The sequence below is a fragment of the Haloterrigena salina JCM 13891 genome, assembly GCF_000337495.1.
Lineage (GTDB): Archaea > Halobacteriota > Halobacteria > Halobacteriales > Natrialbaceae > Haloterrigena > Haloterrigena salina.
The window spans coordinates 1-57671 of the sequence record NZ_AOIS01000058.1; the positions used below are offsets into that span (position 1 = coordinate 1).

The following is a 57671-nucleotide window of genomic DNA, read 5'->3' on the forward strand; positions in this document are numbered from 1 at the left end:
GCGTTTCGGTGAGTACTGGAGTGCGCGAGCCTCTGGGAGAGCCGATTCGCCGCCATCCACTCATACTTCATCATCACGCCCCGCACAGCACCGGCTGTGCGGGGCTACTCGTATTTATCGCAGCAGTCCTCCAAGACCGATAGCGGTCTGACCGCGGTTCAATCCCGCCGATTGGCGTTATAGTAGCTCGTACGACAGAACGATCTAAGATTGTCCTGAATACGAGAGCGATCCTGCGGTCGCTTTCGGAGTGAGAGAGGCGATGCCGGTACGAGTACAACGTATGTCGATAGTCACTATCACCAGAATATCAATTTCAGTCTTCTCTCGGTTTCAAAAACTACTCACTTAATCTACAGTTAACGTTAATCGATAGACGAACCCGGTTCGCGATCTGGTTCGACTCGAGTGAGTCTACAAACTAATCGTCGATAAATGGACTAAGGAACGAAGCCGAGATCCACCCGATGAGACGTCGTCCTGACTGGATAGCGCTGTTAACGAGTGTAGTGAGTTGCGTCAGCTACCGAGTACGGGAAACGGACACTACACCTACGTTCTTGCAAGAGTGGACCGGAACACGGAGCAGAAACTGTGCTTCTCGAGCGAAAATACGACCGAATGTACCGCACCCAGTACGGTCAGTCCCGAAATCGACTGATGTGGAAGCTGCCACGCAGATATATACATAACTAGTCCGATACAATAGGGAACGTACTGTTTCTCGAATCACTATAGCAATACGTAAGGACGAACCTCATCCCCGAGACTCTCTCGAGTGCACACGACTATTGATCGGAGTTCCGTGACGAGCGAGACGATGAAAGTGATCGTCGAGAGGGTGGACGCGGGGACGAGCCCGTAGACGGTGACGAGTCCTACGAGAAACGCCGATCCATCGATAGCACTCATGAGTCCGACGATTCGAGGATGCTCGAAAGCTGGATCCAGACGATCACCGGTAGCATTCCGACGATCCTACTCGCAACCGAGCCTTTGGCGGTGATGCGCTCCACCACAGCGACGTAATGAGCGTCGGACCGATGGCCGCGCCGAGGCCGCCCCAGGCGTAGTCGAGGACGAGCGTGTAGATCGACGTGTTCTGTGCGAGGAAGGCGAAGGCGACGCTCGCTGCCCCGAGGCCGAGCGTGACGTACTGGTAAGTAGCGAACGAGCGTCTCTTGGCTCGCGTCCGGGTGCTGTAGCCGTGGTAGAGTCCTCGACGATCGTACTCGTCGCGACGAGCAGTTGCGAGTCGGCGCTGGACAGCATCGCGGCGAAGAACTCGAGCGTGAGCAGCGGCATGGCGTTGTTCGGGTCCTCGATGCCGTCTGGCCGAAGACGGCCAGCGCGTACAGCCCGTCGAACCCGGCGTCGATGTAGACGACGAACACTACTAGAATACTCGGAACAGTGGCCGTCATTCGTCGCCTCGAAAACCACCGGCTCGCAATCGTACGGACCGGCCGTCGATCAAGCGGAGTTGCGTGAGCCGATACATTTCCGAGCGTATCTGTCCAGACTCAGCCGTCTCTAGTACTCGTCACGAGTTGCTCGCGGCCGTACTCGTCGGTCACATCGTTTCGATGAAACCTAAAATCGGACGTACATTGTCGGTCCACAGAATGACGAAGCGGTGATCGTGCTAGATCCCACTGAAAGTCAGGGAATGTACGCGGTAAACGGCGTCAACACGAGCGGGCCGCTCCGGCGAGTGGCCGCCACAGCACAGTAGATAGTAGCACTCTTTTTTCATTCAGGATCGTGCGTGTCAGTCGACGATTCCGTATCGAGTGAGCTCTGCCCGAATCTCTTCGCGTTTCATCAGTGAGAACCCCGCAACTACGAGGAGGAACCCAACAACCATTGAGAACGTGATTGGCTCCCTAAACAGAAGCCACCCGGTAATTGCAGCAACTACAGGAGACACATACATCACAAGTGTCACCTCGAACGAGGGGCGACGCTGGAGCAGTGAAAAATAGAGCAGATACGCGACGACTGTCGAGATGACACCGAGATAGGCGACTGCCACGCCAGCAATCAGTGGCACCTCACCACTCCACGTTTCTCCAAATAGTGGGCTCAGGGCGTGTAAAAGGACTGCACCGAGGGCCGCTGACCAAGCTGTTTGCACTGAACTGGAGAGTGACATGTCGGCGTATCGAATCAGCACACTCGCCAGCGCGACGCCACCCGCGCCCCCGAATAGAATTGCCTTGCCCAGCAGTCCCTCGGTGAACGTGATCGTTCCGGACGGAACCAGCATAACCAGCACGCCGACGAATCCGACCCCCAAGCCAGCGATAGAGAGAGGGCGAAGGCGCTCTTTGGGAAGGAGCACCCACGAGAACCCGGCTGTTAACACCGGAACGAGGCTAGTCATTATGCCCGAGAAAACGCTCGTGGTCAGGGCCTGACCGATGTACCAGACACCGTTGCCGATTACAGTCCACAATACGCCGCCAGCAACGATCGCAAGCACGTCGCCTTGTGAACGCGGCCTCCAGTCCTCACTCCGGAGGACGACGTACCCGATCATCAGTAGGCCGGCCACGTCGAATCGCAACGCCATCAACAGAAGCGGCGGAAACGTCGAAAGCCCGATTTCGGCCGCTGGAAAGATGGTACCCCATAATAGTGCGAGAAGCCCCAGATCCCGAACGTCTCTCACTGTCGACATTCTATACTCTCCGTGATTTTGTAACCGGAGTAGCTCTCCAGATGCTGATAGACACCACACTGCGCCATTGTCCCGCGAGTTGTACTCGAGTCGCTAGCGTACTCATTCGATTGACAGCCATCTGTTGTCGTTGTCACACACGGTCTTGAAAATATCGAATTTGGCGAATTCGTTCAGAGATAACACTCGACCAGATATACAGTGTCACGTCTGGAGATTCACTCTCTTCAACCGCTAACTCTGTTCCCGAAACTCAGCCGGGCCCACGATATGTGTCGGGATGTCGAAACCGCAGTACCGTCGAGAAGCCCCTTGCCGTCTCTGAGCGTCACCTAGTAGCCGAACCGACCAAACGATTCGATCAGTGCTTCGCATGAGTCCACTCGAGCCCATGACTCAGTCTCACCGTCGCGTTCCTCGAGGAATCTACGATTCGCCGTCGGTGGGTTCTGGGAAGGCGTTCATTGGCCTCGAGACACTCCCCGCAGATCGTGCGGTCAGTTCTCACAAACGCGACGGGGGAGGCCGCTGCCGGTGGTCTCGTCCATCCGATCACCGCAGTGCAGGCAGAACCGGCTCGTGCTCCGACAGCTCCGCTGTACTGCGATTGATCACGAGCGAGGATTTCAGTTGTCCGTCCGATGGACGCGAGTTCGGTGAACGAGAGCCCGTAGTTGGGGAAGGCCAGCAGCGAAATCAGGGTATAACGGAGAATCCACCGCTACCGCGTGGGGCAGTGGATTCGCTCATTCTCTCGTAACTCTTTCCCGCGACGCAACCCTCGTGGAGCAGGAAATTTTGGTTCTGGACAACCGAATCCGCTCCGATCCAACCCCATCGACTTACTGATCCTCTCTAACGTCGTTTGATCCGAATTTCTCAGTATCGGTGTGATAACGGGTCTAGACGCTAAAACCCGGAACTGAGTCTTCAGGATCACGTAAGAACGTGTGGGTCGCGACGATATACGCGGATCCAGCAACCTCCGATGTCATCACGCGGATGCCGTCTCTGTCCTCGTGGTCTTGGAGTTCGCCTTCGAAACGCGTTCCGATCACGCTTTCGTACTGGTATCGCTCGTTAAGGTCGAGTTCCTCCTTGTCGTGAAGAAGGGTCATTTTGGCACAAGTCCCGGATCCGCACGGGGAACGATCGACTTGCCCTTCGCCGAAAATAACGACGTTTCGGTCGGCGTCGTTGTCTGACTCGTAGAACTCCGTAATATCTACTGTCGTACTTTTTCCAGAAAGTGGGTCTCGAAGGTCGAACTCTTGGTTGATGGTCCTCCGGATTTCAAGGCCTAATTCCACGAATTTGTCCGTATTCTCTGTCGCGACTGCGAGGTCAACTGCGGACGCAGGGACAAGTGCGAACACATTACCAGCGTGGACAACGTCTACCGGTACTACGACCGTTCTGCCGCCAAGCGACAGGGTAACTTCGACGTTATCAACAATATATGAGGTGATGTTCTGGACCGCAACTCGGTCGACCCTTCCGTCCTCACTCATCTCTGGACGCGCTGAGACGACACCTGCTGGCGTTTCGATTCGTAACCGTGATTTCGCTTCTAGTCGTCCCGTTTCTATCAATGCAGTCACGACGCCCATAGTCCCGTGCCCACACATGTCGAGGTACCCCCCATTATCCATGAAGAATAATCCGAGGTCTACGTCGTCACGAGAGGGTGGGACCGTAATCGCCCCGAACATATCGTCATGGCCCCGTGGCTCCTTCAGCAGGAACTCACGTAAGTGATCGAATTCTTCGGCGAACTTATCGCGTTGCTCTTGAACCGTTCCGCCCTCGAACACTTCTCGGTTGAGGCCGCCAGTGATGATGCGAGTTGGCTCGCCACCCGTATGCGTGTCGATCGACTCGATAAGCACGTCTGACTGCATATCCTACCATCCGCGAGTTCGAGTATAATGATTGCGCTCCCGAGGGGATCGCAGTGCCACTGAAAAAGACGGCAGTCAGATCCGCAACGGCAACCTATAGTCTCTCTAAGTCGGATATCTGAGAGTCGTTCCAGTCGTAAAACGGCTCGTCGATCTCTTTTAGAGTCTCAACACACTCGTTGTACCGCTGGACCGCGATCTCACGATACGGGTCGTTCGGGTGGTTCTCGATCCACTCACGGAGTTCGAACAGAGCGCGCGGGGAGTAGCTCTCTATCGCCCCTTGTTTGGTTATTAACTCGGCTTTTTTGTCCTCCTCGGAAAGGGTTTTCCTGAGAGCCACTATGGAAGCACACCACAGGGTAATGATCATCGACAGCATGACGACCCAACCGAATGCAGTTAATGTCTCCGCCATTATTAGTCACCTCCTGGCGTCAGAGCGGGTTCATTCGTCTTTCCTCTCCGAATGAACTGCATGAGTAGGATACTCCCGATAGTAAGACCACCCATGAGGGCGAGACCGCTGATTGCCCGCGGGTCCTCGATATTGGTTGCGAAGTAATACCCCATAATGAAGACCATTACGGTCGGAATCACGTATTTGATGATCGGATCCCAGTAAGAGCCGATATAGACGTCGCTGTTATGATTTAAGTCGAGGATGCGAGCGCGTTTCGAATCGATCACCCAGCCGACAAGGATGAGTATCATCAACGTCGCGAGCGGGAGTCCGAAGTTGCCGAACATGAAGTCCATCCAGCCGAGGAACTCGGAGGAATACGCGCTCGGAATTCCGAGCAGCCACCAAGCGCCGACAACTGCTATCACGGACTGAGTACGCGTCAGACGCGTCTCTTCTTTGACCGTCGTTACCCCGACCTCTGTGATACCGAGGCCGGACGAGTATGTGGCGAACAGGAAGCCGAGGAAGAACAGAAGGCCCCAGATGTAGCCGCCGGTCATACTCGGGAAGATCGAAACGAGCGAAACGAAGGTCAACTCAGCTCCCGTAGTCGGTTCCAGACCGAACGCGAAGACGGCAGGGAACACGGTAAAGATGGCGAGTAGACCGATACTCGTGTTCCCAACCGCGGTGATCAGGCCGCCGCCGAGCGGGACGTCGTCGTTCTTTCCGAGATAGCTACCGTAAGTGAGCGCAATACCCCATCCCAGCCCGGTTGAGAAGAGTGCCTGACCGAGAGCAGCAATCCACGTATTTGCATCGGTCATGTACTCCCACTCAGGATTGAACGCGAACGCGAGCCCTTCCATCGCTCCAGGGAGCGTTAGTCCTTTGATAGCGACTGCGGACAGCGTCACCACCAAAGCCGGGATCATCCATTTGACGACTCGTTCAATACCATCCGAGATACCGAAAAGTAAGACGAATCCGACTAGAACCGCAACTAACGTGTGCAGTCCCACCACTAACAGTGGTGACCCAGAGAACGCGGCCCAGAACGCCGTGGGATCGAATCCTGGTTGGTAGAACGTTCCCAGTACCGCGTGCGCCAGATAGTAGATTGTCCACGCGATTACCGGGGCGTAGTAAGACATCAACCCGATATTGACGATGACGACTACGAGGCCCAACCCTTCGGACCACCCCTCTCCGAGGAAGTTCTTAAACGCACCAATGACTCCCCTCTGTGTGTACCGGCCGAGAAGCGTTTCTGCCATCAATCCAGGGACGGCGATGAGGTACAGTAGGACGAGATATATAACCAGAAACGCCCCACCTCCGTTCATTCCAGCAACGTACGGCATTCGCCAGATGTTGCCAGACCCCACCACAGCCCCGATCAGTGCCATAACGAAACCGAACCGTGTTGCCCACTGATCACGGGCGAGTCCTGTATCTTCTTCCATGCTACGAAAAAACATGAATGATACGGTTGTATAAACCTTCCTGTTCTCGTATCATGGACATGGTTACATCAAACCGCCTGCTCGAATGCTGTAATCAGGATCGATCCTCCAGTACTTGGTGATTCCAAAAATAGTTGTAGGGGTCGTGTAGACGACCAGCCAGTGCTCTGTGCTGGTCAGACTGTCATGCAATATCTCGTGAAATCGTTCGATCCCCCATCGTATCGGTCTCAAAATCGGTACATTCGAAGAACGCGTAGGGCAGTGTGGGGGTCCTCGATCTATCAGCGCCTCGCTGAGCAAACAACAGATCGTGGCACTAGACGATTACGCACAGACGTCTGTGTTGCCGATGACTGGTGCGCTCAGCGATCAATGACTAAAACGGTGAACGCCGCGTACGCTGAGCGCACGTACTCGATGATTCGTGAACCGACAGGAGTAGTCTCGTCTCTCGTCTGAAACGGATCTTGTGCGCTGTCGTCAGTAGGAGCGTTTCCTCGGCGTTACTGACTCCACTCCATCAGACGCCGACGACGGCGCGAAGCGCGAACAGCGCGTTCTCCTTCCGTTCGCGGACACGGCGGTAGAAGTACTGCATCCACTTGTCGCCGTAGGGGACGTACTGATTGACCTCGTAGCCCTTCTCGGCGAGTTCTCGCTGTGCGTCCTCGCGGACGCCCATGAGCATCTGAATCTCGAACGGCGTGCCGTACTCCTTGTGGAGGTCGACCGCGGTCTTGAGCATCTTCGTGTCGTGGCTCCCGACCGCGACACCGTGATCGAACTCGCGGAAGAGGAACTCGAGGTGGTCCTCGTAGGCCTCGTCGACGGCCGCCTTCGAATCGAGCGCGACCGACGACGGTTCGTCGTAGGCGCCCTTGACCAGACGGACCGCCGCGGGAACGTCGGCGAGTCGCTCGAGGTCGTCGCGCGTCCGCGTGAGGTTGGCCTGAATCGCGACGCCGACGCCGTCCGGGTGGTCGCGGGCCGCGGATTCGACGGCGTCGAGGGTCGTGTCGGTCGTCGTGTGGTCTTCCATGTCACACCAGACGAAGACGTCTTCGGCCGCCGCGGCCTCGACGATTCGTTCGAAGTTCGCCGTGAAGACGTCCGGACCGACGTCGATCCCGATCTGGGAGGGTTTGACGGAGATGGTCCCGTTCAGGTCGCGCTCGGCCAGTTGGGAGGCGAGATGGCAGTATTCGTCGGCGTCTTCGGCCGCGGGTTCGGGTTCGTGGTAGTGTTCGCCGAGGAGGTTCAGGATGCCGCCCATTCCGTCTCGATTACAGTCGGAAACGTGATCCAGTGCACCGGATGCGGACGTGCCGGCGACGAACCGGCTCGCAATCGGGGGAATCATACCCAATCGCTGGTACGGAACCCCCCTAAATCGATACCCGACCAAAAGATTCTGCTTAGTGTGTGTCGGAATAAACGGCGGAGGCGATCAGGCGTCGTCGGGATTGAGCAACTTCGCTTCGGCCTTCCGGAGGTGCTCGAGCAGCGTCGTCTTCGAGACGCCGAGTTCGTCCGCGAGTTCGCGCGTGCTGATCTCGCGGGGCCAGGCGTAGTAGTTCTGCTCGCAGGCGAGTTCGAACGCTTCGCGCTGTCGGGGCGTGAGACGATCCGTCCGGTCGGCGGTCTCGGACGGGCCGCCGTCGGGCGTGGCGACCCGGCTGACCGAGATTTCCGCGTCTGTCTCGGTCCGGATCGCCTCGAGTCGGTTCCGGATCTCGTCGCGGCCACCGGCGACGAAGACCGGCCAGTGTTCGACGCCGCCTTCGACACGCACCGACGCATCGTGGATGAAGCCGTGGGAGACGAGCGCGTCGCTGATGCTGTGTTCGGGCTCGTACTCGACGAACAGTTCGCGGGTCGCGTTCCCCGGGTTCGGTGCCGTACTGGTCGGTCGTTGTCCGAGTTCGACCGTCGAGTGGGTCAGCGGCGACTCATCCGCGAAAGCGACGAACTCGTCGAGTTGGTTCGTCGTATCGGCGTACACGGTGAAGTGGCCTTTGACCGCGTCCTCGACGGTGCGGTGGACGGTGTGGACGAGCAGACCGGCGTCGACCGCCTCGGTCGCCTGCAAGCCCCAACAATCCGGATGCCAGATCTCGAGTGTGAGTCGTGTGCCGTCCGGAGACCCTGTCGTAGTCGTCGTCGGACTCGTGCTGCTCATGGGTCGGCTCTACTCGCTAGTTCCGTGTGAGCACTATAAACATACTGAATAGCGATAACGCGCGTTAGTTCGCCGCCGATCGGCTCGATTCCATCGCGTTGGTGGCTGAAACGCGGGTTGAGAGACGTCCTTTGCACCGATCGCCGGGGGAGGCGGGCGTTCCCGACCATGGGAGGCCGTGGTTATTCCGCGATGATCCATCATTCATACCGTATGAGTCAGCAGACGACAGCTCAGCCTGACCAGCACTACATCAACGGCGAGTGGACCGACGGGGACGGCGACGAGACCTTCGAAAGCGAGAACCCGGCGACCGGCGAGACCCTGCGGACCTTCCACCGCGGGACCCAGGCCGACGTCGACGCCGCCCTCGAGGCGGCGGAAGAAGCGCAGGACGAGTGGCGCGAACTCTCCCACATCGACCGCGCCGAGTACCTCTGGGACATCTACCACGAACTCCGCGAGCGGACGGACGAGCTCGGCGAGATCGTCACTAAGGAGTGCGGGAAGGAGATCTCGGAAGGGAAGGCCGACGTCGTCGAGGCCGCCCACATGGTCGAGTGGGCGGCGGGCAACGCCCGCCACCCCCACGGCGACGTCGTCCCGAGCGAGATCGGGAGCAAGGACGCCTACATGCGCCGCAAGCCCCGCGGCGTCATCGGCTGTATCACGCCGTGGAACTTCCCGGTCGCGATCCCGTTCTGGCACATGGCCGTCTCGCTGGTCGAGGGGAACACGGTCGTCTGGAAGCCCGCCGAGCAGACGCCGTGGTGCGCCCAGATCGTCGCCGAGATGTTCGAGGACAGCGGCATCCCGGACGGCGTCTTCAACATGGTCCAAGGCTTCGGCGACGCCGGCGAGGCCATCGTCGAGGACGAGCGCGTCGACACCGTCCTCTTCACCGGCTCGGCGGAGGTCGGCCAGCAGGTCGGCCAGACCGTCGCCGAACAGCCCGGCAAGCTCGCGGCCTGCGAGATGGGCGGGAAGAACGCGGTCGTCATCACCGACGAAGCCGACCTGGATACGGCCGTCCACTCGGCCGTGATGAGTTCGTTCAAGACCACCGGACAGCGCTGCGTCTCGGCCGAGCGCCTGATCGTCCACGAGAACGTCTACGACGAGTTCAAGGAACGGTTCGTCGACGTCGCCGAGAACGTCGCCGTCGGCGACCCGCTGGCCGAAGACACCTTCATGGGTCCGCTCGTCGAGGGCGAGCACAAGGAGAAGGTCCTCGAGTACAACGAACTCGCCCGCGAGGAGGACGTCGACGTGCTCGTCGACCGCGACGAACTGGGCGACGACGAGATTCCGGACGGCCACGAGGACGGCCACTGGATCGGCCCGTTCGTCTACGAGGCCGATCACGAGGCCGACCTCCGCTGTACCCAGGAGGAGGTCTTCGGTCCCCACGTCGCGCTCATGGAGTACTCCGGTGACATCGAGGACGCCGTCGAGATCCACAACGACACCGAGTACGGGCTCGCGGGAGCGATCATCTCCGAGGACTACCGCGAGGTCAACTACTACCGCGACAACGCCGAGGTCGGACTCGCGTACGGCAACCTGCCGTGTATCGGCGCCGAGGTCCACCTGCCCTTCGGCGGCGTCAAGAAATCCGGCAACGGCTACCCGAGCGGCCGCGAAGTGATCGAGGCCGTCACCGAGCGCACCGCCTGGACGCTGAACAACTCGAAGGACATCGAGATGGCCCAGGGACTGTCCGCGGACATCACGACCGACGATGACTGAGCGGAGCTGTCCGCTCTGCGGTCAGTCGACCGCCGTCTCGGCGGAGTGGTGTCGACACTGCGGCTGGATGGGACGCTGCGGCGCTGATTAGTCTCGGGCGGGCGGCTCCCGATCAGCACTGATCACACTCAGTCGACGCTACCGCACGAGCCTGGTCGACGATTCTCAGTTGCGACTCGTTCTCAGTAGTCTGTTTCGAATGTGTGAACGTTCGATATTGATACTGATCTGTAGCGGATGATGATTCCCCGAACTCGATCGAAACGGTAGCCGATCGCCACCGTCTATTCACACATTTCGAACGTAGTCGCTGTTCGAGCGTCTTTCCGGTCGATAGCTGCTGAGTGCCCGACAGAATACCTATCAGTCGCACGATCGAATGTTAATATACGGACAAAATCAAGTTATTTCCCACCTTTATTAGAGAAATATACGCGGAAATCCGATACAATTTCTCCGACACGACAACGACCGAATTCACACATTCCGAACGCTTATGTCGGAGCGCTCCCACGGAGGACGTATGACGGACGACGCACCTCGCCCAGTCAAGACGACGAAAACGTCGCTCGCAGTCGTTCGCACGGTTCGCGACAACGACGGCGCCACGTTGAGCGAGCTCGCCGACCAGCTCGAGGTGGCGAAGAGTACTATTCACAACCACCTTCACACGCTGGTCGAGGAGGGATTTCTCGTCCGCGAGGGTGATACCTACCACGTCGGCCTCCAGTTTCTCCCGTTCGGCGAACACGCGCGCGATCGAAACCCGCTGTACGCGGCGACCCGGCGGCGAGTCTATTCCCTCTCGGAGAAGTCGGGCAACGAGGCCGACTTCATCGTCGAGGAGAACGGTCGCGCGTACTCCCTCGAGTACGCTATCGGCGAGTCGACCCCCCGGGGACTGTCGGAGTCGGGACCCTTCCGGGCGGGGAACCGGTTTTACATGCACAACTGCGCCTCGGGCAAGGCGATCCTGGCGTCGATGCCCGAAGCGCGCGTTCGAGAGATCATCGGTCGCTGGGGACTCCCGGCGACGACGGACGAAACCATCACCGACGAGGCGGCGTTGTTCGACGAACTCGAGGCGATTCGCGAGCGCGGGTACGCGACCAACAACGAGGAGCTGATCGAGGGGTATCGGTCCATCGGCGCGTCGATAACGAGTCCGGACGGCGAGGTCGTCGGCGCGTTCTCGATCGGCGGCCCGACGTACCGCATGGCCGTCGACGAGTCGACGACCGAGGAGATCGGTCAGCTGCTAGTCGACGAGATCGACGCGCTCGAAACGGAACTATTCTAACAGGACATTACATGCGTATGTGTGTAATTATGGGTCGGTAACGGGGAGCGCTTACGGCTAACAGCCGACTGAACGGTAGCTACTGGTGGTTCTGAGGAAAAGCAGCGGCTACGGGTGACGCCGTAACCGCCGGAGTTGTCTCCGGCCAGCCACCGCTTCGACGACCGTCGTTACGGTGACCCGTCGCTGGCCAGCGAATCGAATCGCTCCTGAGACGACGGCTCCGAAGCGCTCCGTCCGGGTCGTTTCGGGAGTCGCTGCGCCACGAGCAGGTCGCCGTCCTTGAAAACGACGCGCAGGATATCGCCCTCCTCGACCGACTCGAGCGTCGATCGGGGCGCGACGTGCTGATCGACGAGTTCGCCGTCATCCTCGAGCAGGAGAACGACATATCTCCCGCCGACGATTCGGTCGACGGTGGCGATATAGCGATCCACGTCGGCCGATCCGCAATCGGCCGCGGCCGACCTCGAGCGAGCGCCGTTCGCGGGCGGTGACGGGGCGGCCCCGTTGCTACTGCCGTCGCCGTCGGCACCGGCGGTCGCGGCGACGGCGACCGATGTCAGTCCGAGCGAGCTGAGCGTTCGAAGGACCGTTCGTCGCGTCGAGTGCTGTCGCGTCAACATACCCCCGTTGGCCGCGCGATCACTGATAAAGGTGCGGCGGCGGTGGTAGTCTCTCTATACGATCCATTCGTTCCGTATAGTGAAACCACACGGAGACGAAACCGAACGGCCGGCGGCGTTCCGGCTCGGTTCGGAGTCGCTACTTGACCGTGCTAAATCGGGCTCTCGACGGAGAAATTCTCGAGGTGACCGTCGCTTCGACGCCGTTTCGACGCCGCTTCGAACCGATAGCGGTCGACTCGGTCGGACGCGGGAATCAGCCGTAGGCGAGCGTCACCCGAATCTCGTCGGCCTTGTCTCGGAGTCGGGTCGGCAGTTCCTCGTGGAGGGCCTCGTCTTTGAATCTGCTCGTCGGGCCGAACACGCCCAACGCGCCCAGCAGGTCGTCGTCGGGCGTGTAGACGGGGACGGCGACCCCGCGGAGGCCGTCCATGTGTTCCTGGTCGTTCACGGCGTAGCCGCGCTCGCGGATCGCCTCGAGTTCGGTGCGGAGTTCGTCGGGGTCGGTGATGCTGTTGTCCGTGATCGCCTCGAGGCCCGTCTCGGCGACGAACCGGGCGACGGCGTCGTCGTCCCACTCCGCGAGGATCGCCTTCCCCGAGGCCAGCGTGTGCAGCGGTCGCCGCTCGCCGATCAACGTGTTCGAGCGGCTTCCGTACCGGTGGAGGTAGACGGCCTCGCCGCGCTCTTCGACGGTGAAGACCGCTCGCTCGCCCGTCTCCTGCCCGAGTTCGAACACCGTCCGCTTCGCGGCCGCGTACCCCGTCTCCCGGTTGCGGGCCTGTTCGCTGATCTCGAGCAGTCGGAAGCCGATGTAGTGTTCGCCGTCGCGTTCGACGACGTACCCCATGTCGGTCAGCGTCGCGAGGTGGCGGTAGACGGTACTCTTGCTCAGTCCCGTCCGGCGGGTGAGTTCCGTGATCGTGAGTCCGTCCGTTTCCGCGAGCGCCTCGAGGATCGCGAACGTCTTCCGCGTGGTCGAGACGCCCGCGTCGGTTTCGTCGCCCTCGTCCGTCTCCATACGCGTATATCCGTCACTAACTAGTTCAATGTTCCGGAGAGTGAAACGCGGTTGCAGAACTGCGGAACGCTCGACTTCGCTGTAACGAGATGATTTTCTTCTTTTCGAGTTCCGGAATTGATATCCCGTATCACGAGATAGGTATTTCAGAGCGCGGGAAAGCGTCGCGGATCGCTCCCTGTTCGTAACGGGGTTTCCGTCTCGGAATCGCCTCGAGACGGGCGTCTCGAGACGCTACTGGTAGGCCGGAATACCCGTGAACTCCTCGCCGAGGACGAGCGTGTGGATGTCGTGGGTGCCCTCGTAAGTGTAGACCGTCTCCATGTTGGCCATGTGGCGCATCGGCGAGTAGTCGGTGGTGATCCCGTTACCCCCGAGCATCTCGCGGGCGATCCGGGCCTGATCGCGGGCCGTGCGGACGTTGTTTCGCTTGGCCATCGAGACGTGCTGCGGTCGCATCTCGCCGCGCTCCTTGAGTTCCGCCAGACGGTAGGCGAGCAGTTGGGCCAACGTGATCTGGGTTCCCATCTCCGCGAGCTTGCGCTGTTGGAGCTGGAAGCGGCCGATCGGGCCGCCGAACTGGTCGCGGTCTGTGGCGTACTGGCGGGCCTCCTCGAAGCAGTCGCGCGCGGCGCCGACGGCGCCCCAGGCAATCCCGTAGCGGGCCTGTGTGAGACACGAGAGCGGCCCCTTCATTCCGGAGACGCCCGGCAGGACGTTCTCCTCGGGAACGTAGACGTCGTTGAGTCCGATCTCGCCCGTGATCGACGCGCGCAGGGAGAGCTTCTCGGTGATCTTGTTGGTCGAGACGCCGTCGCGGTCGGTTTCGACGAGGAAGCCGCGGACCGGGGTGTCGGGATCCGACCGGTCGCGCGCCCAGACGACCGCGACGTCCGCGATCGGCGAGTTCGTGATCCAGGTCTTCGAGCCGGTGAGGACGTAGCCGTCTCCGTCCCACTCGGCGCGGGTTTCCATCGCCGACGGGTTCGAGCCGTGTTCGGGTTCCGTGAGGCCGAAACAGCCGACGGCTTCGCCCCGGCCGAGCGCGGGGAGCCACTCCTCCTTCTGGGCCTCGCTCCCGTAGGCGTGGATCGGGTACATGACGAGCGCGCCCTGCACCGACGCCATCGAGCGCAGCCCGGAGTCGCAGGCCTCGAGTTCCTGCATCAACAGGCCGTAGGCCGTCTCGGAGACGTTCGGCGAGCCGTAGCCCTCGAGGTTTGGGGCGTAGAAGCCGAGCTCGCCCATCTTCGGGATGATCTCTTTCGGGAACGTCCCGTTCTCGAAGTGGTCGCCGATGTCGGGCTTGACGTGTTCCGTGACGAACTCCCGGGCCGTATCGCGGATCATGCGCTCTTCCTGACCGAGGTCCGCCTCGAGATCGACGAAATCCAGCATACGTGATACTCTACCAATGTCCGCATAGGTATTACGGTACGTTCCGTCCGACGAATACGTCTCGAGGGAGCATCGATTCCGGGCTGTGGTCCTCGCGGACCGGAGGGTTCGAGCCGAGTGATCTCGCCGCGAACGTACTCGAGGAGGGATGGTGGCTGTCTAACAGGGGGCACGGCCGTTTCGCTAGCGGGATCGACCTTTCGCGCGAACTCACTTAACAAAGTTAGAACTGCATCGAGAATACTTTGCAACTGTTGAATATATCGAAGCTATTTTGGTTCCCGCAGTCGAGCAGTAGCATATGGCATTTACGCTGTCCGACGAACACGAGGCCATTCGCGAGGCCGTCCGCGAGTTCGGTGAGAATGAGATCAAACCGGTCGCCGAGGAACACGACCAGGAAGGGAAGTACCCCGAGGACCTCCGCCGGAAGGCCGCCAAGTACGACTTCGTCGCGCCGAGCATCCCGCTCGAGTACGGCGGTGCCGGGATGGACAAGATAGCCAGTACCATCGTCACCGAGGAACTCTGGCGTGCGGATCCGGGGATCGGCTCCGCGATCGGCAGCGCCGGATTCGGCTCGAGCATGATCATGGAGTTCGGCGACGAATGGATGAAAGAGGAGTGGTTGCCCAAGATCGCCGACGGCGAGATCGCGTCGGTGTCGATGATCTCCGAGCCCGCACACGGCTCGAACGTCGCCGGGATCGAGACGGTCGCCGAGAAGGACGGGGACGAGTACGTCGCCAACGGCAACAAGATGTGGATCACCAACGGGACCGTCGCCGACATCGGCGTCCTCATGGCCAAGACGAGCCCCGGTGAGGGCCATAAGGGCATCACCGCCTTCCTCGTCGAGATGGACTGGGACGGCATCACGACCGACAAGATCGACAACAAACTCGGGATCCGCGCCTCCGACCTCGCGGAGGTCGTTATCGACGACGTCCGTATCCCCGAGGAGAACGTCATCGGCGAGGTCGACAAGGGCTTCTACCAGCTGATGGAGTTCTTCGCCGCCGGTCGTGCCAACGTCGCCGCGCAGGCCGTCGGCGCCGCCCAGGGCGCGCTCGACGCCGCCGTCGAGTACGCCAACGAGCGCGAGCAGTTCGACCAGAAGATCAAGGAGTTCCAGGCCATCGAGCACAAGATCGCCGAGATGGCCACCAAGGTCGAGGCCGCCCGCTCGCTGACCTACCGCGCCGCCAGTCAGGTCGAACAGAACAACCAGGACGTCGCCGCGAAGTACTCGAGCATGGCGAAGCTGTTCGCCTCCGAGATTTCCGTCGAGGTCGCCGACGAGGGCATCCAGGTCCACGGTGGCTCGGGCTACGTCACGGACTACCCCGCCGAACGGTACTACCGCGACGCTCGCATCACGAAGATTTACGAGGGGACCAGCGAGATCCAGAAGAACATCATCGCCGACCAAATCTTCTAGGTCGTTCGCTCTCATCCGTTTTTCATCTGCCTTGCCGGCGAACAGTGACTGGCTGCTCGTATCTTCGCCGTAGCCGGTCGGTCCCATCAGGTCCCGTCACTCGAGCGTAGCGATCAGGGTCCGATCGCGTCCTCGAGCAGTCGTTTCTCGCCCGGAAGCGGTCGTCCGAACGGGAACGCTTTTGACAGTTTCCGCTGTGGATTCACGTATGCAAATCGCAGTCCTCGGAGCGGGCAGTATGGGGCACGGAATCGCGCAGGTCTCGGCGATGGCGGGCCACGACGTCGTCCTGCGGGATATCGAGGCGGACCTCGTCGAGGACGGCCTCGAGGGGATCCGAACCAACCTCCAGGGCGGCGTCGATCGGGACAAGCTCACCGCGGAAGAGATGGAGGAGACGCTCGAGCGCATCGAGGGGACGACCGACCTCGAGGCGGCCGTCGAAGACGCGGACCTCGTCGTCGAGGCGGTGCCCGAGGAGATGGACCTGAAGCGGGACGTCTTCGCGGACGTCGAGGCGGCGACCGACGAGGACGCGGTCATCGCCTCGAACACCTCCTCGCTCTCCGTGACGGAGATGGCCAGCGCGCTCGAGCGCCCCGAGCGCGCGGTGGGACTGCACTTCTTCAACCCGCCCCACATCATGGACCTCGTCGAGATCGTGATCGCCGAGCAGACCGACGAACGCACCGAGGCCTTCGCCGTCGACTACGTGCGGAGTATCGAGAAGGAGGACGTCGTCGTCCGCGACACGGCCGGCTTCGCGACCTCGCGGCTGGGCGTCGCCCTCGGCCTCGAGGCGATCCGGATGGTCGAACAGGGCGTCGCCAGCCCGGCCGACATCGACGAGGGGATGAAACTCGGCTACGGTCACCCGATGGGGCCGATCGAACTGACCGACCACGTCGGGCTGGACGTCCGCCTGCACATCGCCGAACACCTTCGGGTGGAACTCGGCGAGCGGTTCAAGCCGCCACAGTCCCTACGCCGGAAGGTCCAGGCTGGCAACCTCGGCAAGAAGACCGGCGAGGGCTACTACGTCTGGGAGGACGGCGAGCGCGTCGGCACGAGCGGCGACTGGGGTACGGACGAATGATCGGATTCGGCGCGCTCGACGCTACTCTCGAAGCGGTCTTCTTCCCGATTGGCGGGCACCCAGACCGGTGACGACAGTCGCCATCGAACGCACGAACGTCCCGAGGCGTCGATCAGCGGGTCCCCACCGAACTAACGGGCCGCCGTGGCCGCGGCGGCGGACGCAATTTGCGTGCTCGTCTCCACCGGCGGGTGGGCTCGCGCGCGTTCGTTAACCGGTAGGACGTGATCGAGTTCCAGGATTGGGGTGCCTCTCAGACGAACTCATCGCCGCCGCAGAGGGGAAAGAGATCAGCCTCGTCGACGGAGACGAGCTCGACGGTGTCTACGAATTCGGAGTTCGGCGTCGGCAGCGACCGAACCCGATCGTCTCGAGCCGCGAAGAGCGCTCTGAAGGAGCGTTCGCGGACGGTGTTCGAACCCGAGCCGAACCGTTCGGCCGGTTGCGATCGAAGACGACAACGAGGGAATCGAGCCGTCCCTCGAGAGCCGCGAGCCGGAGTTCATCGGCGAGTAGTGAGACGACATAATATTCTACATCAGTTAGAGTATCTCGTTCCATTCTGTTCTATTATACTTTTAATGCTGTGCCATCGATCTCGATCGAGGACGTTATAATTTCGCCCTTTAGAGGCCTCGAACGGATATTATGGCGGAATTAAAACCTTTCATGACTGACTCTGGTAGTTAGCAGGATTCGACGGTATAATCGGCTTATTCGCCCATACTCCGCCGCTTCGTTCGTTTTACGATGTTTCGACGTTCGAAAGTCGTGTTGAAAAATGTCTTTGGAATATATATGATTGTTTTATGGTATTTCGGGGAATGAATGCGAGGGCGACGCCAGCCGCTCGCGGGACGGTCTTCGCGACGAGACTCTCGCGGTCCGCCTCCCCAACCGGGATGGCCATCGCTGAATTCAGGCAAATCGGTGCTCCAACTGTTTATTTGCTGTATAATAATCCCAGAACGATTACTACGAACGGTCGATGGATCTGTCCGGTCGGTCGTCACTCTCTCCGTTCCAGCGGTCGAACGTACGGCGTCTAGCGCACGCGAACGAGTTCGCCGCCGTTTCCATCGACTGCGTGCGTCCAATCATCGCCGGTCGCTTTCGTCGCACCGTCGACGCGTCCGACCTGCAAGTCGGAGTCGGCGAGCCCACGCCGGCGCTTAACACGCCGACCGAACCGATCACGCGCGGCGCGGACGCCGCCGCATCACGACGATCGCATTACGAGGCATGAAACGAAGCATCACGCGCGGGTTTCTCTCGATTGTCAGCATCAAGTTCCTCCTCATCGGTCTCGATTTCCTCTCGTCACCGCTGTTGACCCGGTTTCTGGGAGAGGGGTACGGCGACTACGCGATTCTGATGTCGATCTTTGCGATATACATGATCTTCGTCAGTTCGGGTGTCGGCGACGGCGTCCGAAAGTACGTCGCGGAGGAACGCGACAGGGCCCACTGGGACGAACACGTCGTCGGCTTCTATCTCCGGATGGCGATCCTACTCGCGGCGATCGGGTGTTTAGGACTCGCTCTCGCGGCGCAAACGGGGATCGTAACGTCCCGACTCGGGACGTCGTATCGGACGTACTTCTATCTCCTCTCGTTGCTCGTGTTCACCTCCCAGTTCCGCGAGTACACGCGGCGGACGCTCATGGGATTCGGTCTCGAGCGCTACTCCGAACCGCTGCTCTTCCTCGACAAAATCCTGTTCATCGTCGTCGGCGTCGGCCTCGCATTCCGCGGCCACGGCGTTCAGGGTGTACTGATCGGCCACATGACTGGCGCGGTCACGACCTCGATCGTCGGGCTCGCACTGATTAACCGAACAGTGTCGCTGCGAACCGCGCTCGCCAAGATTCCGCCGAAAGACTTTCCGCGCCGCGAACTGTTCACCTTCAATGCGCTCAGCATCGTCTTGATCCTCTGTTTGACGTCGCTGTACGAACTCGACGTCATGATGCTCGGGGTGCTCGGGACGACGCAGGAAACCGCCTACTACAAGATTTCGCTCACGATCGCGGAGTTCCTCTGGATCGTCCCGCTGGCGTTACAGAACGTGCTCTTGCACTCGACCTCGAATATCTGGTCGAATCGCAACCACGAGCGGATCAACTCGCTCGCCGCTCGCGTTACCCGGTACACGCTGTTGTTTACGTTACTGCTCGCAATCGGAATCGGCACGCTCGCCCCGGTTGCGCTCCCGGTCGTGTACCCCGACGAGTACATCGCGAGTTACGGTCCGATTCTCCTGTTGCTTCCCGGCTGTGTCGGGTTCGCGCTGGCGCGACCGATTCTCGCGATCGGACAGGGCAAAGGCGATCTGCACGTGCTGATCGCCTCGACCGGTGCAGCGGCGGTCGGCAACATCGTGCTCAACGCACTGTTGATCCCCCAGTACGGAATGTACGGTGCGGCGACCGCGACGAGCATCAGCTACGGGACGATGTTCGTGTTTCACGTCTGGAGCGCCAGAAAAATCGGGTTCAACCCGGTCACCGGTGCGCGGATTCCGCGGGTCATTTTCGCGGGCGGAGTCGCTGCGCTTCCGATCGGCCTACTGGCACGACTTCTCGGGGATTCGATCGTCTCACTGGTCATCGTCCCTCCGATGGGTGCAGCGATCTTTCTCGTAGCCGCGATCGTCGTCGGTGCGCTCGACCTCGACGAGGTTATCACCCCCCTCGAGACCGCACCGGACCCGATCGGTTCGTTCGGCTCTACCCTCCGTGCTAAATTCGACGGTGTCGACGATGACCGCGGAGCGGATGGCCACGAGTTCCCAGCCGATGACGCGTCACCCGTCGGAGAGAGACAGCAACCGAAAGACCGAAACACGGCGGCAAAAGGCAACGTGGGCTCGAGTTCGGACGTTCGCGAGCGACTGGAAACCATCGAAACCAGGATCGAACGGCATAGAGATCGCCTCGAGAGCCAACAGGAGACGATCGAGCAATTGATCGACGAACTCCGACGAGGACGGTGACGGGTTCGTTCTCGGCCTCCCGCTCGGTGACCGAGCGTCCGAACGCGGTCACCGAAAACGAGGTTCCCTCACCCGCTATCGACCTCGCAGAACGCGAGTCGCCAGTTCGCGCCGTCCGCGAGCTGGGCTCCGGACCGCGTCCAGTCCAGCGGCGGTGTCCCGGCCGGTCTGACGACGTGCGTCGACGGCGAGGTGCCCCACTTCAGGGGCGCTCGCTGGTCGCTGTGAAAGCCCCGCGACCGCAACACTGACCGGGGGACCACCGACCCGGGAGCAGCGATGACGTCCGCATCGCCGGTTTCTCGAAGCACCGCGTCAAGGAGTGCAGCCAGTGTCGCCTGCCGGGACGGGAACGGGGACGAACTCGTCCCCGCTGCGAGCGGGAGGACGTCGAGGATTCGGGCGACCGTCGGACCGCTCGTTCGATCCCGTCGACCGTAGACGACCGCTGCGACGGGCGCTCCGTCCCGCGTTGCGACGATCGTGCGGTACGTCCAGAGCGGATTCGCGAATCGCCACTCGTAGAACGTTTCGTCGCGAACGACGTGAAATTCCGGGATCGTCTCGGACGAAGCCAGCGTCGCGAGCAGCGAGGATGGCACGCGATCGTACCGCGAGAGTTCGACCGCATCGGTCGGATCGGCGAATCGATCCCGGATCGAGACGTACCCGCTCGCCAGCGATCGAACGATCGGCTCGACCGGCTCGAGTTGAGGGAGCCACGCGGTCGGGTTTTGGATTCGGTAGTACGTCTCTCGCTCGCTCGCGACCCGCCAGCCGAGTTTGAGATTCCCCGGAAGCGAGCGGTGGTTCGGGAAGTTGAAGAACAGATCCGCGTCGTCGTATCTGTCGATCGCCCGCTCGGTCAGCCGCGTGAAGAGTCCCCGACGCTGGTGCTCGGGACGGACCATCGAATCACAGGGCTGGAAGGCGCTGAACTCGTCGTCGCCCGCGGCGAGGCGAAGCGGGAAGAACGCCCGCGCGCCGACGAGTTCGTCGTCTCGCTGTGCTACCAGGATCGGAACGTGGTTGACGTACGGATTCCGTTCGTACTTCCACGTGAACCAGTCGGTGCCCATTCGCCCGCCCAGTACGTCGGCGAACAGGTCGAGAAACGCGTCCCTATCGGCCGGTTCGTACTGTCGGATCTCGTACGGGTCCGAATTGGTCATCGATAGACGTTAGTTGTTCTCGAATGTCGATCCCGGTCGACTCTCGTTTCGCACCCTGTCTGCGACCTCGGCCATGGTTTCGACGCGTAGGCCGTCCGTGCTTCGACGACGGTTGATGTATCCCATAATCGATTGAAGCCGTTGGTAGTGCGCCGGCGTCCGGAGGTTATGGGGGTGAAGCCACATGTGCAACACGCCGTCCGTTTGGGCAACGCGGTCGAGCCCGGATTTCACTTGTTTGACTACCGGATCCTCACCGAACGCGGAAAACAGTTTTCTATACTTCGCTTCGAAGTTGAACAGGTAGATCGACGCCGGCACGTTGACCAGGCCGTGGTCGTCGACGTACGGGTCGACGATCGGCGGCACCGGTTTTCCGACCGCCGCGCTCGACAGCTTCGTCATCTGTCGCATCAGCGTACTCTGCGAGTCGCGGAGCGGGTTCGTACCGCGATAACAGTCGAAACCGTGTGCCGCGAGCGTGTCCCGGTGTCGGATCCTGTTGACGGGGAAGACGAACGATGACAGGTCGTGGTCGCGGCGCGACGCGGCACGAACGCAGTTTTCGATCTCTCGAGTTGCGAACGCTTCGTCCATTCGATCGTGGTCGAAGTGAACGTGCGTGAACCCGTGACCGGCGATTTCGTGGTCGATATCGGCAGTCGCGATGTCGTCGACGAGTTCGGCTCCGTACCAGATATCGGTCGCGGGAAGGTCTTCGATCGATTTCTGGCAGCATCGCTCGCCGGCGGGGTGGTTCCGGTGTCTGTCAGTACACGAGCGCAGGAATAGATGCCCGGTAACCGCCCATGTCGCCGGAATTTCGAACGCGTCGAATAGCTCTCGGAGGCGACGCCAGTTCTGGCGCGTGTTGCGAAGAAACGTCTCCGACACGGATTCGTCGTGGTGAAATCCCCAGCCGACTTCTGCATCGAGGGAAATGACGACCGATCCCATCTGATTACGTGCGCGATCCGTGCGCGATCGCTGATCGAAACCGAACGTGCGTCGTCTGATTGGAGTCGGACCGGATCCGTCGTGTAATTGATACGGCGTACTGGCAACTCATGTCGAGTGAGTCATCGAGACTATCGCCCATATTTTCCCGGACATTAAATTCGGTTGTAGCAGTTACACAGATACTTAGCGTCTAAATTTGATTGCTGTAGAGAAAATCAATCAGAAGTGATAGAACCGCGTACCGTTTGTCGAACTCATAAACGAGAATCGCGGCCCCCGTTCAGACCGTATCGATCTCGTACAGTTGGGTGGCAGTGACCGGCCGAGCGACGGGTTGACGGCGTGATACTCACCATTATCGGCGTCAGTTGCTCGTGGATCAAGTATTCGCGACGACCCCGCGGGCCAACGTTTCGGCTTTGAAATAGTTACACTACCGCAGATATCGTTGCTGATTTCGGACGCTTCGGAACGGACCATTCGGGAGCGGGATTTTTCTCGAGGGATGATCACTTAAGCGCCGCCGGACAAGGACCAACTATGTCACTGGAGTCGAGCGCCGACCCGGCCGCCGATGGACGTGCGAACTACGACTACCGAAGCGACGAGGTCGATCGGCCGGCGCTGGTCGACGACCTCGAGCGACTCGTCGACTGTGACGTTCGCGGCGACTCCTTCTCCCGAGAACTCTACGCGACCGACGCCAGCGCCTACGAGGTGACGCCGATGGCCGTCGCCTTCCCCGAGTCGACCGCCGACGTCGTCGGGATCGTCGAGTACTGCGCCGAACGGGAGATTCCAGTGCTCCCGCGGGGCGGCGGCACCAGCCTCGCCGGCCAGACGGTCAACCGCGCCGTCGTGCTGGACTTCACGCGACACATGAACGAGATCCTCGAGATCGATCCCGACGGACGGACGGCGACGGTCCGGCCCGGGACGATCCTCGGGACGCTGAACGAGGCCCTCGCGCCCCACGACCTCAAGTTCGCGCCCGACCCCGCCTGGGGCGACAAGAGCGCCATCGGCGGCGCGATCGGCAACAACTCGACGGGCTCGCACTCGCTGAAGTACGGGAAAACCGACGCGTATCTCGAGGAGTGCGAGGCGGTTCTCGCCGACGGCACCGTGACGACCTTCGGCGAGGTCACCCTCGAGGAGCTCGCCGACCGCGCCGACCCCGAGGGCGGTCTCGAAGAGCGCATTTACGCGGAAGTCGGTCGAATCGTCGACGAGGAGGCCGATCTGATCGAGGAAACGTATCCCGATCTGAAGCGCAACGTCTCCGGCTACAACCTCGATCGACTCGTCGCGGAGGCTCGCGGAGCGGAACTGCCGGGCGGTGAAGACGCGGGGGAACCAGGGACGGTCAACCTCGCGCGGCTGCTGGCCGGCAGCGAGGGGACGCTGGCGATCGTCACCGAAGCGACCGTCTCGCTCGAGCCCGTCCCCGAGACGAAGGCCGTCACCCTGCTGTGCTATCCGGACCTCCACGAGGCGATGCAGGACGTCGACCCGATCCTCGCACACGACCCCGCCGCGGTCGAGGTGCTCGACGACGTCCTGATCGACCTCGCGCGCGACACCGCGGAGTTCGGACCGGTCACCGAGATGCTCCCCGGGGGGACCAACGCCGTGTTGCTGGTCGAGTTCTACGCCGAGAACGCCGACCACGGCGAGGAGCAGGTCGCCGGCCTGCTCACCGATCGCCTGCCGTCGGCGACGCCCGCCGGCGAGCCGGCTTCGGACGCTCCGCGTTCCGACGCGGAGACGCTCGCCCTCGAGGCCCTCGAGGCCTACGAAAAAGAGGAACGCGCCCAGCTCTGGAAGCTCCGCAAGTCCGGGCTCCCGATCTTGCTCTCGCGGACGACCGACGAGAAGCACATCTCTTTCATCGAGGACACCGCGATTCCGCCCGCGGAGCTGCCCGAGTTCGTCGAGCGGTTCGAGGAGATCCTCGAGAAACACGATACCTACGCCAGCTTCTACGCCCACGCGGGTCCGGGCGTGCTCCACGTGCGGCCGCTCGTGAACACGAAAACCGGAATCGGCCTCGAGCAGTTACACGGGATCGCCGACGACGTCACCGATCTCGTCGTCGAGTTAGGAGGATCGGTCTCGGGCGAACACGGCGACGGCCGCGCCCGCACCCAATGGAACCACAAACTCTACGGGGACGAACTCTGGCGAACGTTCCAGGACCTCAAGACCGCCTTCGATCCCGACTGGCTCCTGAATCCGGGCCAGGTTGTCTTCCGCGACGACGATCCGACCGACCTGCGCGATCACCTGCGGTTCGACCCCGACTACGAGTTCGAAGCCGGCTTCGAGCCCGCCCTCGAGTGGGAGAACGACAACGGCATGCAGGGGATGGTCGAGCTCTGCCACGGCTGCGGCGGCTGTCGGGGCGAACAGGAGACCACCGGCGGCGTGATGTGTCCGACCTACCGGGCGAGCCGCGAGGAGATCACCGCCACCCGCGGGCGGGCGAACGCGCTCAGGCAGGCCATGAGCGGCAGCTTAGAGCCAGAGGAGGCCTTCTCCGACGAGTTCGTCGAGGAGGTGATGGGACTGTGTATCGGCTGCAAGGGCTGTGCCATCGACTGCCCGAGCGAGGTCGACATGGCGAAGCTCAAGGCCGAAGTCACCCACGAGTACCACCAGCGCAACGGTGCGACGCTGCGGGATCGGCTCTTCGCCAACGTCGCCACCCTCTCGAAGTGGGGTTCCCAACTCGCGCCGCTCTCGAACGCCCTACCGAAACTGCCGGGCGCCAGGAAAGCCCTCGAGGCGACCGTCGGTATCGCGTCCGATCGGCCGCTGCCGACGTTCCGCGCGACGACGTTTCGGGACTGGTTCGACCGGCGCGGCGGCGCGCGGATCAGCGAGCAGGACGCCGATCGGAGCGTCGTCCTCTACCCCGACACGTACATCAACTACAGCCATCCCGAAGCGGGGAAAGCCGCCGTCCGCGTCCTCGAGGCCGCGAACGTCCACGTGGCGGTTCCCGACGAACTGGGAGATACGGGTCGGCCGGCGTTCTCGAAGGGCTTCCTCGAGAAGGCCCGCGAAACGGCGCGCGAGAACGTCTCGAAGCTCGCGCCGCTCGTCGCGGAGGGACGAGACGTCGTCGTCATCGAACCCTCCGACGCGGTCATGTTCCAGCTGGATTACCTCGATCTGCTCTCCGACGAGCGCGCCGAACGGGTCGCGGCCGCGACCTACGGCGTCTGCGAGTACATCGATTCGTTCCGGCTGGACGAGACGATCGCGTTCGATTCCGACGGGACCGCCGAGTCGCTGACCTACCACGGCCACTGCCACCAGAAGGCCGTCGCCAAGGACCACCACGCGGTCGGCGTCCTACGCCGGGCGGGCTACGCCGTCGACCCGCTCGATTCCGGCTGCTGCGGGATGGCCGGCTCGTTCGGTTACGAGGCCGAACACGCCTCGATGAGCGACGGAATCGGAGAAATCCTGTACGAGCAGGTCGACGCGAGCGAGGGCGACCGCGTCGTCGCCCCCGGGGCGTCGTGTCGCACGCAACTCGAGCACCGACCTGGCGCCGACGAGAACCCGCCGACGCCGATCGAACTCGTCGCCGAAGCGCTCGAGTAACGGCTTTTCATTCACTTCTGTTCTCTCTCTCTCTCTACTCCTATTTCTCCACTTCTATCACTCCTATCTCTTCTCATTCCTATCCCAGAACTGATGATACTCCCACACCCCAGGTGTCGAGTGTAGATGCGCGAAAGCGAGCGCTAGAGTCCGTATCTGGCCAGAGTGTGAATCGACGGTGGTACCAAGAACCTCGTGATGGCAAATATCGTATAGTAGAATAAAAGGTTTTATGTGGCATCAATCGAAACCAGATCCGTACTGGACTATCTCACGTTCGAACTACTGTTCGAACTGATGGATCGTTCGATCCCTTACTTCTCACCGAAATATCTCGCCCGTTACGCTCTGATTCAGCAATCTATACTGCCTCCGCTATTTCTGATACCTCCCTTTAGATCATTTACCGGGCGTTTTCGACGATCTACACTCGACACCTGGGGTGTGGGGCTACTCGAGTACGGCCCTCCGTTACACCGAATTCGTCCTCGAACGCCCTTCGCGGCTCCGTTCGATATTCCTCTCGTCCGATGCTGAAATAAGGGGGCGAATTTAGCTGTTTCCCGTGTTCCGATTTCACTCGACGCGAGGATAACCGCCATCCGACGCAGATCTTCGATAGAATCTCCGTCGACGCTGATTTCCGACACCTACATCCGACACTCGGTGGCCGCCAATCACTAGTCTATATGTGACCGTCCTCGATAGGTGGTGTGTATGGACGACGGCTCCGGTCACGAAAACGAATCTCTGGAGGATTTCTGGGCGACGGAGGACCCGATCTTTAGCCGCAAGGAACTTCTCGATATCGACCTCGTGCCGAACGAGGACCGGATCATCGGCCGGGACAGCGAAATTCAGAACGTCGCCTCGAGCATTCATCCCGCGGTGAAGGGCCAATCGCCGCGAAACACGCTCATCTACGGGAAAACGGGGACGGGAAAGTCGCTCGTCGCGAAACACGTCACCAGGAGCGCCCAGCAGTATTCGGTCGAAAACGGGACGGAGATGGGGCGAGCGTACATCGATTGCACCCAGACGAAGACCGAGACTCGCGTCGTGATCAATCTGGCACAGGAACTGAACGATCCCGAAGAGACCGGCATCAGTATCCCCGTCACTGGACTCTCGACCGACGTCTACTACGAACGCTTCTGGTCGATCCTGGACCAGCTCTACGACGTCGCGATCATCATCCTCGACGAGATCGACAAGCTCCAGGACAACGAGATTCTCATGCAGCTGTCGCGAGCGGGGGAAGCCGGGAAGTTGGACGCCTGTAAGGTGGGAATCATCGCGATCAGTAACAAGATCTCCTTCAAGGAATCGCTCGACGAGCGGATTCTCAGCAGTCTCCAAGACCGGGAGTTCGTCTTCCCGCCGTACGACGCGAACCAGCTCCGCGAAATCATGTACAATCGGGAGGACGCCTTCAGAGAGGGCGTCCTCTCAGACGACGTCATCCCGCTTTCCGCTGCCTTCGCCGCACAGGAACACGGCGACGCGAGAAAGGCGTTGGATATCCTCCGAAACGCCGGCGAACTGGCGAAGGACGAAGACACCGACGAGGTGACCGAGATCCACGTCCGAAACGCTCGAGAGAAGGCCGATATCGACCGCTTCTCGCAACTCCTCGAGGGACAGCCGACGCAGATCAAGGCGTCCGTGTACGCGCTGTCGATACTCGCGGACCGACACAGCGATCGAGAGGAGTTCGCGACCCGCGAAATCTACGAGATGTACAAGTCCATCACCTCGGACAGCGCCCTCGGGATCGAGACGCTCTCGCAGCGCCGAATGAGCGATAAACTCGACGAGCAGGTGTTCCTCGACATTCTCGGACGGACCGAACGAGTCGGCCGCGGATACAGTAGCGGCGTGACTAATTATTACTACCTGCTGGAGGATCCGTCCGTCGTTCAGGCCGTTATCCACAACGACGATCGCTTCTCCGAACTCGAGCAGCAATAGAAGTAGGTATCCGATCGGAATTCACTCGACACCTGGGGTCTCGAGTCCGCCGTACACTCGACGGTCGACTCTCCGTGTACTCACCGCTCGACTCTCGGGACCTGATTTCACTCGACACGTGGGGTGAGCGGCAAGTCGATCCGTACGGACCGCCGTTCAACGAACGTGTCTCGATACCACATTTCACTCGACACCTGGGGTGGGTAAATTCGAAAACTTCGATAATAGCGACTCTAGCCCGGGATACAGGGTGATTACACTCGACACCTGGGGTTACTGACCACACTCGACACCTGGGAAGTCACTACCCAAAGGTTACTGATCACACTCGACACCTGGGGTTGCTGATTATACTCGACACTTTGGGTAGTGACTTCTCTACAGGCTCGACTTCTCGAATCATGGGATTGCATTTCACTCGACACCCGGGGTGACTACTTCCGATGATTTCACTCGACGCCTGGGGTAGTGGGTTTTACGCACCCCTGAGACTCGAGCCCTGAGTCCGACGGAGACGCGACATCCAGAATCTCGAGATCGATTTCACTCGACACTCGGGGTGTCAGATTCCTAAGTGTGTGATAGAAATCCGTTCCACCGCGAAATCGCCCTCGTTTCACTCGACACCTGGGGTGGTGGTACCGCACTGGTTTCACTCGACACATGGGGTCGTAGTCCACGGCCGGTTTCACTCGACACCTGGGGTCGCAGTCTGCGACCGATTTCATTCGACACCTGGGGTGGTAGTCTCGCACTGATTTCACTCGACACCCGGGGTAATAGTCTACGACCGAGACTTGGCTCCGAGTCAGGTCATTCGGCGACCGGTCCGTCCCGTAGGTTCGGCGGTCACGCTCGAACGGCTGTTCGCCTCGCTATCGTATTTCATTCGACAGTCGGGGTGTCGAGTTCCGGAGTGGTACCGAGCACCGTTTCTCGCCGTGGAGAAATCGGCCGATTTCACTCGATACTCCGGCTGTGAAGGCATAACGGTCGGACATCCTCGATCTCTCGATAGGACGTTTCCGATGGCACCTCGAATCACGAAAACCGTCTTCGTTCGGTCACCGGCCGACCAGATCCTCGTAGCGCGCGCCGGTCTGCTTCAGCGTCTCGGTCGAGTAGAGGCGCTCGTGCTCGACGGGGAGGTACTCTGCGGCCAGTTCGTCGACCTTCGCGTCGACGGCGTCCGAATCGCGGCCGTGGATCATCGTGAACAGGTTGTACGGCCACTCCCGCTCGGGCCGACGGGGTCGGTGATAGCAGAGCGTGACGTACGGCAGCCCGCCCGCGCGTTCGCCCCACTCGTCGAGTCGGTCGTCCGGAACGTCCCAGACGACCATGCAGTTCGCGTCGAACCCCGTGACGACGTGGTTGATCACGCAGCCGATCCGCTTGATACAGCCCGTCGAGACGAGCCGTTCGACCCCCTCGAGCACGTCTTCGACGGCGTATCCGATCTCGGCGGCGATGTCGCGGTACGGCGTCGCCGACAGCGGGAACCCGTCCTGGATGGCGAGCAGCAGTTCGGCCTCGAGCGCGGAGAGGTCGCCGGTCGCTTCCTCGCTGATCCGTGTCGCGGAGGAGTCCAGTCGCTCCTCGAGCGATTTGCGGCTCACGGTTTCACCGTTCGCCAGTTCCGCGGACCGTAGGTCCGCGCTCTCCCGCGCGAAGCGATCGCCGTTGACGACGGGGAACTCGAGGTCGATGTAGTAGTCGGTCAGCATCGGCAGGTTGAGCACGGGACAGCCCGTGCGCGCCTCGATCTCCGCGAGGATCTCGTCGCGGCGGGCTCGCGAGCCGGCGGTGACGACGAACCACATGTTCCACTCGTGATCGCGGGCGTAGTTGTGGTTGACCTGCCGGTACTCGTTGATGATGGCCGCGATTTCGTCGAACCGATCCGCGGGCGCCTGCACGGCGGCGAGGGCCGACGAGCCGATTACCGGCGGGTTGAGAACGGCGCCGAACCGTCGGACGATCCCCAATTCGTGGAGGCGCGTCACGCGTTCGAGCGTCTCGCCCTCGTCGATACCCAGCGCGGCACCGATCGATCGGAAGGGCCGCTCCTCGACGGGGACGCCGCTCTGGTAGCCGTCGATGATCGCCGCGTCGACGTCGTCGATCCCCTCGCGCCAGTCCCCCGAGAGGGTGCTCATTGCCGTCCCTAGGGAGAACGGCACCGTATTGCTTTCGGGTCCGAGCGACGAGCGAGCGCTCCGGTCGCGGTCGTTCGTCCTCTTCCGGGCGACTGTTTCTACTTCGTGAGTATTGAAACGATTATGATGGTGGTAGACGTTAGCATTAAGCATGTCGATGGCAGAACCAGCGGAGATCGAGGATACCGACCGAACGAGTATCTACGAGTACGTGGAGGCCCACGGCGCGGTCGACCGGGATCGGGTCCGTTCGGAACTGTTTCCGGACGATCCGCCCGGCGACCCGCAGTATACGCGGGCGTTCAGACACAACGTGGCGATCCTCAAGCGCGACGGCTACCTCGAGGAGGACGACGGCACGTTGCGCATCGCCATCGACGTCGAGGAGGAACGGGAGGAGTTCACGACCGACGACGTCGACGTCACGATCAGGGCGGCCAGACAGGAGGATCTCTCGGGGATCGTCGGCGCGATTCGCCAGGTCGTCGAGGAGATGACCTACATCGAGGCCGAGACGGTCGCGGACGAACTCGACCACGAAAACGTCCTCCTGCGGCGCAACGAGTACGAATCGCGACTGTTCTTCGTCGCCACCGTCGACAACGAGGTCGTCGGCTGGGCCCACCTCCACCTGCCGAACCTCGAGAAGCTGTCCCACACGGCCGAACTCACGGTCGGCGTCCTGGAGGAGTACCGCGGACTGGGCGTCGGGAGCCAGTTGCTCGACCGCGCTCTCGAGTGGGCGCGGTCGCAGGGCCACGAGAAGGTCTACCAGAGCGTCCCCTCGAGCAACGAGGCCGCGATCGAGTTCTTCGAGGATCGGGGGTGGATCGTCGAGGCCGTCCGGGAGGACCACTACAAACTCGAGGATGAGTACATCGACGAGGTGATGATGGCGATCGAACTGTAACACAACGAACTTTTTCCACCTCGGGTTCGCCACAGGCGAACCGCTCTCTGCTCACGGGCGCGTAGCGCCCGTTCGCACGGCTCGAGGGACGCTCCGCGTCCCTCGTAGGTGCAAAAACTTCGATGAAAAAAGGCCGACGGCTCAGCCTTCGGCTTCGCTGTCGGAGAACCGCTCGCTTCGCTCGCGGATGCTCGCAGCGTTCCATTCGCATCTGTACCGACTGGCTACCGTCACCGGAAACGGGACCCTTTTGCGGGGCCCGTCCGAACGAACGCACATGGCACGGGCATCCCAGGAGTTCGGTGAGTGGCCGCTGAAACGCCTGATGACGGACGTCGTCGGCTCCGGTCCCAAGTCCGCCGACGACATGAGCCGCGAGCAAGCCCGCGAGGCGTTCCAGCGGATTCTGGCCGGCGAACCCGACGCGACGACGCTGGGCGCGTTCTGGCTGGCTAACCGCTGGAAGCGCAACAATCCCGAGGAGTTGGCCGGCTACACCGACGTCATGCGCGAGGAGTCGGTGGTCACTGCCGAACCCGACGCCGATCCGGTCGACTGCGGCGCGAACTACGACGGCAAACACAGTTCGGCCGTCCTCGGCGTCGGCGCCGGCCTCGTGGCCGCCGCCACGGGCACGCCGGTCGTCGTTCACTCCGGTGACCGCGTCCCGACCCAGAAGGCGACGGCGTACAAACACGTCCTCGACGAACTCGGGATCCGCACCGACCTCGAGCCCGAGGAAAGCGCCGACATGGTCGACGAGACCGGGTTCGGTTTCTACTACCAGCCCGCGTTCAACCCCGGCGTCCACGACCTCTACGACCGGCGCGACCAGATGGGCGTGCGGACGTTCGTCAACACGATCGAGACCGTCGGCAACCCCGCGAACGCCGACGTCCACCTCGGCTCGTTCTACCACCTCGCGTTCGCGAAGAAGCTGACCGACCTCATCCGGGAGAGCGACCACCTCGACTACTCGCGGGCCATCTTCTTCCAGGGCATGGAGGGCTACGACGACATCCGTCCCGGCTACACGAAAGTTGCCGAATGGAATGGCGGCGAGGAACTCGAGGACTACGAGATCGAGACCGCCGAGTACGGCATGGAGATGGAAAACGAGGACCTCGAGGTCGACGACGTCACCGCCGACTCCGCGACGATCACCGAGGCGGTGCTCACCGGCGAGCGCGACGACCACTTCGCCGACGCTATCGCCCTCAACGGCGCGTTCCGAATGTACGCCCGCGAGGACGTCGATACGCTCGAGGACGGCCTCGAGCAGGCCCGCGACGTGATCGCCGACGGCAGCGCCGAGGCGGTGCTCGAGGACCTGCGGGCGTTCTGAGACGCGCCGACCGATTTTCCCACTGACGAGCGCGGATCGTCCCGGAACCGGCCGTCGGAGACCCGTTCGCCGCGACCGAAGCGCCGATTCCCTCGAGTCTCGGCGTCGATCAGCGCGCCTCTGACCGTTCGGTACTCACACTCTGTAGTTACCACTGTTTCACCGCTATCGCGTTCCATCGAACATCGATTCTCTAACCTACTAAAACAATGAACGAATTTATGTTGGCCGCGTTCGATACCGGGAGTATGCGACTCGAAGACAATACCGTCGTTATCACGGGTGCGGGCGCGGGGATCGGTCGGGAGACGGCACTGCGGTGTGCCGACGAGGGCGCGCGGGTCATCGTCACCGACGTCGACGTGGCGGGCGGCGAGGCGACCGTCGAACTGATCGAAGACGCCGGCAGCGAGGCCGAGTTCGCCGAACTCGACGTCACTGATAGCGATCGGTTCCAGGACGTCGTCGACGCCGTCGCCGAGGACTACGGCCTCGACGTGATGATCAACAACGCCGGCACCGGCCATCCCGGCGGTCCGCTGGAGGACCTCGACGACGAGGTCCGGGACTTCGTGGTCGACATCAACATCAACGGGGTCTGGAACGGCTGCTCCGCGGCCCTTCCGCACATGAAAGAACAAGGTCACGGCGCGATCGTCAACGTCGGCTCGCTGGCGAGCATCCTCGGGCTCCCCCACCAGGCGGCCTACTCGACGACCAAAGCGGCCGTGTTGAACCTGACTCGAACCGTCGCGGCGGAAGCCGGCCCCTACGGCGTCCGCGCCAACGCCGTCTGTCCCGGCTTCACGGAGACCCAACTGCTCGACGACTATCTGGACCAGCAGAGCGATCCGGAGCAGGCCCGCGAGGCGATGGTCGAGGAGTACCCGCTCAAGCGACTCGGGGAACCCGAGGAGATCGCCGACGCGATCCTGTTCCTCGCCAGTGACGAGGCTTCGTTCGTCACCGGCCACGGACTGGTCGTCGACGGCGGCTATTCGGCCTGAGAGTCGCTTTCGGATCACCAATCGGTGCCGAACCGAAACGGCTTTTTCCACCGCCATAGTTTCGATCCAGTAACACGTCCGCTCGTCGGACGACGGTCCCCATGACACTCGCTCCAGCACTCGTCGACGTCGGACACGCGCTCGAGGAAGCTACCGGCGTCGGTCGATACCTCCTCGTGTTCGCCCTCGCGATGATTCCGGCGATCGAACCGTTCGTCGTCATCCCGGTCGCGATCGGACTCGGCTTCGATCCGGCCGCCACCGGCGTCGCCGCCTTCGCCGGCAGCGTCACCGCGGTCGGTTCCATCGCGGTCGCCCACGAGCGCCTCACCGCCTGGTGGGCCCGCCGCCGGGGCGATGACGACCTCGACTCGAGCGACCGGTACGGTCGCGCGCGGCGGCTCTGGAATCGCTACGGGATCGTCGGGCTCTCGTTCGCCGGTCCGATACTCGCCGGAATCCACCTCACGGCGCTGCTGGCGGTCGTCGTCGGGGAGAACACGCGACTGACCGTCGGCTGGCTCGCGGTCGGTCTCGCGGTCTGGACGGTCGTCCTCGTCGGCGGGTCGACCGCCGGGATCTCGCTGCTGGGGCTCCGCTGAACGGTCGTTCCGCGGATTCCACTACCCGATCACTCCTCGCGAACCAGCGCGACGCTCGCGAGCTGATCGCCCGCGGTCACGGTCGCCTCCCGGGTGAGCGCGTAGAGGATCCCGCTGCGGTCCGCGACCGCCTCGTGGAGCGGTTCGTACGTCCGCGGCTCGTAGACGGTCCCGAGCGGCGTCCCCTCGGTGATATCCTGTCCGACCTCGAGCCCCGGTTCCGGGCGGAAGAGACCGGAGCCGTCGGCGGTGACCTGCCCGAGGTGGTTGCGCGCGATCGTCTGGTCTCGCGCCGGAACGTCACCCGGGAGTAGCCCTAGATACCGGCAGACGTCGAGCAGACCCTCGACGCCCTCCTCGACGGCATCCTCGAGGATCTGCTTGTTGTGGGCGAGTTCGGGCGTGACCGAGGGGATTCCCTCCTCGGCGGCGGCGACGCGGAGTTTCCCGGCGAACCCCCGGCGGTGCCACTCCTCGGGGGCCTCGTCGTCGGCCTGCTCGGACAGCAGCAGGTCGGCCCCGAAGGCTTCGGCGAGCGCGCGCGAGCGCTCGTCGCCCTCGCGGTAGACGACGTGGGGGTACATATCGGGGCTCCCTGTGTGGAGGTCGACGATGGCGTCGGCGCGGCTCACCTCCGTCCAGAGCCGCGCGGCCATCTGCTGGTGGAGGCTCCCGTCCTCGTCGCCCGGCCAGATCCGGTTCATGTTCGGGTTGACGCTGTCGAACTCCTCGGGCGTGATGTAGGAGACCAGATCGAAGGTCAGCGGGTTCGCGACGGGGACGGCGACGATCGTTCCCGACAGCTCCTCGAGTGGCAGTCGCTCGTGGAACCGCCGGAGCGTCTCGGTGCCGTTGATCTCGCGGCCGTGCTGGGCGGCCTGCGTGTAGAGGGTCGGACCGTCCTCGGCCCCGTCGTAGGTGTGGATCGTCGTCGTGAGGTCGACCCCGGAGGGGAGCGTCGCGAGGGTCACCTCCTCAGCCGTGTGGGTTCTCGTGTTCGCATTCATAGCCCGTCGTACCACGTCCGGCGGTATGTAGCTGCGGCCGGCCTGTCGCCGATATCGCTCGAGATCACGTCGAAACCGCGCTGCTGTGGCGCGGTCGAATCAATCGGTACCCGATTCGTTCGACGGCCGCGGCTGGTCGTCGAAGGTGAGGGGTTCGCAATCCTTCCCTCCGACAGCTGATGCGAGGAGCGTTGACGAGGAATGGATCTCCCCCCGGAGGTGCCAACAGTCGTATCTCTCCCCAACGTCGGACGACGAGTACGTCCGTTCCACGTCGGACCCGTACGTTCTCGCTGCCTCGGGTCCGACCATTTCCAGCGTAACCGAATACGGGACGGCATCGCCCATCCAGTCATCGACGAGGCTAAACCGGCTCTCCCCCTCGAACTCGTGTCTCGTCTCGAACCGCTGTGCCCCGTCTTTGTCGACGGTGATTCGGGCGCGTCTCGATTCACCGTCCTCGAGACCGGACCAGAGCACTATTCCCTCGAAGACCGGCCGTGCTGTGGGATCGGAATCGTCCTTGCGACCGCCGATGGTACAGCCGGCGAGCGTAGAAACTGCCGCACCTCCTATCGTCATCAGAGCGTTTCGCCGGTCCATAGAATCAAAATCAACTGACACTATTAAGATTATAATATTTTGAGTGTTTTTGACAATATAGCTGTGAGGCCCACATCGTACTCGCCTCTCGGAACCGATGGAAGCGACGACGCGACTCCGAAGCGGGCGGCGGAAGCGACCCAGACCACTACCGTTTTCCGTCGGCCCGGCGTCTCGGCGGACATGGGAGACGTTACTGCCACCCTGCACACGAACCGCGGCGATATCGAAGTCGAACTCTACGACGAGCGCGCGCCGCGGACCGTCGACAACTTCGTCGGTCTCGCGACCGGCGGCAAGACCTGGGAAGACCCCGAGACGGGCGAGGAAGTCGAGGGCGAGCCCCTGTACGACGACGTCGCCTTCCACCGCGTCATCGAGGACTTCATGATTCAGGGCGGCGACCCGACCGAGACCGGTCGCGGCGGCCCCGGCTACCAGTTCGACGACGAGTTCCACGACGAACTGCGCCACGACGACGAGGGCATCCTCTCGATGGCGAACTCCGGACCGAACACCAACGGCTCGCAGTTCTTCATCACGCTCGACGCCCAGCCCCACCTCGACGACCGCCACTCGGTCTTCGGCAAGGTCATCGACGGCATGGACGTCGTCCACGAGATCGGTTCGGTCGACACTGACGCTAACGACCAGCCGCAGGAAGACGTCGTCCTCGAGTCGGTCTCGGTCGACTACGAGTAACCACCGGACTTCGGGGCCTCACTGACGACGACGGCCATTCGGGCGCCGTCGCCGGCCCCTCAAACGACGGGCGAGCCGAGAACCGCCGGACAAAGACGTTTTACCGCCTCCGACACTGTATACCGGTGAATGGGATCGTCGTCCACCGACGCGGATCACCGCGCGCAGATTCGCCGGCAGGAGGTCGTCGCCGAACTCAGCCAGCAGGCCCTCGAGACGGGGAATCTCGACGAGGTACTGGCCGATGCGGCGCTCGCTATCGCGGAGACGCTCGATATCGAGTACGGCTCCGTGTTCGAACTCCGACCCGATCGAACCGCGGCCGTGTTGCGTGCCGGCGCCGGCTGGCCGACCGACCGCCTCGGTTCGACCGCCGTGTCCGCGGATCGGTCCTCGTGGACGGGTTCCGCAGTTCGCGCGGCGGAGTCGGTCGTCGTCGACGATCTCGACGCCGAGTCGCAGTTTTCCGCTCCGGAGTTCCTCGTCGATCACGACGTCGCCAGCGGCGCCGCCGTCCGTATCGGGCCGGACGAGCAGCCGTGGGGCGTCCTCGGCGCGTACGCGACCGAGAGCCACGCCCTTTCGGAGGCCGACGTCGACTTCCTCGAGCGCGTCGCGGACGTCCTCGGCTCGGCGGTCGAACACGCCAGCACGCGACGCGACCTCGAGCGGACGGAGCGACGGTTCGAAGCGATTTTCGAGGATCCGAACATCCTCGTGGGGCTGCTCGATCCGGACGGGACGGTACGGGACATCAACGGGACGGCGATGGAGTACATCGACGCCGACCTCGAGGACGTCACCGGCGTCCCGTTCTGGGAGACGCCGTGGTGGGGCGAGGTCGACGATGGTGAGCGATTCGACGAATCGCGATCCTCGGCGGATGAATCCGGCGAGTCCGCCGGTGTCCGGGACGACGTCAAGCGGTGGACCGAACGGGCGGCCAGTGGTGAGTACGTTAACTTCGAGGCCGATCTCACCCGGCCCGACGGAGAGCGGTACACCCTGAACGGCGCCTTCCGACCGGTCACGAACGACGAGGGCGAGGTCGTCTCGGTGATCGTCTCCGACCGTGACGTGACCGAACGCAAGGCCCGCGAGCGGGAGCTCGAGGAGTCCGAACAGCGCTACCGGACGCTGGTCGACCACTTCCCGAACGGCGTCGTCGCCCTCGTCGACGAGAATCTCACCTACCGGACCGTCGGCGGGAATCCGGCCGACACGGCCGACGCGACGGCGGAGGAAATCGAGGGCACGCCGGTCGCGGAAGCCGCCTCGCCGGCGGTGGCAGACGAACTCGTGTCGAGCTACGAAGCCGCCCTCGAGGGCGAGTCGCGCGCGTTCGAATCGCGCGCGAACGACCGCGTCTACGACTTCCGGATCGTCCCGGTTCGGGACGACGACGGCGAGGTGTTCGCCGCGCTGGGTATGTCCCAGGACGTCACCGAGCGAAAGGAGCGCGAACGCCGACTCGAGGAGTCCGAGCAGCGCTACCGGACGCTCATGGAGTACTTCCCGAACGGGATCGTGACGCTGTTCGACCCCGACCTCCGGTACGAACTGGCGGCCGGGCAGGGTTTCGACCACATTCCAGTCGATCCCGCGGAGTTCGCAGGGAACTACGTCAGGGAGGTCTGGGACGACGAGACCGTAGCCACCCTGCAGCCGGTGTTCGAGGCCGCGCTGGACGGCGAGGAGCAGTCGATCGAACTCGAGTACGCCGATCGCGTGTGGGTCGTGCGGGTGGTCCCGATCACTGACGAGCGCGGCGACGTCTTCGCGGGCATGACCATGGCCCAGGACATCACCGAGCGCAAGCGACACGAGCAGTACCTCCGGGAGACGACGGCGCAACTCGAGGCCGCGACCGAAGCGGGCGCGGTCGGGACGTGGGAGTGGCACGTCCAGGAGGACGAGATGGTCGCCGGCGAGACGTTCGCCGAGACGTTCGACGTCGATCCGCAGGCGGCCCGCCAGGGCGTCTCGAGCGAGCGGTTTCTCGAGGCGATCCACCCCGCCGATCGCGAGCGCGTCGAGGAGAAACTGGACGCGGCCGTCGAGTCCTGCGGGGAGTACGAGGCGGAGTACCGCGTCCGAACCGCCGACGACGAACTCCGGTGGGTTGTCTCCCGAGGCCGCGTCGAGTGCGACGCGGACGGGAACCCGGTCAGGTTCCCCGGCGCGCTCACTGACATCACCGAGCGGAAACACGCCGAGTTGGAACTGCAACGGAACAACGAGCAACTCGAGACGCTGTTCGACGTCCTCCCCGTCGGTGTCGTCGTCGCCGACGCCGACGGCCGGATCCGTCAGGTCAACGACACTGCGCGAGAGATCTGGGGCGGCGACGTGTTCGACACTGACTCCATCGCGGGGTACGACCGGTATCCGGTGTGGGACGCCGATTCGGGCGAGCGCGTCTCGCCGGAGGAGATGACGCTCGCGCGCGTCCTCGAGGGCGAGGAAGTGACCGATCCCGACATCTACGAGATCGAAGCCGACGACGGCGAGCGCCGCATCGTCCGCACCGAGGGCATGCCGGTCCGAAACGAGCGCGGCGAGGTGACTCGCGGCGTCGTCACCATCACGGACATCACCGAACGCCGGGAGTCCCAGCGCCGCCTCGAGGAGTCCGAGCAGCGCTACCGGACGCTGGTCGACCGCTTCCCCAACGGCGGGGTCGGGCTGTTCGACGAGAACCTCGAGTATCAGATCGCCGGCGGCGGGGCCTTCGACGAGATCGGCGCCTCCGCGGACGAGATCATCGGACAGACGCTCTGGGAGCGGTATCCGACGGAGCTGGCGGAGCGCCTCGAACCGAAGTTCAGAGCCGCGCTCGATGGAGAGATCAGTTCGTTCGAGATGGAGTTCCACGACCGGGACTGGATGGCGTACACGGTTCCCGTCATGGACGACGAGGACGAGATCTTCGGCGGGATGATCATGGTCCAGGAGATCACCGAGCGAAAGGAGCGCGAGCGGAAACTCCGCGAGCGCGAGCGCAGCCTCGAGCAGTACAAGGAGTACATCGACGAGATCCTCGACGCCATCGACGACGTGTTCTACATCGTCGGCGAGGACGGCTCGCTACAGCGGTGGAATCGGAGCGTAACCGACGTAACCGGCTACTCGGACGAGGAGATCGCCGCGATGGAGCCGACGGAGCTGGTTATCGACGACGATGTCGAGGACGTCCTCGCCGCCATCGGGGAGGGACTCGAAACGGGGTCGGTCAGCGTGGAGCTGACGGTTCGGACCAGCGACGGCGACACCGTCCCCTTCGAGTTCAACGCCTCGCGACTCGAGGACCCCTGGGGGAACACGGTGCTGGCCGGAATCGGACGCGATATCACCGATCGGCTCGAGCGCGAGAAACACCTCGAGCGGTACGAGACAATCGTCGAGACGGTCAACGACGGCGTCTACGTCGTCGACGAAGACGGGCGCTTCACGATGGTCAACGAGACGTACGCGTCGATGCTCGGCTACGAGCCGGACGAACTCGTCGGAACCGACGCGTCGCAAATGGTCGACGACGCCGTCACCGAACGGGTTGAGGAGCTGACGGCCGACGACACCGAGCGGCCGACGATCGAAGCCGAGGTTCGAACGGCCGACGGCGATCGGCTCCCCGTCGAAGGGACCTTCGCGATGCTGCCCGAGGACGACAGCACGTGGCACCGCGTCAGCATCGTCCGGGACATCAGCGATCGAAAGGAGCGAGAACGCCGGCTCGAGGAGTCCGAGCGCCGGTACCGGACGCTCGTCGAGAACTTCCCTGGCGGCGCGGTGGGGCTGTACGACGAGACCCTCGAGTACATCGTCGTCGGCGGCGAGGCGTTCGACGATCTGGGGATTTCGGAGGACGAGGTCGCCGGCGCGACGCTCTACGAGCGGTATCCGGACGACCTCGTCGACGAGATCGAACCGTACTTCCGGGCCGTCTTCGACGGCGAGGCGAACACGTTCGAGTTCCGAGCCCGCGGACGGGACGTCTGGGCCCACACGATCCCCCTTCGAAACGATGACGACGAGATCTTCGCGGGCATGGTCATGGTCCAGGACGTCACCGAGCGCCGGGAGTACGAGCGCAAACTCGAGGAGTCCAACGAGCGGTTGGAACGGTTCGCCTACGCCGCCAGCCACGACCTGCAGGAACCGCTGCGGATGGTGACGAGTTACCTCATGCTACTCGAGAACCGCTACGGCGATGTCTTCGACGAAGACGGGCAGGAGTTCCTCGAGTTCGCGGTCGACGGCGCCGATCGGATGCGCGAGATGATCGACGGGCTCTTAGAGTACTCCCGCGTCGAGACGCGGGGCGACCCGTTCGAACCGATGGACCTCAACGCCGTCGTCGACGACGTCCTCGAGGACCTCCAGTTCCGGATCGAGGAGACGGACGCCGAGCTCACCGTTGAGGATCTCCCGCGCGTCGAAGGCGACGCCAGCCAGTTGCGGCAGGTGTTCCAGAACCTGCTGTCGAACGCGCTCACCTACAGCGGTGACGAGCCGCCCCGGATTCACGTCGGCGCCGTGCGCCGGGGCGAGGAGTGGGTGATCTCGGTCGAAGACGAGGGGATCGGCATCGCCCCCGAGGACCAAGAGCGCGTGTTCACAATCTTCGACCGACTCCACAGTCGCGGCGAGTACGACGGCACGGGTATCGGGTTGGCGCTCTGTGAGCGGATCGTCGAGCGCCACGGCGGCGAGATCTGGGTCGATTCGGAGCCCGGCGAGGGGGCGACGTTCTCCGTCACCCTCCCCGCCTCCCGCGACCCGTAGTCGCCGCGACGGAAGCCGGCGAGCACTAGGGGAACCCAATTCGTTTACACGCAACGTCTCGTAGCAGATCCATGGGCTGGACTGCCGCCGACATCCCCGATCAGCAGGGTCGCACGGTCGTCATCACGGGCGCCAACAGCGGTATCGGTCTCGAGGCGACGCGCGAACTCGCGCGCAACGGCGCGACGGTGATCATGGCCTGCCGGAGCGCGGCGCGAGGTGCGGAGGCGGTCAGCGATATCCGCTCGGACGTCGCCGACGCCGACCTCCGCGTCGAGGAGTGCGACCTCGCGGACCTCGAGTCGGTCCGGTCCTTCGCCGACCGCCTCGACGGCGAGGACCTCGACGTGGTGATCAACAACGCCGGCGTCATGGCGATCCCGCGCTCGGAGACCGAGGACGGGTTCGAGACCCAGTTCGGCGTCAACCACCTCGGTCACTTCGCGCTGACCGGCCTACTGCTCGAGAACCTTGGGCTGGACGAAGAGGGCGATTCCCGGATCGTCACCGTCTCGAGCGGCGTCCACGAGAGCGGCGAGATCGACTTCGACGACCTCCAGGGCGAGGAGTCCTACGACAAGTGGGACGCCTACGCTCAGTCGAAGCTGGCCAACGTGCTGTTCGCCTACGAACTCGAGCGTCGGCTGTTGACGGCGGACGCGAACGCGACGAGCAACGCGGTCCACCCGGGCTACGCGAACACGCGGTTACAGTTCCGCGGCCCCGAACAGCGCGGCAGCCGGCTCCGGAAGGCGGCGATGACGGTGATGAACACCGTCCTCGCGCAGTCGGCCGAGATGGGCGCGCTGCCGACGCTGTACGCCGCGACCGCGCCCGAGGCCGAGGGCGGCGCGTACTACGGCCCCGGCGGGTTCAAGAACATGCGCGGTACGCCCGAGCGCCAGGCCTCTTCGGATCGCTCTTACGACGAGGAGACGGCCCACCGACTGTGGGACGTCTCGGAAGAACTGACCGGCGTGACCTACGACCGACTTCCCGAACCGGCGCAGTCGGCGGAACGGTAGCCCGCGTCCGTCTCGGCTACCGAAACGCGCCGATCGCCCGTGACGGACCTGTTCGAAACGCGCTCGGGCGGACAGTGCCAGCAGCACCCTTAGATACGCCTGATTCGAACTTCGTGTGTGGGTAGTACCCATGAGAAAAGACAACGACAGATCACTCGTCTCGCGTACCATCGAGGGGGCGGAGACGCTAGTGAGCACGGAACCCGGTGAGATCTTCGTCGACGTCCCCGCGGCGAACGCCCGCTATGTCCGCGTCGAGGAGGGCGATACGGTTCAGGAAGGCGACATCCGATCGCGGTCGGCGGAGGAACTCGCGTCCGAATCGCTGCGGAAGTGGCGGATAGAGACGATCGGACCGGAGACGGTCATCGGAACGGATCGGGAAACGGACGAGCGACACGAGTGGAACCGCGAGGAACTCGAGCAAAAGCTCGCAATCGGCGGGTTCAGCACGAACCTCAGCGGGTTCGAGCGGGCGACGGTCAGCGGACCGGGGGACGAGTCGAACGGGGAGTCCGTCACCGTGACCGTGTACGGAAACGACAGTCGAAAGTTCACTCAGACGTACCGACCCGTCGACGATACCGACCGCGACGAACGCCGGCTCGAACTGGCGGCGACCGACGAGCGCGTCGAGACGTTCGACGACGACGTGCGGGAGCGGTTCGAGAGCACGGTCGCGCTCGCGCTGCGAAACGAAGGCTACGCGGTCTGACCGATCGGCCGACTCCGCGGCGTTCGAATCGCTTCGCGGTCCCGTCACGTTCCGGTCGGGGTAACCGTAACGCGAAAGGTCGCACGGACTAACTCCTACCTAATGAGCGACGACGGCATTCAGCGCGCGAGCGACGTCGGCTCGAGCGACGCCCCGCCGGTCGAGGAAAAGCCCTACAAGATCGTCTTCGAGGCCAACAAGTGCTTCGGCGCGGGCAAGTGCGCCGAGGTCAGTGACAACTGGGAGATGTCTCTCGCCTCGGGGATGGCCCAACCGAACGAGTACTTCTTCGGCGAGGAGGACCTCGAGCACAACGTCCGCGCGGCGGAGATCTGCCCGGCCAAGAAGGACGAGGGCTGCATTCACGTCGTCGATCGGCGAACCGACGAGGAGATCGCGCCCGATCCCCACGGCGACGGGACGCTGAGCGTCGACTGGTAGCGACTCGCGGCGAGGGGCGGCGAGCAGACCAACAGCAGGGCATCTACCGGGAGTGGTTGCTGCGTTTCGCTCGCTCCACTTGCAAACTCTCTGAGGGTGTTATCGAAAATCGTACCGACGAGATGGAGACGCAGCGTGGGAAGGTCCGTTATGAAGAGGTATGGGACGTCAATTTCGCTATTTCCCAGATGAACATACACATTCCTGCAACTACATAAACGAACCCAGGGATCTGGTATGTGGTAATACCCAGCAATCGAGCAATCCCATATCCAAGGAAGAGAAATCCGATCCCTAATTGAAGACCAATTATAATACGACCGCTGGTTCCGCCCTTAAATTCGTCCATTCTAGATATAATATTATAGCACCCAGTATAATACTGTTGATCGATAAAACGGTTCTCTATCGGAGAATCATCTTGCAGGGTAATTGAGCACGCACTCCCGCAGCAGTTTCCCTGCTCGTTCGTGCGGAGATCGTGCCACGTATCCCTCGGATCTCCACCACAAGCAGTCGTCACCCCCGCTGGGGGTTCCTTGGCCCGCTCGCTCCCGTCGGTCGCTTGCGGCCGCACACCGAAACGCACATCCCGACCCCGGGACAACGGACGAGTGCCTTCTGTGCGAGGGTAGCCAAGCAGGCCAACGGCGGTGGGCTTAAGACCCGCTCCCGTAGGGGTCCTTGGGTTCAAATCCCAACCCTCGCATGTCGCCGCGAACACACCGTGAGCGGCGACTGTGTTCTTGGATTTGAACGAGAGAAGCCGCAGCCCGGACGTGAGCGAAAGTGAACGTCCCGGAACGTCTTCGCGTTGTTCAAATCCCAACCCTCGTCTGATTACGAAGATCCTGGTAAACGGATCTAATTAGGTTCCGCTTGTTCATCGTTACAGATAATGGGTTGTGTTACCAATATATGTTGGAGTCTCTAATAAATTATTGAAGTAGTATATTTCTTATAGAAAGGGCTAATAATATATGGGTCTAAGAATTAATAGAAATGTCCGAAGACAACGGTTCTTCTGTTTGGATATGAATCAGCGCTGGTTCGCTGTTCTCGGAGCAGGATTTTTCATTGTTCCAGTGATCATCATTGCAGCACTTGGGACAGTTCCGACGAAGAACGCCATTGTTACTGCAGGTTTTGTGCTTGTCCCGCTTTCCGGTATCCTATCTATTCTGGGGGGGCTCGGCGTCTCGAGAGGGAATTTCGAGTGGTACCAATTTGTCGGCCTATCTAACGCTATGTTCGGTTTTTGGTTCGTCGCATATGCTATTTCGGTAATTCTGTCAGACCCATCCGAATTCAGTAGCGTCTTCTCTCTCGCCACCGTTGGACTGGGATGCCTCTCGCTCGGTTTGATCGGCATTGACTGGCTTATCGGCGCACCCCACTTTGATGTTGAATCCTATGAGGGCTGACCAATATTTGGGAAATGGGCGTCATATTACGTTGAACTCTCCTAAGTGCGATTCACTGCAATCTGTTTCATTCCGCCGAAAGGGACGTGGGGTTTGTCGTCGATCGGCTGATCGTTGATGTGGATCACGCCTGTGTCGATCCCGTCTGCGATCCGACAGGCCTGCGCTATGTCCTTGTGTGGACCGAGCCTGAGGGGCCGTAGATCGCGTCTCGTTTCCAGTTCGAACGCTGCTGCATCGATCGAGTAGGGAATGACGGGCGCGATGGGCCCGAAGTGCTTGTTTGCCGCCGCGTCCATGGCATTGCCGGCGTCCGAGAGCACTGTCGGTTCGACGAGGTCGTCGTGTCGCCGCGCGTCTCGAGGTCGCGCCCTCGTCGATAATCAAGCCGATAATCGTGTCGTCGGCCGTCGGATCGCCAGTCAGTAGCGAGGCGGTCCGATCGGGGAGCGCCTCCACGTAGTCGTCGTACAGTGACTCGTGGACGAGATAGTGGTTGATCGAAATGAAGGACTGGCCCTGTAGAGGAGCGAGCCAAAGACGCGCTATCGGCGGCGCGAACCAGATTCGCGTTCTCCGCGACGATGAAACGTTGTTTCCCCCGATCTCGAGCCGGATAATCGCAGTACCCTAACGGCAGCCGCAGGATACGCAAGTACCAATTGCTTTAGGAAGAGGTGCTTTCCGGGCCGGTCCGCTTGCTCGAGGTAGGAACCGCTATGGAACAAACAGAGGCATTCCGCGTGCTCGCGAGCGCCGACCGTCAGCTCGTGCTCCACGAGTTACTCGAACACGACGGGGCGGCTGATATCGACGAGATCTCGCGGCAGGTGGCCGCTCGGCGACACCGCCTCTCATCCGGCAAGATCGACGACGGGATGATCGAGCGCGCACACGTCCGGCTCGTCCACGCTCACTTCCCGCACCTGCAGGCGCGGAATCTGATCGATATCGACTGGGACGACGAGGCGGTCGCCCTGACCGACGGCGAGTCCGTCGACCAGCTCCTCGAGGCCGCCGAAGAGTTAGAGAGTTGGCCGCCGACCGATCTCCTCGAACAGCCGTCGCGCAGCCGGTGACGGAGCGGTTCGCAACAGGCAGGAACAGTGAACCGTACGGACTGCCTGAGAGTTGCAATTTTACCCTTGCAGCCGCATGCTCAGGTATGGCGTCAGCAGACGAGGCGGACGAGACCGATCTGGGGGAGCGGATTGATATTCTGTTGGTCGAACCCAACCCCGGCGACACCCGCCTCTTCGAAGAAAACTTTCGAGACGCGAAACTCATGAACGCCGTCCACGCCGTCACGGACGGCGAGGAGGCGCTCGACTTTCTCCACCAGCGCGGCGAGTACGCGGACGCGCCGCGACCGGATCTGGTCCTGCTCGAGCTCCAGCTCCCGGGAACCAGCGGGACGGCAGTGCTGTCCGAACTGCAAAACGAGCCGCCGTTAGACGAGATCCGCGTCATCGTCCTCACCAGTTCCGAGATGGGCGAGGAAATCGTCCGCTCGCACGACATCGAGGCCGACGAGTACATCCGCAAGCCCGTCCAAGCCGAGGAGTTCATCGCGTTCGTCCAGGAAGTAGAGGACTTCTGGTTCGCGATCGTCAAAAACGAGTCCGACGACTGAGCGGCGCAGTGCCGCTCAGAAGGGGTACTCCCGCGATTCGCGCTGGACGGAGATCACTTTCGTCGTCGTCAGTTCCTCGAGGATCGACTCGCCGTTGTACCGCCCCATGCCGGACTGTTTCATCCCGCCGAAGGGGACGTGGGGTTCGTCGTTGATCGGCTGATCGTTGATGTGGATCATGCCGGTGTCGATCCCGTCGGCGATCGTCCGCGCCTGCGCTATGTCCTCGCTGTGGACCGACCCCGACAGGCCGTGGATCGTGTCGTTGGCCAGCTCGATCGCCTCCTCGTCGCTCGAGTAGGGGATCACGGGCGCGACGGGGCCGAAGTGTTCGTTCGCCGCGGCGGCCATGTCGTTGTCGGCGTCGGAGAGGACCGTCGGCTCGAGGACGAGGTCGTCGGCCTCGCCGCCGGTCTCGAGGGTCGCGCCCTCGTCGACCGACGTCTCGACGTACTCGAGGATCTGGTCGCGCTGGCTCTCGTCGATGAGCGGCCCGATGATCGTGTCGTCGTCGCGTGGATCGCCGGTCGGGAGGTTCGCCGCGCGGTCGGCGAGCATCCCGACGTAGTCGTCGTAGACGCTCTCGTGGACGAGGTGCCGGTTGATCGAGATACAGGCCTGTCCCTGGTGGAGGAACGAGCCGAAGACGCCGCTGTCGACCGCGCGCTCGACGTCGGCCCCGTCGGTGACGACGTGGACGTTGTTGCCGCCCAGCTCGAGGGCCGGGAGCGCGCAGTTGCTCGCCGCGTTCGCGGCGACGCGCTGGCCGATCTCCGTCGATCCGGTGAAAGCGAGCACGCGGGGCGTTTCGTGGTCGGAGATCGCGTCGCCGATCTCGGAGCCCCGGCCCGGGACGACGCTCAACAACCCCTCCGGGACGCCGGCGGCCTCGAAGATCCGCGCGAGCAGCAGGCCGCCCGTGATCGGCGTGTTCGACGCTGGTTTAAGCACCACGCCGTTGCCGGCGGCGATCGCCGGGGCGACCGCCCGCATCGAGAGGTGCAGCGGGAAGTTCCACGGCGAGATGACGCCGACGACGCCGACGGGTCGGCGCTCGGCGACGTTCTCCTTGCCCGGCGTGATCGAGTCCATGTGCTGACCCGACATCCGGAAGGGGTAGCTCGCGGCCTGTTGCATCATGCCGCGGGCGGTCTGGATCTCGGCCTCGCACTTGACCTGCGTGCTGCCGGACTCGACGGCCAGCAGGTCGGCGATCTCCTCGCGGTTGTCGCCGACGAACTCGATGGCCGCCTCGATCACGCCCGCCCGCGCCTGCGGCGGTTGCTGGGCCCACGACTCCTGTGCCGCCGCTGCGGCCTCGTAGGCCCGATCGACGTCCGCCTCGGTGCCCGCCGGGACGGTGGCGATTGCCTCGCGCGTATAGGGGTTCTCGACCGACATCGCGTCCCGGTCGCCGCCCTCGGTCCACTCCCCGGCGAGGTAGAGCGCGTCCCAGCCGGCGTCGGGCGCCAGTGGCAGGTCTGTCATAGCGAGTGGTAACCGTCGTGTGTGCAAAAGAAGCACACTCGCAGGCGCAACGTGCGAGCGTTCACTCGAGTGAGCGCGGCCGAATTAGCTTCGGAGCTGCGCGTTCGGCATCGCGAAGCCGGCGACGAGATAGACGCCGACGGCCGCGACGAGCGCCGTCGGAATACCGATCAGCGTGTCCAACTCACCGAACCCCGTCGCGAACACCACGATGCCCGCGGCCGAGAGCGCGAATCCCGCGGCGACTCGGTGGAAGCCGCGCAGCGGCGCGGCATCGTCGGCGGGCATCAGGTTCTCGAGGTCGTCGTCCTCGCCCGACTGCATGAACACCGGGAGGAAACAGAAGACGCCGAGTCCGACCAGCAAGCCGGCGATGGCGCCGATCACGATATTATCGAATGCGATGTAGCCCATTACCGTGAAGGCGATGACGTCCATCGTCCCCGCCGCTGCGCCGATCCGTGTCGGCGTCAGTGGTCCGTCTCCAAACGGGTTCGACTCGGTTTCGCGTGCGGATTGAATACTTGAAATGTCGCTCTAAATTAATTCATATCTGGCTATAACTTATCGTCAAGGATAGCCCTTCGACGCCGTTCTCGCCGTACGACTAGTCTGGCGGAGCGATCGACGCCATCGCGATCCGCGCGAAACGGCGGCTCTACGCGCTCGTCGGGACCGTTGCCGGGATCGCCGCGTACCTCGGCGTCGTGGTCTGGCTCTCACGCTCGCGCCGTAGTCACGACTCCGTGGCGGGGACGTCGATGTACTCGGGCGCCACCGCGTCGGTCGTGTACGTCTCCCGGCCGCGTTTGGTAATCCGATAGCCGTCCGCGAGCATCGCCGCGGCGTCGACGACGAGCACGACGGGATCGTTCGCGCGGCGCTGCCCGACGCGGCGGGCCGCCTCGCGGCTCCCCGAGAGGTGGACCTGCTGGCGGGACATCGGTCGGAGTCCGTCCTCGCGGATCGACGCCAAGGTCGCCGGCGCCGTGCCGTGATACAGTTCGTCGGGGACCGGCGCGTCGGTCGGACCCAGATCGACGTCGACGGAGTGACCGTACGAGGCCCGAACGAGCCCGTTCCCAGCTCCGTCGTCGATCCCGCCGGCGCCCGTCCGCTCGAAGCGCCCTTTCGGATCGGTCGCGATCACCGCCGCCACGTGGCGCGGTTCGGCCCAGTCGTACTTCCGTTCGACTGCGTCGGCGAGGGCCTCGTAGTCGGTCCAGCCGTGTGCGTCGAGTTCGAGACCGACGTCCTCTGGGAAGTGTCGGAGCGCGCCGCTAACGAACTTCGAGAGCCGGCGGCGTCGCTCGCCGGAAAGCACCGTCTCTCCGCGGGCGTCGCAGATCGGACACCGCCCGTCAGCGCTCGAGTACGGTCCGTGCGCCGCGCAGGTTCTGAACGACTCCGTCACGGGCGCCCGTACTCGCTCGAGGGAAACCAATCGCTCGGTCCCTCGGCCGTCAGTCGCCCGTCCGGAACGAGAGATCCAGCGACGGCGCCGAGTGGGTCAGCGACCCCATCGAGATGACATCGACGCCCGTGGCGGCGTAGTCGGCGACGGTCTCGAGAGTGATGCCGCCGCTGGCCTCGGCGAGCGCGGCGTAGTCGGCGAGCAGATCGACCGCCTCCCGCGTCTCCGCTGGGCTCATGTTGTCCAGCAGGACGATATCGGCGCCCGCGTCGGCGGCCCGCGGCGCGTCCTCGACGGCCTCGACCTCGACGTCGAGTTTCGTGGCGAACGACGCTCGCTCCCGAAAGTGTTCGATCGCGCCCTCGAGTCCCATCTCGGCGACGTGGTTGTCCTTGACCATGACCATGTGCGAGAGGTCGAGACGGTGAGTGTCGCCGCCGCCCGCGACGACGGCGCGCTTCTCTACGCCGCGCAGGCCGGGCGTGGTCTTGCGAGTCGCGGCGATCCGAACGTCGTCGGATTCGGTGCTCTGCTCGCGGCCGGTAGCCGCTCGCGTATCCGAGGCGTCCTCAGAAGTGCTTTGCACTTCTGATGGGCTGCGAGAATCGCAAAGCGATTCTCGAACGCGTTGCGCCTCGCGAGCGCGTTCGACGACCTCGTTCGTTCGCGTGGCGATTCCCGAGGCGTGGCCCGCGAGGTTGACGGCGACGCGCTCGCCTCGCAGGACCTCGCGTGCGGCTCCCTCGACGCGGAGCAGTTCGTCGCCCGGATCGACGGCGGTGCCGTCCTCGATTCGATCGGTCACAGCGCTGTCGAGGTACCCGAAGACGGCCGTCGCCGCCTCGAGGCCCGCCGCGACGCCCGATTCCTTTGCGACGAGTCGTCCGGTGGTCTCGCCGGGCACCTGATTGGTCACGTCGTGGTGGCCGACATCTTCGCGGAGCCAGTGTTCGACCTGTGCGTCGGTGATCATCGGTAGTCAGTCGTCGGCCTCTCGGACTTCGGGCGTCGGCCCGTCGTCGCTCACGACGTAGTGACAGCCCGTCGATGTCGTGTTCTCGCCGGCCGCCCGCGCGATCAGCAGCGCCACGACGCAGGCGTTCCGGAGTTCGTAGAGATCCCGCGCCGTCCGCGTCCGAATGTAGGCGTCGACCTCGCCCTTGAGCCGTCGGAGGACGGCGCTCGCGCGGGCGATTTCGTCGGGGTCGCGCTCGAGGCCGAGGTACTCGTCCATCGTCCGTTTCAGCCGGACGGACTTCTCGGCGGCGAACCGCTCGGGCAGGTCGGGGTCGCTGTTCCGGAGGTCTGGCGCTTCGACAACCTCGGGTTCGGCGCCGGAATCTACAGCATCTGCACCGGCCCGCAGCCCCCAGACCAGGCCCTCGAGCAGGCTCGTACTCGCTAGCCGGTTGGCGCCGTGGACGCCCGTGCGGGCGCACTCGCCGACGGCGTACAGTCGATCGAGCGACGTTCGTCCGTTCTCGTCGACCGCGATCCCGCCACACAGGAAGTGCTCGCAGGGCGCGACCGGGATCTCGTCGCCCTCGATCCCGCGGCCGCGGCACTTCTCGGCGATGGCGGGGTACTCCTCGGCGAACTCGCCCTCGAGCGTACTCGCGTCCAGCACGACCTCGCCGGTTTCCTCGCGCTCCGTTTCGACGGCGCGGGCGACGACGTCCCGCGGCGCGAGTTCGGCATCGGGATGGTAGTCGTCCATGAACCGCTCCCCTTCGCCGTTGCGCAACACGGCGCCCTCGCCGCGCAGCGCCTCGGAGAGCAGGAACGGTTCCTCGCTGTCATACGCCGTGGGGTGAAACTGCACGTACTCCATGTCCTCGACCTCGGCGCCCGCGAGCGCGGCCATGGCGATCCCGTCGCCGGTCGCGTCGTCGGGGTTGGTCGAGCGCGTGTAGAGGGCGCCGATCCCGCCGGTCGCGAGGACCGTCGTCCCGGCGAAGACGGGGTGGCCGTCGGGCTCCTCGTCGGTCAGGACGCCGTGCACTCGACCCTCGTGGGTGATCAGGTCGAGCGCGGCGGTGTCCTGTCGGACCTCGATTCGGTCGTGCGCGTCGATGTGATTCAGAAACGGCCGGAGGATGTGCGTGCCCGTCGCGGCGTCCACGTGGAGGATGCGATGGTCGGAGTGGGCGGCCTCCCGGGTATAGTCGAACTCGCCGTCGCCTGTTTCGTCGAACTCGATCCCGAGGGTCTCGAGCAGCACGTCTTCGACGGCGTCGTCGGCGTGCTCGACGAGTACGTCGATCGCATCGGGATCCGCGGTCCCGTCGCTGGCCGCGAGGATGTCGCGTTTCAGGCTCTCGGGATCCCCTCGAGTCGTCGAAATCCCGCCCTGCGCCCAGTCGGTGCTGGCGCCGTCTGGTTTCTCGGCTTTCGTCACTAGGAGGACTTCGGCGCCCTCCCGGGCGGCCGCGAGCGCGGCCGCACAGCCCGCGATCCCGCTGCCGACGACCAGAACGCCCGCGGTCTCCGGCGTTGCATCCCGCGTTGGGTGTTGTGTGTCGGTCATGGCTTCGAATTAGATCTCGAGCATGCGCTCGAGCGCGACTTCGGCGAGTTCCTTCTCCTCGGGCGCGACTTCGATCACGTTTCGTTCCTGACCCTCGACGAGTTCCTCGAGCACCCAGGTGAGGTAGTTAGGGTCGATCTGGCGCATGGCGTTGCAATCCATGCAGGCGTCGCCACAGAGCGGCAGGACGTTCACCTCGGGGTGCCAGCGCTGGAGGTGCTCAGTGAGGTGGATCTCGGTCCCGATGGCCCACGTCTCGCCGGGGTCGGCGGTTTCGACGGTCTCGCAGATCGTGCTCGTCGAGCCCGCTTTGTCGGCGGCTTCGACGACCTCGCGGCGACACTCGGGGTGGACGATGACCTTCGCCTCGGGGTGTTCCGCCCGAATCTCGGCGATGTGGTCCTCGCGGAACCGCTCGTGGACCTGGCAGTAGCCGTCCCAGAGGATGATGTCGCTCTCGGCGACCTCGTCGGCGTCTTTCCCTTCGGGATCCCACGGATCCCACTCGGCGATCTCGTCTTCCATGTCCAGCCGGTGGGCCGTGTTCTCCCCGAGGTGTTTGTCGGGGAGGCACAGCACCTTGTCGCCCTTATCGAAGGCGTACTCGAACGCCTCGTGGGCGTTCGAGGAGGTGCAGACGAGCCCGCCCTGGCTCGCACAGAAGGCCTTCAGGTCCGCGTAGGAGTTCATGTAGGTGATCGGGACGATATCGGCATCGGGCGCCGCGTCGGTGATCTCGGCCCACGCGCTGTCGACCTGCAGGGCTTCGGCCATCCCGGCCATGGGACACGAGGCCTCCATGCTCGGGAGGATCACCGTCTGTTCGTCGTCGGTGATGATGTCCGCGCTCTCGGCCATGAACGTCACGCCGCCGAAGATCACGTACTCGGCGTCCGCGTTCGCGGCCTCCTTGGAGAGTTGGTAGGAATCGCCGATGAAGTCGGCGTGCTCGACGATCTCCCGGCGCTGATAGTTGTGCCCCAAGATTACGACGTCGTCGCCGAGTTCGGAGAGCGCCGCCTCGATGCGCTCCGTGCGCTCGTCTTCTTCGAGATCGCGGTATCGAGGCGGTAGTTGTTCGAGATTATCGTATTTGAACAGACTCAGATCGGTCTCCAGCTCCGCCGTTTCCATTTTGACCATTTCACGTCACCTGTGGGTAACTCCACGTCACACCGCTCTGTTGAAGAAGTTTTTCCTTCGATACTGAGAACCGGCGGAATACCATCGAGGGATACCCGAGCCGAAAACGGATCACCAGAGGTTCGCGGCGATCAATAGGTTACCTCCGCTGACAGTCACCCGTTCTTGCAGTAGCGCCTTTCCGCTCGCGTCCCTAGAGACGGTATGGCACTCGAGGAGGTGTTTTCACACTTCACCCGGCGGGACTGGGAGGAGGAATCGCCCGACGGAACGGTTCGTCTCGCCGTCGTCGGCGTCGGGGGCTTCGCCCGGCAGCGCGCGCTCCCGGCGATTGCGGAGGGGCAGTACTGCGAGACGACGGCGCTGGTCTCCGGCTCGCCCGATCGCGCGCGGACTGTCGCCGAGTCGTTCGACGTTCCCCACGTTCTCGGCTACGACGCGTTCCTGGCCGGCGACCACGCCGACACCTACGACGCGGTCTACGTCGCGACGCCGAACGCCACCCACGGCGAGTACACCGTTGCCGCCGCGGAGCGCGGGAAACACGTCGTCTGCGAGAAGCCCCTCGAGACGACCCGCGAGCGGGCCGTCGGCATCGTCGACGCCTGCGAGTCGGCCAGCGTGACGCTGATGACGGCCTATCGGCTGCAGACCGAGCCGACGATCCGGCGGGCGCGGGAGCTCGTCCGCAGCGGCGTCATCGGCGATATCGTGCAGGTTCACGGCGGCTTCTCGCACCCGCTGCTCGAGGGCGCCGGCCCCGACACGTGGCGTCTCGACCCCGGCCTCGCGGGCGGCGGCGCCTTGGTCGATCTGGGCGTCTACCCGCTCAACACGATCCGGTTCGTCCTCGGGGACGACCCCGCGGGCGTCTACGCCACGACCCACTCGAGCGGCCCGCCGTTCGACGCGGTCGACGAGCACGTCGCCTTCCAGCTCGAGTTCGCCAGCGGCGCGACGGCCTCGTGTACGGCCAGCTTCGACGCCCACGCCAGCAGCCAGCTCGACCTGATCGGCACCGAGGGGAAGATCCACGTCGAGTCGCCGTTCGGCGGCGTCGTCCCCCAGGAGATGATCGTCGAGAGCGGCGACGTCTGCATGGAGTACACGGGCCCGCGGGTCGACGAGGTCCGCGAGGAGTTCGACTACTTCGGTTACTGCGTGTTGACGGGAACGGACCCGGAACCGGACGGCGAGGACGGCCTCGTGGATCTCGAGACGATCGAGGCGGCCTACGAGTCCGCTGAGACGGGGTGTCGGGTAGAGCTCGAGTGACGGCTCGCTCGGCGAGACTCGAGTGACGGTTTGAGCGTCGGACCTCGAGGATCGACGCTGGCTGTCGTGTCGGTACGAGCGGAACCGGGCTGTCAAAACGGTACGGTGACAAGGGTGTCAACGACTGCTCGCGCTGGCAACGGGGAGGGCCACACCCTCCCCAACCGATTCGCTCACTCGCTTCGCTCGTTTACTCATCCCTCGCGCGGTATCGTCGGGCGTCCTCACTGGCGTTCGGACGCCCGACAGCACACGCCGCCGCAATGACGACGATCTGCGATTCGTCGCTCGAGTCAGATCACGGGTTTTCACTCCGAGAAGAAAACGGACTACCGACCCGTCAGGAGGACGCTTCCTCCCACGGCGTCGACTCGGCGTCGACCAGTTCGAACAGCTCGTCGAACTCGTCGGGGAACTGCGCCTCGACGTTGGCGAGCTCGCCGCCGGGCACCGTCTCGGCGAGCAGGGCGGTGACCGCCTTGATCCGGAACACCGTTTCGGCTTCGTCGATTTCCGCGGGCTTCCCGTAGCCGGTGTCGAGATCGAGGTCGGCGTAGTTCAGCCGCTCGTGGACCCGTCCGACGAACTCGTCGAAGTCGTACTGCCGTCCGTGGTCGACCTGCAGGAGGTAGCGGTCGACCTCCATGGGCAGCGGGCTGGCGATGTCCGTCGCGCCGCCCTCGTCGACGCGCTCGCCGATCGTCTCGAGGACGGCTCGCGTCGTCCGGACGGCCTCTGCCTGGGTCCCGGCCTCGATGCGGTGCTGTACCTCGCCGACGAAGTCCGTGTAGTTGGTCTTCTCCTGGGACATGGGAACTCAGAGGACGGCTCCTCGCCCGGTACTGTGGAGAGAGCTTTCCAAAAACGTCATACCGGGATTGGCAAGGCCTGTGAGGCGATTCTCGCTCGCTTCGAGACGGGTGATCGCGCCCTTCGAGACGAGCGAGAACCGCCCGTCGAGCCGCCCTGCTCAGAGTTGGTCGGGCGCGAGTTCGTCGATCGTCGTCTCGACGACGGCTCTCGAGGCCGGCTCCGGGACCACGACGATGGGGTGGTCGATTCCCGTGTCGGCGACGAGCGTCCGAAGCTGCTCGCGCGCATCGTCGGGCGTGCCGGCGACGCCGAGGTCGGCGAGCATCGCGTCGGTCACCGCGTCGGCGGCCTCGCCTTTTTCTCCGTCGCGCCAGGCGTCGGCGATGCGGTCCGCGCGCTCTGGGTACGCCGTCGCGACGGCTCGACGGTACCCCTCGCCGCTGCCGACGTAGTACGCGATGTGTCGGCGCAGCGTCTTCCGGGCCTCCTCGGGGTCCTCGCTGACCGCCGACGGAACGTAGGGCGCGATCGTGATCTCGCTCGGATCGCGGTCGCGCTCGCGGGCCGCGTCCGCGACTTCCTCGAACGCCTCGTCGAGGTGCGAGAAGGGAATGTTGTGCGGAATCCAGCCGTCGCAGAGCCGGCCGACGACCCGCCGGTTCGCCGGCCCGAGACCGGCGTGGTAGATCGGCACGGGGGCCTCGAGCGACGGGAAGTCGGCGGCCGCGAGCACCTCGCCGTCGTAGTCGACGCGGCCCTCGCCGGCGGTGTACGCGCGGACGAGTTCGATCGTCTCGTGGGCCCGCCGGACGGGGCGATCGAATGCCATCCCGTGGAGGTCCTCGACGGCCTTCGGCGTGCTGGTCCCGACGCCGAGCGTGAACCGGCCGTCCGAGGCCCGCTGCAGCGACGCGGCGGTCATCGCGAGCACGGCCGGCGACCGCGAGTAGACGTTCAAGATCGCGCTCCCGAGCTCGATCTCCTCGGTTCGACAGGCCATCTCGGTCAGCTGGACGACGCCGCTCTCGCCCCAGAGTTCGCCGACCCAGACGGCGTCGTAGGCCAGTTGCTCCGCGCGGACCGCGATGTCCGCGAGATCGAGATCACCGAACGACGTTACCATGAGTCCGACGTCCATGCTCCCGACGACGGGAGCCAGCGAGAAAAAATCGAGCTACCCGTCGAACGTGAACTCGAGGTCGTCATCGGACCCGTGGTCGCTGCTGTCGCCGTAGACGAGGATCTCCCCGCAGTCGGTGACAACTATGTCGAACTCGTCGACACTGAACTCGAGGCCGACCGATACCGCGGCCCCCCGTGCGGCCGCGTGGTCGAGCAGCCGCTCGAGGGCCTCCGGATCGATCGCCTCCCACAGCGGGCCGATATCCCGCGGTGAGCGGTCCGCGACGGTCGAGATCGCACAGACAATCGCACTCGAGAGCTGGTCAGAATTGGTCGGATCGAAATGGACTCGATGGACGGGTGAACATTCGTGGTCTGAGAAAAGGCCGTTCATTACACGTTGTACGGTTGCTAACCCGTTGAAGGAGCGGACGGTATATGCCCGACTTTATAAGGGTCACCGGACGAGCGAGTTCTCGATCAGCGCCTTCAGCCCGCGGCGGAGACGGCCGCTGACGGCCGACGAGGAGACGCCGAGCGCGTCCGCGAGATCCTCGACCGAGGAACCCCGCGGATCCTCGAAGTAGCCGCGTTCGTAGGCGGTGACGAGCGTCTTCCGTTGGATGGGCGTCAGCTCGTAGCCCTGTCTCGTGCTCCGGTCGCCGTCCTCGGCGTGATAGAGCCGATCGACGGTAAAGTCGACGTCCTTGGCCCGACAGTGCTCTCGAAACTCCTGTAACCGGCCGATCTCGGGCACCTCGAGGGTCGCGATCCAGCCGCCGCGACCGCTCGTGGCGTGGAGGACTCGCATCCCGAGTTCGGCGGCGCGGGGCAACACCAGCCGCTCCGCCGAAGTCAGCCGCATCCGGTAGACGCGGAACTCGCCGCCGTCGATGACGACCGTCGGTTCCGAAATCGTCGGATCGTCGGCGACGACGCGGCCGAACGCGTCGAAGTCGCCGCCGTAGGTCTCGAAGAAGAGATAGTACTCCCCCGGCCCGGCGATCGTCTGGTACTCGAGCTCGACGGTCATCTCGGGCAGCGCCTGAATCGTCGGCGTGAGCACCAGCTCGGGGTGGACGAGCGTGATTTCGGCGATGACCCGCGCCTCGCTCATGTTGGCTGGTTTGTTACCAGTACCCATGAACCTTGGAGTCCCCGGAGGTCGACGGGAACTCCCAATCCCGTTCGGACCGCCGCCACGCTGGTCGAGCGCGCCGTCAGCCGTCGAACCCGTCGAAGACGATCTCGCCGTCGACCACCGTCATCGCCACGTCGATCTCGTCGATCCGGTCCGTCCGCTCCCACGGCGACGCCTCGAGGACCACTAGATCCGCTCGCTTCCCGACCGCGACGGTTCCGAGACGGCCCTCGTCGAAGCCGGCGTAGGCCCCGCCGCGCGTGTAGGCACGCAACGCTTCGGTGACCGACAGCCGCTGTGCTTCAGTCGGCGCGTTGACCGCGTGGTGGACCCCGAGCAGCGGATCCAACGGCATGCAGTCCGAGCCGAACGCGAGCGGGACGCCGGCCTCGAGCACCCGCCGGAACCG

General features: G+C 63.3%; 46 protein-coding genes, 1 tRNA gene and 2 pseudogenes (1 of these 49 running past the window's edge). 21 read left to right on the forward strand and 28 right to left on the reverse strand.

What is annotated here, in order from left to right:
- Nucleotides 1–804: 804 nt before the first annotated feature.
- The 7 genes and pseudogenes from C477_RS24975 to C477_RS17525 all read right to left on the reverse strand — a co-directional run.
- Nucleotides 805–1400, reverse strand: a pseudogene (locus C477_RS24975) (sodium:solute symporter family transporter); the annotation flags it as partial.
- 371 nt (nucleotides 1401–1771) lie between these two features.
- A complete protein-coding gene (locus C477_RS17500) occupies nucleotides 1772–2683 on the reverse strand; it encodes a DMT family transporter (RefSeq protein ID WP_049914652.1) in 912 nt (303 codons plus the stop codon).
- 902 nt (nucleotides 2684–3585) lie between these two features.
- Nucleotides 3586–4584 (reverse strand): proline racemase family protein, encoded by a 999-nt coding sequence (locus C477_RS17505; protein ID WP_008895864.1) that lies wholly within the window; start codon nucleotides 4582–4584, stop codon nucleotides 3586–3588.
- Between the two features lie 94 nt (nucleotides 4585–4678).
- Nucleotides 4679–5002 (reverse strand): hypothetical protein, encoded by a 324-nt coding sequence (locus C477_RS17510; protein WP_049914653.1) that lies wholly within the window; start codon nucleotides 5000–5002, stop codon nucleotides 4679–4681.
- A gap of 2 nt (nucleotides 5003–5004) precedes the next feature.
- Nucleotides 5005–6456 carry a sodium-dependent transporter gene (locus tag C477_RS17515; protein ID WP_008895866.1) on the reverse strand — a complete coding sequence of 484 codons (1452 nt, stop codon included), beginning with the start codon at nucleotides 6454–6456 and terminating at the stop codon, nucleotides 5005–5007.
- 523 nt (nucleotides 6457–6979) lie between these two features.
- A complete protein-coding gene (locus C477_RS17520) occupies nucleotides 6980–7819 on the reverse strand; it encodes a proline dehydrogenase family protein (RefSeq protein WP_008895867.1) in 840 nt (279 codons plus the stop codon).
- Between the two features lie 87 nt (nucleotides 7820–7906).
- Nucleotides 7907–8638, reverse strand: coding sequence for a helix-turn-helix domain-containing protein (locus C477_RS17525; protein WP_049914654.1), 732 nt, complete (start codon nucleotides 8636–8638; stop codon nucleotides 7907–7909).
- 213 nt (nucleotides 8639–8851) lie between these two features.
- On the opposite strand from C477_RS17525, the gene C477_RS17530 reads away from it, so the two are divergent.
- Nucleotides 8852–10387, forward strand: coding sequence for an aldehyde dehydrogenase family protein (locus C477_RS17530; protein WP_008895869.1), 1536 nt, complete (start codon nucleotides 8852–8854; stop codon nucleotides 10385–10387).
- A 523-nt stretch (nucleotides 10388–10910) separates the two neighbouring features.
- Nucleotides 10911–11687, forward strand: a complete 777-nt coding sequence (locus tag C477_RS17535) for an IclR family transcriptional regulator (RefSeq protein ID WP_008895870.1) — start codon at nucleotides 10911–10913, stop codon at nucleotides 11685–11687.
- A 170-nt stretch (nucleotides 11688–11857) separates the two neighbouring features.
- On the opposite strand, the gene C477_RS17540 is transcribed toward C477_RS17535, so the two are convergent.
- The 3 genes from C477_RS17540 to C477_RS17550 all read right to left on the reverse strand — a co-directional run bounded on the left by C477_RS17540 (nucleotide 11858) and on the right by C477_RS17550 (nucleotide 14732).
- A complete protein-coding gene (locus C477_RS17540) occupies nucleotides 11858–12313 on the reverse strand; it encodes a DUF3006 domain-containing protein (protein WP_008895871.1) in 456 nt (151 codons plus the stop codon).
- Nucleotides 12314–12569: 256 nt separating this feature from the next.
- Nucleotides 12570–13334: an IclR family transcriptional regulator gene (locus C477_RS17545; RefSeq protein ID WP_008895872.1), complete on the reverse strand. Its 765-nt coding sequence runs from the start codon at nucleotides 13332–13334 to the stop codon at nucleotides 12570–12572.
- Between the two features lie 234 nt (nucleotides 13335–13568).
- On the reverse strand, nucleotides 13569–14732 hold the full coding sequence (locus C477_RS17550) for an acyl-CoA dehydrogenase family protein (RefSeq protein WP_008895873.1): 1164 nt from the start codon (nucleotides 14730–14732) through the stop codon (nucleotides 13569–13571).
- 301 nt (nucleotides 14733–15033) lie between these two features.
- On the opposite strand from C477_RS17550, the gene C477_RS17555 reads away from it, so the two are divergent.
- The 3 genes from C477_RS17555 to C477_RS17575 all read left to right on the forward strand — a co-directional run bounded on the left by C477_RS17555 (nucleotide 15034) and on the right by C477_RS17575 (nucleotide 20263).
- Entirely contained in the window at nucleotides 15034–16173 is a 1140-nt protein-coding gene (locus tag C477_RS17555) for an acyl-CoA dehydrogenase family protein (RefSeq protein ID WP_008895874.1), read from the forward strand.
- Nucleotides 16174–16381: 208 nt separating this feature from the next.
- Nucleotides 16382–17269, forward strand: coding sequence for a 3-hydroxyacyl-CoA dehydrogenase family protein (locus C477_RS17560; protein ID WP_008895875.1), 888 nt, complete (start codon nucleotides 16382–16384; stop codon nucleotides 17267–17269).
- A gap of 1242 nt (nucleotides 17270–18511) precedes the next feature.
- On the forward strand, nucleotides 18512–20263 hold the full coding sequence (locus C477_RS17575; RefSeq protein ID WP_008895878.1) for a lipopolysaccharide biosynthesis protein: 1752 nt from the start codon (nucleotides 18512–18514) through the stop codon (nucleotides 20261–20263).
- Nucleotides 20264–20331: 68 nt separating this feature from the next.
- Here the strand turns inward: C477_RS17575 and C477_RS17580 are convergent, their stop codons facing one another.
- Together C477_RS17580 and C477_RS17585 are read right to left on the reverse strand one after the other, a co-directional pair.
- On the reverse strand, nucleotides 20332–21435 hold the full coding sequence (locus C477_RS17580) for a GNAT family N-acetyltransferase (RefSeq protein WP_008895879.1): 1104 nt from the start codon (nucleotides 21433–21435) through the stop codon (nucleotides 20332–20334).
- A 9-nt stretch (nucleotides 21436–21444) separates the two neighbouring features.
- Nucleotides 21445–22392: a polysaccharide deacetylase family protein gene (locus C477_RS17585; protein ID WP_008895880.1), complete on the reverse strand. Its 948-nt coding sequence runs from the start codon at nucleotides 22390–22392 to the stop codon at nucleotides 21445–21447.
- A gap of 543 nt (nucleotides 22393–22935) precedes the next feature.
- Between C477_RS17585 and C477_RS17590 the strand changes: the two genes are divergently transcribed.
- Both C477_RS17590 and C477_RS17595 read left to right on the forward strand, forming a co-directional pair.
- Nucleotides 22936–26010 (forward strand): FAD-binding and (Fe-S)-binding domain-containing protein, encoded by a 3075-nt coding sequence (locus C477_RS17590; RefSeq protein ID WP_008895881.1) that lies wholly within the window; start codon nucleotides 22936–22938, stop codon nucleotides 26008–26010.
- Nucleotides 26011–26727: 717 nt separating this feature from the next.
- Nucleotides 26728–27981 carry a Cdc6/Cdc18 family protein gene (locus C477_RS17595; RefSeq protein WP_008895882.1) on the forward strand — a complete coding sequence of 418 codons (1254 nt, stop codon included), beginning with the start codon at nucleotides 26728–26730 and terminating at the stop codon, nucleotides 27979–27981.
- A 1064-nt stretch (nucleotides 27982–29045) separates the two neighbouring features.
- Here C477_RS17595 and ahbB read toward each other — a convergent pair.
- A complete protein-coding gene (gene ahbB / locus C477_RS17600) occupies nucleotides 29046–30140 on the reverse strand; it encodes a siroheme decarboxylase subunit beta (protein WP_008895883.1) in 1095 nt (364 codons plus the stop codon).
- Between the two features lie 151 nt (nucleotides 30141–30291).
- On the opposite strand from ahbB, the gene C477_RS17605 reads away from it, so the two are divergent.
- From C477_RS17605 to C477_RS17620, 4 genes are all read left to right on the forward strand, one after another.
- Nucleotides 30292–31050 (forward strand): GNAT family N-acetyltransferase, encoded by a 759-nt coding sequence (locus C477_RS17605; RefSeq protein ID WP_008895884.1) that lies wholly within the window; start codon nucleotides 30292–30294, stop codon nucleotides 31048–31050.
- 277 nt (nucleotides 31051–31327) lie between these two features.
- Nucleotides 31328–32395 carry an anthranilate phosphoribosyltransferase gene (locus tag C477_RS17610; protein WP_008895885.1) on the forward strand — a complete coding sequence of 356 codons (1068 nt, stop codon included), beginning with the start codon at nucleotides 31328–31330 and terminating at the stop codon, nucleotides 32393–32395.
- A 248-nt stretch (nucleotides 32396–32643) separates the two neighbouring features.
- Nucleotides 32644–33402 carry an SDR family NAD(P)-dependent oxidoreductase gene (locus C477_RS17615; protein WP_049914662.1) on the forward strand — a complete coding sequence of 253 codons (759 nt, stop codon included), beginning with the start codon at nucleotides 32644–32646 and terminating at the stop codon, nucleotides 33400–33402.
- A gap of 101 nt (nucleotides 33403–33503) precedes the next feature.
- The gene (locus tag C477_RS17620) at nucleotides 33504–34004 is read left to right on the forward strand and encodes a small multi-drug export protein (protein ID WP_008895887.1); all 501 of its coding nucleotides are present in this window, start codon (nucleotides 33504–33506) and stop codon (nucleotides 34002–34004) included.
- A gap of 29 nt (nucleotides 34005–34033) precedes the next feature.
- Here the strand turns inward: C477_RS17620 and C477_RS17625 are convergent, their stop codons facing one another.
- Together C477_RS17625 and C477_RS17630 are read right to left on the reverse strand one after the other, a co-directional pair.
- A complete protein-coding gene (locus C477_RS17625; protein WP_008895888.1) occupies nucleotides 34034–35011 on the reverse strand; it encodes a succinylglutamate desuccinylase/aspartoacylase family protein in 978 nt (325 codons plus the stop codon).
- A gap of 99 nt (nucleotides 35012–35110) precedes the next feature.
- A complete protein-coding gene (locus tag C477_RS17630) occupies nucleotides 35111–35614 on the reverse strand; it encodes a hypothetical protein (RefSeq protein ID WP_152423350.1) in 504 nt (167 codons plus the stop codon).
- 183 nt (nucleotides 35615–35797) lie between these two features.
- On the opposite strand from C477_RS17630, the gene C477_RS17635 reads away from it, so the two are divergent.
- The 7 genes from C477_RS17635 (at nucleotide 35798) to C477_RS17665 (ending at nucleotide 44706) form a co-directional block, all read left to right on the forward strand.
- Nucleotides 35798–36316: a peptidylprolyl isomerase gene (locus tag C477_RS17635; RefSeq protein ID WP_008895890.1), complete on the forward strand. Its 519-nt coding sequence runs from the start codon at nucleotides 35798–35800 to the stop codon at nucleotides 36314–36316.
- Between the two features lie 129 nt (nucleotides 36317–36445).
- Nucleotides 36446–41101: a PAS domain S-box protein gene (locus tag C477_RS17640; protein ID WP_008895891.1), complete on the forward strand. Its 4656-nt coding sequence runs from the start codon at nucleotides 36446–36448 to the stop codon at nucleotides 41099–41101.
- A 71-nt stretch (nucleotides 41102–41172) separates the two neighbouring features.
- The gene (locus C477_RS17645; RefSeq protein ID WP_008895892.1) at nucleotides 41173–42126 is read left to right on the forward strand and encodes an oxidoreductase; all 954 of its coding nucleotides are present in this window, start codon (nucleotides 41173–41175) and stop codon (nucleotides 42124–42126) included.
- A 130-nt stretch (nucleotides 42127–42256) separates the two neighbouring features.
- Nucleotides 42257–42841: a hypothetical protein gene (locus tag C477_RS17650; RefSeq protein WP_008895893.1), complete on the forward strand. Its 585-nt coding sequence runs from the start codon at nucleotides 42257–42259 to the stop codon at nucleotides 42839–42841.
- Between the two features lie 102 nt (nucleotides 42842–42943).
- Entirely contained in the window at nucleotides 42944–43282 is a 339-nt protein-coding gene (locus C477_RS17655) for a ferredoxin (RefSeq protein ID WP_008895894.1), read from the forward strand.
- Nucleotides 43283–43907: 625 nt separating this feature from the next.
- Nucleotides 43908–43991: transfer RNA gene (locus C477_RS17660), tRNA-Leu, on the forward strand.
- A gap of 325 nt (nucleotides 43992–44316) precedes the next feature.
- Nucleotides 44317–44706: a hypothetical protein gene (locus C477_RS17665; protein ID WP_008895895.1), complete on the forward strand. Its 390-nt coding sequence runs from the start codon at nucleotides 44317–44319 to the stop codon at nucleotides 44704–44706.
- 41 nt (nucleotides 44707–44747) lie between these two features.
- Here C477_RS17665 and C477_RS23160 read toward each other — a convergent pair whose 3' ends face one another.
- Both C477_RS23160 and C477_RS24855 read right to left on the reverse strand, forming a co-directional pair.
- A complete protein-coding gene (locus C477_RS23160; RefSeq protein WP_008895896.1) occupies nucleotides 44748–45029 on the reverse strand; it encodes an aldehyde dehydrogenase family protein in 282 nt (93 codons plus the stop codon).
- 97 nt (nucleotides 45030–45126) lie between these two features.
- Nucleotides 45127–45327, reverse strand: a pseudogene (locus C477_RS24855) (aldehyde dehydrogenase); the annotation flags it as partial.
- 98 nt (nucleotides 45328–45425) lie between these two features.
- Here C477_RS24855 and C477_RS17675 point away from each other — a divergent pair.
- Together C477_RS17675 and C477_RS17680 are read left to right on the forward strand one after the other, a co-directional pair.
- Nucleotides 45426–45785, forward strand: a complete 360-nt coding sequence (locus tag C477_RS17675) for a DUF7344 domain-containing protein (RefSeq protein ID WP_008895897.1) — start codon at nucleotides 45426–45428, stop codon at nucleotides 45783–45785.
- A gap of 86 nt (nucleotides 45786–45871) precedes the next feature.
- A complete protein-coding gene (locus tag C477_RS17680) occupies nucleotides 45872–46339 on the forward strand; it encodes a response regulator (protein ID WP_008895898.1) in 468 nt (155 codons plus the stop codon).
- A 15-nt stretch (nucleotides 46340–46354) separates the two neighbouring features.
- On the opposite strand, the gene C477_RS17685 is transcribed toward C477_RS17680, so the two are convergent.
- From C477_RS17685 to nadA, 6 genes are all read right to left on the reverse strand, one after another.
- Nucleotides 46355–47827, reverse strand: coding sequence for an aldehyde dehydrogenase family protein (locus tag C477_RS17685; RefSeq protein ID WP_008895899.1), 1473 nt, complete (start codon nucleotides 47825–47827; stop codon nucleotides 46355–46357).
- Between the two features lie 84 nt (nucleotides 47828–47911).
- Nucleotides 47912–48265, reverse strand: coding sequence for a hypothetical protein (locus tag C477_RS17690; protein WP_008895900.1), 354 nt, complete (start codon nucleotides 48263–48265; stop codon nucleotides 47912–47914).
- Between the two features lie 298 nt (nucleotides 48266–48563).
- Nucleotides 48564–49241 carry an RNA 2'-phosphotransferase gene (locus tag C477_RS17695; protein WP_008895901.1) on the reverse strand — a complete coding sequence of 226 codons (678 nt, stop codon included), beginning with the start codon at nucleotides 49239–49241 and terminating at the stop codon, nucleotides 48564–48566.
- Between the two features lie 49 nt (nucleotides 49242–49290).
- Nucleotides 49291–50214, reverse strand: coding sequence for a carboxylating nicotinate-nucleotide diphosphorylase (nadC, locus tag C477_RS17700; protein ID WP_008895902.1), 924 nt, complete (start codon nucleotides 50212–50214; stop codon nucleotides 49291–49293).
- Between the two features lie 6 nt (nucleotides 50215–50220).
- Complete coding sequence (locus tag C477_RS17705; RefSeq protein ID WP_008895903.1) at nucleotides 50221–51768, reverse strand: L-aspartate oxidase; 1548 nt, start codon at nucleotides 51766–51768, stop codon at nucleotides 50221–50223.
- 9 nt (nucleotides 51769–51777) lie between these two features.
- Nucleotides 51778–52911 carry a quinolinate synthase NadA gene (gene nadA / locus C477_RS17710; RefSeq protein WP_008895904.1) on the reverse strand — a complete coding sequence of 378 codons (1134 nt, stop codon included), beginning with the start codon at nucleotides 52909–52911 and terminating at the stop codon, nucleotides 51778–51780.
- 204 nt (nucleotides 52912–53115) lie between these two features.
- Between nadA and gfo6 the strand changes: the two genes are divergently transcribed.
- Nucleotides 53116–54186, forward strand: coding sequence for a D-xylose 1-dehydrogenase Gfo6 (gene gfo6, locus C477_RS17715; protein ID WP_008895905.1), 1071 nt, complete (start codon nucleotides 53116–53118; stop codon nucleotides 54184–54186).
- A gap of 340 nt (nucleotides 54187–54526) precedes the next feature.
- Here the strand turns inward: gfo6 and C477_RS17720 are convergent, their stop codons facing one another.
- From C477_RS17720 to C477_RS17740, 5 genes are all read right to left on the reverse strand, one after another.
- Nucleotides 54527–54997 (reverse strand): DUF2267 domain-containing protein, encoded by a 471-nt coding sequence (locus C477_RS17720; RefSeq protein ID WP_008895906.1) that lies wholly within the window; start codon nucleotides 54995–54997, stop codon nucleotides 54527–54529.
- Between the two features lie 159 nt (nucleotides 54998–55156).
- Nucleotides 55157–56137: an LLM class flavin-dependent oxidoreductase gene (locus tag C477_RS17725; protein ID WP_008895907.1), complete on the reverse strand. Its 981-nt coding sequence runs from the start codon at nucleotides 56135–56137 to the stop codon at nucleotides 55157–55159.
- A 36-nt stretch (nucleotides 56138–56173) separates the two neighbouring features.
- Nucleotides 56174–56515 carry a HalOD1 output domain-containing protein gene (locus C477_RS17730; RefSeq protein ID WP_008895908.1) on the reverse strand — a complete coding sequence of 114 codons (342 nt, stop codon included), beginning with the start codon at nucleotides 56513–56515 and terminating at the stop codon, nucleotides 56174–56176.
- A 63-nt stretch (nucleotides 56516–56578) separates the two neighbouring features.
- Nucleotides 56579–57238 (reverse strand): helix-turn-helix domain-containing protein, encoded by a 660-nt coding sequence (locus C477_RS17735; RefSeq protein ID WP_008895909.1) that lies wholly within the window; start codon nucleotides 57236–57238, stop codon nucleotides 56579–56581.
- Nucleotides 57239–57341: 103 nt separating this feature from the next.
- A protein-coding gene (locus C477_RS17740) for an amidohydrolase (protein ID WP_008895910.1) crosses the window boundary here: on the reverse strand, nucleotides 57342–57671 show its end. It continues 1260 nt past the right edge of the window; 330 of the gene's 1590 nt are visible here — the last part of the coding sequence; its start codon lies off the right edge, out of view — the gene reads right to left on this strand; its stop codon occupies nucleotides 57342–57344.

Excerpts from the sequence above, each read along its gene's own strand:
- C477_RS17615 (WP_049914662.1), top strand. The coding sequence starts at position 32,644 with ATGCGACTCGAAGACAATACCGTCGTTATCACGGGTGCGGGCGCGGGG.
- C477_RS17555 (WP_008895874.1), top strand. The coding sequence starts at position 15,034 with ATGGCATTTACGCTGTCCGACGAACACGAGGCCATTCGCGAGGCCGTC.
- C477_RS17585 (WP_008895880.1), bottom strand. The coding sequence starts at position 22,392 with ATGGGATCGGTCGTCATTTCCCTCGATGCAGAAGTCGGCTGGGGATTT.
- C477_RS17520 (WP_008895867.1), bottom strand. The coding sequence starts at position 7,819 with ATGATTCCCCCGATTGCGAGCCGGTTCGTCGCCGGCACGTCCGCATCC.
- C477_RS17515 (WP_008895866.1), bottom strand. The coding sequence starts at position 6,456 with ATGGAAGAAGATACAGGACTCGCCCGTGATCAGTGGGCAACACGGTTC.
- C477_RS17595 (WP_008895882.1), top strand. The coding sequence starts at position 26,728 with ATGGACGACGGCTCCGGTCACGAAAACGAATCTCTGGAGGATTTCTGG.
- C477_RS17650 (WP_008895893.1), top strand. The coding sequence starts at position 42,257 with ATGAGAAAAGACAACGACAGATCACTCGTCTCGCGTACCATCGAGGGG.
- C477_RS17590 (WP_008895881.1), top strand. The coding sequence starts at position 22,936 with ATGTCACTGGAGTCGAGCGCCGACCCGGCCGCCGATGGACGTGCGAAC.
- C477_RS17545 (WP_008895872.1), bottom strand. The coding sequence starts at position 13,334 with ATGGAGACGGACGAGGGCGACGAAACCGACGCGGGCGTCTCGACCACG.
- C477_RS17690 (WP_008895900.1), bottom strand. The coding sequence starts at position 48,265 with ATGGACGTCATCGCCTTCACGGTAATGGGCTACATCGCATTCGATAAT.
- C477_RS17685 (WP_008895899.1), bottom strand. The coding sequence starts at position 47,827 with ATGACAGACCTGCCACTGGCGCCCGACGCCGGCTGGGACGCGCTCTAC.
- C477_RS17605 (WP_008895884.1), top strand. The coding sequence starts at position 30,292 with ATGTCGATGGCAGAACCAGCGGAGATCGAGGATACCGACCGAACGAGT.
- C477_RS17560 (WP_008895875.1), top strand. The coding sequence starts at position 16,382 with ATGCAAATCGCAGTCCTCGGAGCGGGCAGTATGGGGCACGGAATCGCG.
- nadC (WP_008895902.1), bottom strand. The coding sequence starts at position 50,214 with ATGATCACCGACGCACAGGTCGAACACTGGCTCCGCGAAGATGTCGGC.
- C477_RS17525 (WP_049914654.1), bottom strand. The coding sequence starts at position 8,638 with ATGAGCAGCACGAGTCCGACGACGACTACGACAGGGTCTCCGGACGGC.
- C477_RS17655 (WP_008895894.1), top strand. The coding sequence starts at position 42,944 with ATGAGCGACGACGGCATTCAGCGCGCGAGCGACGTCGGCTCGAGCGAC.
- C477_RS17530 (WP_008895869.1), top strand. The coding sequence starts at position 8,852 with ATGAGTCAGCAGACGACAGCTCAGCCTGACCAGCACTACATCAACGGC.
- C477_RS17625 (WP_008895888.1), bottom strand. The coding sequence starts at position 35,011 with ATGAATGCGAACACGAGAACCCACACGGCTGAGGAGGTGACCCTCGCG.
- C477_RS17630 (WP_152423350.1), bottom strand. The coding sequence starts at position 35,614 with ATGGACCGGCGAAACGCTCTGATGACGATAGGAGGTGCGGCAGTTTCT.
- C477_RS17540 (WP_008895871.1), bottom strand. The coding sequence starts at position 12,313 with ATGTTGACGCGACAGCACTCGACGCGACGAACGGTCCTTCGAACGCTC.
- C477_RS17735 (WP_008895909.1), bottom strand. The coding sequence starts at position 57,238 with ATGAGCGAGGCGCGGGTCATCGCCGAAATCACGCTCGTCCACCCCGAG.
- nadA (WP_008895904.1), bottom strand. The coding sequence starts at position 52,911 with ATGGTCAAAATGGAAACGGCGGAGCTGGAGACCGATCTGAGTCTGTTC.
- C477_RS17610 (WP_008895885.1), top strand. The coding sequence starts at position 31,328 with ATGGCACGGGCATCCCAGGAGTTCGGTGAGTGGCCGCTGAAACGCCTG.
- C477_RS17550 (WP_008895873.1), bottom strand. The coding sequence starts at position 14,732 with ATGCTGGATTTCGTCGATCTCGAGGCGGACCTCGGTCAGGAAGAGCGC.
- C477_RS17510 (WP_049914653.1), bottom strand. The coding sequence starts at position 5,002 with ATGGCGGAGACATTAACTGCATTCGGTTGGGTCGTCATGCTGTCGATG.
- ahbB (WP_008895883.1), bottom strand. The coding sequence starts at position 30,140 with ATGAGCACCCTCTCGGGGGACTGGCGCGAGGGGATCGACGACGTCGAC.
- C477_RS17505 (WP_008895864.1), bottom strand. The coding sequence starts at position 4,584 with ATGCAGTCAGACGTGCTTATCGAGTCGATCGACACGCATACGGGTGGC.
- C477_RS17580 (WP_008895879.1), bottom strand. The coding sequence starts at position 21,435 with ATGACCAATTCGGACCCGTACGAGATCCGACAGTACGAACCGGCCGAT.
- C477_RS17675 (WP_008895897.1), top strand. The coding sequence starts at position 45,426 with ATGGAACAAACAGAGGCATTCCGCGTGCTCGCGAGCGCCGACCGTCAG.
- C477_RS17575 (WP_008895878.1), top strand. The coding sequence starts at position 18,512 with ATGAAACGAAGCATCACGCGCGGGTTTCTCTCGATTGTCAGCATCAAG.
- gfo6 (WP_008895905.1), top strand. The coding sequence starts at position 53,116 with ATGGCACTCGAGGAGGTGTTTTCACACTTCACCCGGCGGGACTGGGAG.
- C477_RS17620 (WP_008895887.1), top strand. The coding sequence starts at position 33,504 with ATGACACTCGCTCCAGCACTCGTCGACGTCGGACACGCGCTCGAGGAA.
- C477_RS17535 (WP_008895870.1), top strand. The coding sequence starts at position 10,911 with ATGACGGACGACGCACCTCGCCCAGTCAAGACGACGAAAACGTCGCTC.
- C477_RS17665 (WP_008895895.1), top strand. The coding sequence starts at position 44,317 with ATGAATCAGCGCTGGTTCGCTGTTCTCGGAGCAGGATTTTTCATTGTT.
- C477_RS17730 (WP_008895908.1), bottom strand. The coding sequence starts at position 56,515 with ATGAACGGCCTTTTCTCAGACCACGAATGTTCACCCGTCCATCGAGTC.
- C477_RS17680 (WP_008895898.1), top strand. The coding sequence starts at position 45,872 with ATGGCGTCAGCAGACGAGGCGGACGAGACCGATCTGGGGGAGCGGATT.
- C477_RS17640 (WP_008895891.1), top strand. The coding sequence starts at position 36,446 with ATGGGATCGTCGTCCACCGACGCGGATCACCGCGCGCAGATTCGCCGG.
- C477_RS17645 (WP_008895892.1), top strand. The coding sequence starts at position 41,173 with ATGGGCTGGACTGCCGCCGACATCCCCGATCAGCAGGGTCGCACGGTC.
- C477_RS17725 (WP_008895907.1), bottom strand. The coding sequence starts at position 56,137 with ATGGACGTCGGACTCATGGTAACGTCGTTCGGTGATCTCGATCTCGCG.
- C477_RS17720 (WP_008895906.1), bottom strand. The coding sequence starts at position 54,997 with ATGTCCCAGGAGAAGACCAACTACACGGACTTCGTCGGCGAGGTACAG.
- C477_RS17635 (WP_008895890.1), top strand. The coding sequence starts at position 35,798 with ATGGGAGACGTTACTGCCACCCTGCACACGAACCGCGGCGATATCGAA.
- C477_RS17500 (WP_049914652.1), bottom strand. The coding sequence starts at position 2,683 with ATGTCGACAGTGAGAGACGTTCGGGATCTGGGGCTTCTCGCACTATTA.
- C477_RS17705 (WP_008895903.1), bottom strand. The coding sequence starts at position 51,768 with ATGACCGACACACAACACCCAACGCGGGATGCAACGCCGGAGACCGCG.